The sequence below is a fragment of the Flavobacterium sp. 21.1 genome (genome assembly GCF_057801535.1).
The window spans coordinates 288358-346028 of sequence record NZ_JBYNXA010000005.1 but is presented as its reverse complement, the minus strand read 5'-3'; the positions used below and the strand labels follow the sequence as shown (position 1 = coordinate 346028).

General features: G+C 36.5%; 68 protein-coding genes (2 of these 68 only partly in view). 55 read left to right on the top strand and 13 right to left on the bottom strand.

Going from position 1 to position 57671, the window contains the following annotated elements:
* The 50 genes from AC3E9U_RS13555 to AC3E9U_RS13310 form a co-directional block, all read left to right on the top strand.
* Nucleotides 1–301: the 3' end of a toxin-antitoxin system YwqK family antitoxin gene (locus tag AC3E9U_RS13555; RefSeq protein ID WP_488747456.1), read on the top strand. 443 nt of this gene lie to the left of the window's left edge; 301 of the gene's 744 nt are visible here — the last part of the coding sequence; the start codon falls outside the window, past its left edge; its stop codon occupies nt 299–301.
* Nucleotides 302–346: 45 nt separating this feature from the next.
* The gene (locus AC3E9U_RS13550; RefSeq protein ID WP_488747455.1) at nt 347–877 is read left to right on the top strand and encodes a hypothetical protein; all 531 of its coding nucleotides are present in this window, start codon (nt 347–349) and stop codon (nt 875–877) included.
* A gap of 6 nt (nt 878–883) precedes the next feature.
* Nucleotides 884–1336 (top strand): DUF3592 domain-containing protein, encoded by a 453-nt coding sequence (locus AC3E9U_RS13545; RefSeq protein WP_488747454.1) that lies wholly within the window; start codon nt 884–886, stop codon nt 1334–1336.
* Nucleotides 1337–1412: 76 nt separating this feature from the next.
* The gene (locus tag AC3E9U_RS13540) at nt 1413–2129 is read left to right on the top strand and encodes a hypothetical protein (RefSeq protein WP_488747453.1); all 717 of its coding nucleotides are present in this window, start codon (nt 1413–1415) and stop codon (nt 2127–2129) included.
* Nucleotide 2130: 1 nt separating this feature from the next.
* Nucleotides 2131–2598 (top strand): hypothetical protein, encoded by a 468-nt coding sequence (locus tag AC3E9U_RS13535; protein ID WP_488747452.1) that lies wholly within the window; start codon nt 2131–2133, stop codon nt 2596–2598.
* Between the two features lie 17 nt (nt 2599–2615).
* Nucleotides 2616–3695: an RNA-binding protein gene (locus tag AC3E9U_RS13530; RefSeq protein ID WP_488747451.1), complete on the top strand. Its 1080-nt coding sequence runs from the start codon at nt 2616–2618 to the stop codon at nt 3693–3695.
* Between the two features lie 79 nt (nt 3696–3774).
* Nucleotides 3775–4197, top strand: a complete 423-nt coding sequence (locus tag AC3E9U_RS13525; RefSeq protein ID WP_488747450.1) for a hypothetical protein — start codon at nt 3775–3777, stop codon at nt 4195–4197.
* Between the two features lie 254 nt (nt 4198–4451).
* A complete protein-coding gene (locus tag AC3E9U_RS13520; RefSeq protein ID WP_488747449.1) occupies nt 4452–5102 on the top strand; it encodes a hypothetical protein in 651 nt (216 codons plus the stop codon).
* A gap of 250 nt (nt 5103–5352) precedes the next feature.
* Nucleotides 5353–5688, top strand: a complete 336-nt coding sequence (locus tag AC3E9U_RS13515; protein ID WP_488747448.1) for a hypothetical protein — start codon at nt 5353–5355, stop codon at nt 5686–5688.
* A gap of 77 nt (nt 5689–5765) precedes the next feature.
* A complete protein-coding gene (locus tag AC3E9U_RS13510) occupies nt 5766–6419 on the top strand; it encodes a hypothetical protein (protein ID WP_488747447.1) in 654 nt (217 codons plus the stop codon).
* 427 nt (nt 6420–6846) lie between these two features.
* Nucleotides 6847–7383 (top strand): hypothetical protein, encoded by a 537-nt coding sequence (locus AC3E9U_RS13505; RefSeq protein WP_488747446.1) that lies wholly within the window; start codon nt 6847–6849, stop codon nt 7381–7383.
* A gap of 162 nt (nt 7384–7545) precedes the next feature.
* Entirely contained in the window at nt 7546–8235 is a 690-nt protein-coding gene (locus AC3E9U_RS13500; RefSeq protein ID WP_488747445.1) for an SIMPL domain-containing protein, read from the top strand.
* A 47-nt stretch (nt 8236–8282) separates the two neighbouring features.
* A complete protein-coding gene (locus AC3E9U_RS13495; protein WP_488747444.1) occupies nt 8283–8726 on the top strand; it encodes a hypothetical protein in 444 nt (147 codons plus the stop codon).
* Between the two features lie 29 nt (nt 8727–8755).
* Nucleotides 8756–9277, top strand: coding sequence for a L,D-transpeptidase family protein (locus AC3E9U_RS13490; RefSeq protein ID WP_488747443.1), 522 nt, complete (start codon nt 8756–8758; stop codon nt 9275–9277).
* Nucleotides 9278–9280: 3 nt separating this feature from the next.
* Complete coding sequence (locus AC3E9U_RS13485; RefSeq protein WP_488747442.1) at nt 9281–9580, top strand: hypothetical protein; 300 nt, start codon at nt 9281–9283, stop codon at nt 9578–9580.
* 170 nt (nt 9581–9750) lie between these two features.
* Nucleotides 9751–10359 carry a hypothetical protein gene (locus AC3E9U_RS13480; protein ID WP_488747441.1) on the top strand — a complete coding sequence of 203 codons (609 nt, stop codon included), beginning with the start codon at nt 9751–9753 and terminating at the stop codon, nt 10357–10359.
* Nucleotides 10360–10890: 531 nt separating this feature from the next.
* Entirely contained in the window at nt 10891–11835 is a 945-nt protein-coding gene (locus AC3E9U_RS13475) for a hypothetical protein (protein WP_488747440.1), read from the top strand.
* 12 nt (nt 11836–11847) lie between these two features.
* Entirely contained in the window at nt 11848–12384 is a 537-nt protein-coding gene (locus AC3E9U_RS13470; RefSeq protein ID WP_488747439.1) for a glycosyl-4,4'-diaponeurosporenoate acyltransferase CrtO family protein, read from the top strand.
* 29 nt (nt 12385–12413) lie between these two features.
* Nucleotides 12414–12899: a glycine-rich domain-containing protein gene (locus AC3E9U_RS13465; protein ID WP_488747438.1), complete on the top strand. Its 486-nt coding sequence runs from the start codon at nt 12414–12416 to the stop codon at nt 12897–12899.
* On the top strand, nt 12900–13670 hold the full coding sequence (locus AC3E9U_RS13460; RefSeq protein ID WP_488747437.1) for a hypothetical protein: 771 nt from the start codon (nt 12900–12902) through the stop codon (nt 13668–13670).
* Nucleotides 13671–13767: 97 nt separating this feature from the next.
* Nucleotides 13768–14142 carry a hypothetical protein gene (locus AC3E9U_RS13455; protein WP_488747436.1) on the top strand — a complete coding sequence of 125 codons (375 nt, stop codon included), beginning with the start codon at nt 13768–13770 and terminating at the stop codon, nt 14140–14142.
* A gap of 87 nt (nt 14143–14229) precedes the next feature.
* Nucleotides 14230–14703 (top strand): DUF2750 domain-containing protein, encoded by a 474-nt coding sequence (locus tag AC3E9U_RS13450; protein WP_488747435.1) that lies wholly within the window; start codon nt 14230–14232, stop codon nt 14701–14703.
* Nucleotides 14704–14711: 8 nt separating this feature from the next.
* Complete coding sequence (locus AC3E9U_RS13445) at nt 14712–15350, top strand: hypothetical protein (RefSeq protein ID WP_488747434.1); 639 nt, start codon at nt 14712–14714, stop codon at nt 15348–15350.
* 539 nt (nt 15351–15889) lie between these two features.
* Complete coding sequence (locus tag AC3E9U_RS13440) at nt 15890–16375, top strand: hypothetical protein (RefSeq protein WP_488747433.1); 486 nt, start codon at nt 15890–15892, stop codon at nt 16373–16375.
* Nucleotides 16376–16399: 24 nt separating this feature from the next.
* On the top strand, nt 16400–17149 hold the full coding sequence (locus AC3E9U_RS13435) for a hypothetical protein (protein WP_488747432.1): 750 nt from the start codon (nt 16400–16402) through the stop codon (nt 17147–17149).
* A gap of 15 nt (nt 17150–17164) precedes the next feature.
* Nucleotides 17165–17797 carry a hypothetical protein gene (locus tag AC3E9U_RS13430; protein ID WP_488747431.1) on the top strand — a complete coding sequence of 211 codons (633 nt, stop codon included), beginning with the start codon at nt 17165–17167 and terminating at the stop codon, nt 17795–17797.
* Between the two features lie 30 nt (nt 17798–17827).
* On the top strand, nt 17828–18370 hold the full coding sequence (locus AC3E9U_RS13425) for a hypothetical protein (protein WP_488747430.1): 543 nt from the start codon (nt 17828–17830) through the stop codon (nt 18368–18370).
* A 2-nt stretch (nt 18371–18372) separates the two neighbouring features.
* On the top strand, nt 18373–18936 hold the full coding sequence (locus tag AC3E9U_RS13420) for a hypothetical protein (RefSeq protein WP_488747429.1): 564 nt from the start codon (nt 18373–18375) through the stop codon (nt 18934–18936).
* A 36-nt stretch (nt 18937–18972) separates the two neighbouring features.
* Nucleotides 18973–19338, top strand: coding sequence for a hypothetical protein (locus tag AC3E9U_RS13415; protein ID WP_488747428.1), 366 nt, complete (start codon nt 18973–18975; stop codon nt 19336–19338).
* A gap of 121 nt (nt 19339–19459) precedes the next feature.
* Entirely contained in the window at nt 19460–20125 is a 666-nt protein-coding gene (locus AC3E9U_RS13410; RefSeq protein WP_488747427.1) for a hypothetical protein, read from the top strand.
* 30 nt (nt 20126–20155) lie between these two features.
* Nucleotides 20156–20884, top strand: a complete 729-nt coding sequence (locus tag AC3E9U_RS13405) for a DUF4184 family protein (protein WP_488747426.1) — start codon at nt 20156–20158, stop codon at nt 20882–20884.
* A 398-nt stretch (nt 20885–21282) separates the two neighbouring features.
* Nucleotides 21283–22200 (top strand): hypothetical protein, encoded by a 918-nt coding sequence (locus AC3E9U_RS13400; protein ID WP_488747425.1) that lies wholly within the window; start codon nt 21283–21285, stop codon nt 22198–22200.
* A 1-nt stretch (nt 22201) separates the two neighbouring features.
* Nucleotides 22202–23038, top strand: a complete 837-nt coding sequence (locus tag AC3E9U_RS13395) for a hypothetical protein (RefSeq protein WP_488747424.1) — start codon at nt 22202–22204, stop codon at nt 23036–23038.
* Nucleotides 23039–23235: 197 nt separating this feature from the next.
* Nucleotides 23236–24015, top strand: coding sequence for a hypothetical protein (locus AC3E9U_RS13390; protein WP_488747423.1), 780 nt, complete (start codon nt 23236–23238; stop codon nt 24013–24015).
* Nucleotides 24016–24131: 116 nt separating this feature from the next.
* Complete coding sequence (locus tag AC3E9U_RS13385) at nt 24132–25025, top strand: tetratricopeptide repeat protein (RefSeq protein ID WP_488747422.1); 894 nt, start codon at nt 24132–24134, stop codon at nt 25023–25025.
* Entirely contained in the window at nt 25026–25718 is a 693-nt protein-coding gene (locus AC3E9U_RS13380; protein ID WP_488747421.1) for a hypothetical protein, read from the top strand. It begins immediately after the preceding gene.
* 164 nt (nt 25719–25882) lie between these two features.
* Nucleotides 25883–26926: a tetratricopeptide repeat protein gene (locus AC3E9U_RS13375; protein ID WP_488747420.1), complete on the top strand. Its 1044-nt coding sequence runs from the start codon at nt 25883–25885 to the stop codon at nt 26924–26926.
* Between the two features lie 105 nt (nt 26927–27031).
* Nucleotides 27032–28198 (top strand): tetratricopeptide repeat protein, encoded by a 1167-nt coding sequence (locus AC3E9U_RS13370; protein WP_488747419.1) that lies wholly within the window; start codon nt 27032–27034, stop codon nt 28196–28198.
* Between the two features lie 52 nt (nt 28199–28250).
* Nucleotides 28251–29093 (top strand): hypothetical protein, encoded by an 843-nt coding sequence (locus AC3E9U_RS13365; protein WP_488747418.1) that lies wholly within the window; start codon nt 28251–28253, stop codon nt 29091–29093.
* Nucleotides 29094–29205: 112 nt separating this feature from the next.
* Nucleotides 29206–29811: a hypothetical protein gene (locus AC3E9U_RS13360; RefSeq protein ID WP_488747417.1), complete on the top strand. Its 606-nt coding sequence runs from the start codon at nt 29206–29208 to the stop codon at nt 29809–29811.
* Entirely contained in the window at nt 29808–30329 is a 522-nt protein-coding gene (locus AC3E9U_RS13355) for a hypothetical protein (protein ID WP_488747416.1), read from the top strand. The genes AC3E9U_RS13360 and AC3E9U_RS13355 overlap by 4 nt, the downstream gene beginning before the upstream one ends.
* 100 nt (nt 30330–30429) lie before the next feature.
* Complete coding sequence (locus AC3E9U_RS13350; RefSeq protein ID WP_488747415.1) at nt 30430–30987, top strand: dihydrofolate reductase family protein; 558 nt, start codon at nt 30430–30432, stop codon at nt 30985–30987.
* Between the two features lie 376 nt (nt 30988–31363).
* Entirely contained in the window at nt 31364–33061 is a 1698-nt protein-coding gene (locus AC3E9U_RS13345; RefSeq protein ID WP_488747414.1) for an arylsulfatase, read from the top strand.
* A gap of 30 nt (nt 33062–33091) precedes the next feature.
* Nucleotides 33092–33460 (top strand): DUF4890 domain-containing protein, encoded by a 369-nt coding sequence (locus AC3E9U_RS13340; RefSeq protein WP_488747413.1) that lies wholly within the window; start codon nt 33092–33094, stop codon nt 33458–33460.
* Nucleotides 33461–33515: 55 nt separating this feature from the next.
* Entirely contained in the window at nt 33516–34337 is an 822-nt protein-coding gene (locus tag AC3E9U_RS13335; RefSeq protein WP_488747412.1) for a hypothetical protein, read from the top strand.
* Nucleotides 34338–34356: 19 nt separating this feature from the next.
* On the top strand, nt 34357–35373 hold the full coding sequence (locus AC3E9U_RS13330) for an HAD family hydrolase (RefSeq protein ID WP_488747411.1): 1017 nt from the start codon (nt 34357–34359) through the stop codon (nt 35371–35373).
* 2 nt (nt 35374–35375) lie between these two features.
* A complete protein-coding gene (locus AC3E9U_RS13325; protein WP_488747410.1) occupies nt 35376–36467 on the top strand; it encodes a formylglycine-generating enzyme family protein in 1092 nt (363 codons plus the stop codon).
* A complete protein-coding gene (locus AC3E9U_RS13320; RefSeq protein ID WP_488747409.1) occupies nt 36468–37019 on the top strand; it encodes a dihydrofolate reductase family protein in 552 nt (183 codons plus the stop codon).
* A 19-nt stretch (nt 37020–37038) separates the two neighbouring features.
* Nucleotides 37039–37932 carry an alpha/beta fold hydrolase gene (locus AC3E9U_RS13315; RefSeq protein ID WP_488747408.1) on the top strand — a complete coding sequence of 298 codons (894 nt, stop codon included), beginning with the start codon at nt 37039–37041 and terminating at the stop codon, nt 37930–37932.
* A 116-nt stretch (nt 37933–38048) separates the two neighbouring features.
* The gene (locus AC3E9U_RS13310) at nt 38049–38720 is read left to right on the top strand and encodes an FAD-binding oxidoreductase (RefSeq protein WP_488747407.1); all 672 of its coding nucleotides are present in this window, start codon (nt 38049–38051) and stop codon (nt 38718–38720) included.
* Nucleotides 38721–38786: 66 nt separating this feature from the next.
* On the opposite strand, the gene AC3E9U_RS13305 is transcribed toward AC3E9U_RS13310, so the two are convergent.
* The 7 genes from AC3E9U_RS13305 to AC3E9U_RS13275 all read right to left on the bottom strand — a co-directional run bounded on the left by AC3E9U_RS13305 (nt 38787) and on the right by AC3E9U_RS13275 (nt 47659).
* Entirely contained in the window at nt 38787–41552 is a 2766-nt protein-coding gene (locus tag AC3E9U_RS13305; RefSeq protein WP_488747406.1) for an HYR domain-containing protein, read from the bottom strand.
* Between the two features lie 307 nt (nt 41553–41859).
* Nucleotides 41860–42906 carry an o-succinylbenzoate synthase gene (locus AC3E9U_RS13300; RefSeq protein ID WP_488747663.1) on the bottom strand — a complete coding sequence of 349 codons (1047 nt, stop codon included), beginning with the start codon at nt 42904–42906 and terminating at the stop codon, nt 41860–41862.
* Between the two features lie 124 nt (nt 42907–43030).
* Complete coding sequence (locus AC3E9U_RS13295; protein ID WP_488747405.1) at nt 43031–43708, bottom strand: metal-dependent hydrolase; 678 nt, start codon at nt 43706–43708, stop codon at nt 43031–43033.
* A gap of 17 nt (nt 43709–43725) precedes the next feature.
* Nucleotides 43726–44619 (bottom strand): 1,4-dihydroxy-2-naphthoate octaprenyltransferase, encoded by an 894-nt coding sequence (menA, locus tag AC3E9U_RS13290; protein ID WP_488747404.1) that lies wholly within the window; start codon nt 44617–44619, stop codon nt 43726–43728.
* Nucleotides 44620–44655: 36 nt separating this feature from the next.
* Nucleotides 44656–46170 carry a PH domain-containing protein gene (locus AC3E9U_RS13285; protein ID WP_488747403.1) on the bottom strand — a complete coding sequence of 505 codons (1515 nt, stop codon included), beginning with the start codon at nt 46168–46170 and terminating at the stop codon, nt 44656–44658.
* Nucleotides 46163–46699, bottom strand: coding sequence for a PH domain-containing protein (locus AC3E9U_RS13280; protein WP_488747402.1), 537 nt, complete (start codon nt 46697–46699; stop codon nt 46163–46165). The genes AC3E9U_RS13285 and AC3E9U_RS13280 overlap by 8 nt, the downstream gene beginning before the upstream one ends.
* Before the next feature lie 120 nt (nt 46700–46819).
* Nucleotides 46820–47659, bottom strand: coding sequence for a 1,4-dihydroxy-2-naphthoyl-CoA synthase (locus AC3E9U_RS13275; RefSeq protein WP_488747401.1), 840 nt, complete (start codon nt 47657–47659; stop codon nt 46820–46822).
* 70 nt (nt 47660–47729) lie between these two features.
* On the opposite strand from AC3E9U_RS13275, the gene AC3E9U_RS13270 reads away from it, so the two are divergent.
* The 4 genes from AC3E9U_RS13270 to AC3E9U_RS13255 all read left to right on the top strand — a co-directional run bounded on the left by AC3E9U_RS13270 (nt 47730) and on the right by AC3E9U_RS13255 (nt 51115).
* Nucleotides 47730–48848, top strand: coding sequence for a C1 family peptidase (locus AC3E9U_RS13270; RefSeq protein WP_488747400.1), 1119 nt, complete (start codon nt 47730–47732; stop codon nt 48846–48848).
* Between the two features lie 111 nt (nt 48849–48959).
* On the top strand, nt 48960–49157 hold the full coding sequence (locus AC3E9U_RS13265; protein WP_488747399.1) for a hypothetical protein: 198 nt from the start codon (nt 48960–48962) through the stop codon (nt 49155–49157).
* 262 nt (nt 49158–49419) lie between these two features.
* Nucleotides 49420–50646 carry a serine hydrolase domain-containing protein gene (locus AC3E9U_RS13260; RefSeq protein ID WP_488747398.1) on the top strand — a complete coding sequence of 409 codons (1227 nt, stop codon included), beginning with the start codon at nt 49420–49422 and terminating at the stop codon, nt 50644–50646.
* A 34-nt stretch (nt 50647–50680) separates the two neighbouring features.
* A complete protein-coding gene (locus AC3E9U_RS13255) occupies nt 50681–51115 on the top strand; it encodes a PH domain-containing protein (protein WP_488747397.1) in 435 nt (144 codons plus the stop codon).
* Here AC3E9U_RS13255 and ygiD read toward each other — a convergent pair.
* The 4 genes from ygiD to AC3E9U_RS13235 form a co-directional block, all read right to left on the bottom strand.
* On the bottom strand, nt 51112–51945 hold the full coding sequence (gene ygiD, locus AC3E9U_RS13250; RefSeq protein ID WP_488747662.1) for a 4,5-DOPA-extradiol-dioxygenase: 834 nt from the start codon (nt 51943–51945) through the stop codon (nt 51112–51114). The two genes, AC3E9U_RS13255 and ygiD, sit on opposite strands and share 4 nt — an antisense overlap.
* 131 nt (nt 51946–52076) lie before the next feature.
* Nucleotides 52077–52904 (bottom strand): CvfB family protein, encoded by an 828-nt coding sequence (locus AC3E9U_RS13245; protein ID WP_488747396.1) that lies wholly within the window; start codon nt 52902–52904, stop codon nt 52077–52079.
* A gap of 82 nt (nt 52905–52986) precedes the next feature.
* On the bottom strand, nt 52987–54639 hold the full coding sequence (gene menD, locus AC3E9U_RS13240) for a 2-succinyl-5-enolpyruvyl-6-hydroxy-3-cyclohexene-1-carboxylic-acid synthase (RefSeq protein ID WP_488747395.1): 1653 nt from the start codon (nt 54637–54639) through the stop codon (nt 52987–52989).
* A 51-nt stretch (nt 54640–54690) separates the two neighbouring features.
* Entirely contained in the window at nt 54691–55359 is a 669-nt protein-coding gene (locus AC3E9U_RS13235; RefSeq protein WP_488747394.1) for a hypothetical protein, read from the bottom strand.
* A 214-nt stretch (nt 55360–55573) separates the two neighbouring features.
* Here AC3E9U_RS13235 and AC3E9U_RS13230 point away from each other — a divergent pair, with 214 nt between their 5' ends.
* Complete coding sequence (locus AC3E9U_RS13230) at nt 55574–56068, top strand: GNAT family N-acetyltransferase (protein ID WP_488747393.1); 495 nt, start codon at nt 55574–55576, stop codon at nt 56066–56068.
* Nucleotides 56069–56211: 143 nt separating this feature from the next.
* Here AC3E9U_RS13230 and AC3E9U_RS13225 read toward each other — a convergent pair whose 3' ends face one another.
* Together AC3E9U_RS13225 and AC3E9U_RS13220 are read right to left on the bottom strand one after the other, a co-directional pair.
* Nucleotides 56212–56802, bottom strand: coding sequence for a glutathione peroxidase (locus AC3E9U_RS13225; protein ID WP_488747392.1), 591 nt, complete (start codon nt 56800–56802; stop codon nt 56212–56214).
* 116 nt (nt 56803–56918) lie between these two features.
* On the bottom strand, nt 56919–57671 hold the final stretch of the coding sequence (locus AC3E9U_RS13220; RefSeq protein WP_488747391.1) for a cytochrome c biogenesis protein. 2445 nt of this gene lie beyond the right edge of the window; 753 of the gene's 3198 nt are visible here — the last part of the coding sequence; its start codon lies off the right edge, out of view — the gene reads right to left on this strand; the stop codon is at nt 56919–56921.

The following is a 57671-nucleotide window of genomic DNA, read 5'->3' as shown; positions in this document are numbered from 1 at the left end:
AAGAGGCTACTTTCTCACAGTAAAGAATGGCCCGTGGAAACACTATAATGAAAACGGATGCATCAGAACAGAAATCAATTATAAAGATGGCACACCGGACGGTGTGCTCAAAGAATATGATTTCAACGGAAAAATATTTTTTAAAGGTTTCTTTTGCGAGGGAAGCAAGTGTGGCCAATGGGTGTACTATGGAAAAGATGGGGAAATCGACTGTATTGCAGAATTTGAGGACAATAAGGTTGTGATTAAATTCAGTGAAATATATGACAAGGAATGTTTCTCTGAAGGTTGGATTGGTTAACGAGATCGCATTTCAAAAATTCAGAACAGACAGAAAAATATAAGAATGAACGAAAATATAAAATTCAGAACCTATAAAACCAGCATCAATATCTTCATTTTTTCGAGTTACGGTAATTCAAAAGTCTATGAAATTGCTGAAGGTAAAAGCGCTATTTTACCAGGAATAAAATATTCGGTTTTAACGCTTTTGTTTGGTTGGTGGGGCTTCGGATTACCCTGGAAAGCGTTTGAAAAATTCAAGAATAGCTTAACCGCATTACATATTAACTTTTCCGGCGGAGAAGATTATACCAAATTATTTTCGGAGATGGATTATCCGGACAAAACCGTTTGGGTCTTTAATAATCTTAGGAGAGAACTTTTTGAAAAATCGAATCTTGAAATTGTCGACATCATCATAGAATTACAAACTGAGTTCGAAAAATCGAATCCGGAAGTATCCCTGGAAAAAAACATAATGTTTTTGAATGAGAACCTGAAAAAAATAAACATCATTTACTTAAGAAATTCCGATTTAGAAGAAATAATCGGTCGGATTAAACAATTCGATCTTATTAACTTGGAACAACACTAGTTACTAATGAAATACGCAGAAAAATACTGGAAAATAATACTCGTCATTTTTGCATTTTCTATTTTTATAAATCCGGCTATGAGTTTTCTTTTATTAGGTTTAGCAATGTGCTGTTTTAGCACCATGACTTATATTTCCAATAAAGAAATCCAAAAAAAAGGCATCGAACGCTCCGGGAAAATAATATCTTATGAGTCCGATAATGAAGGGGATAAATTTCCGATAATTGAATTTGAAACGATAAACGGAGAATTAATATCCGCTAAATCATACATATATGTTTCAACTGACCTTATAGAAAAACCGGTTATTATTTTATATCATCCAAAAAATCCAAAGAAATTCATTGTGAAAAGTGAAAAAGAATTTAATTCCTTTTTTGCTTTTATACTTTTTGCTGTAAGTCTCGGTTTTGTAATTATAGCTATTTGCAGCTTATTTGGTTACTTAAAATTATAATTCTAAACATATGAGCTGTCGATCCAAAGATTATAAATCATAAGTTTTAGGTAAATTTATCCTCATGAAAGAAAAGATGCTAAGTTTAATAATCCTCCTCGTATTTGTAAGTTCCTGTACCAAAACAAAACCCGGATTAATAAGTAAATCACTTATTGGAGAATGGCGATTAGACTCTGTTTCGGGAGACTTTAAAAAATGGGACGATGATTATGTTTACATCACCGACAAAAATACGTTCTGGAAATTCACCTACGATAGCGACCACTATTTAATTGACAGCTGTTTAACAATTTCAGAGAATAAGGTTTTAAAGAACGACACTGAAGTATACGATATTAAAATAACAGATTCTGCGTCCTTTATATTACAGGATAAAAAGGGCAATAAATTTTTCTATCGCAATCAGGACAGGCGTTTTGAAGAAGATCATACGCAGAATTTAAAAGATTTTATTGCTAAGGATTCCCTGCACAGAAAAATAAATGGCTGGTGGAAATTAACAGACGCTACTTGGAAACCGGTAAAACTGATCAATTATGGTAATGCAAAAAATTTCACCATGCATTTAGGTAAGGACGGACAGGCAGCGATTTACATAAACCATAATATCGATTCTTTGGTTGATTATTCCTGGGAAACCCGACCCGAAGGAATAAGCATGGGCAGGCTTTGCATAGCTGGATCACGTTCTCCTGTTTATTACTTAGACAAAAATAAAATGAAAATGTCATTCGATATAAAAATCATGGATACCTTAACTTTTGAAAGATGCAGCCCGCTGAAAAAATAACATGGCATTCCACGTAAATTTAAAAACGGATTTAGAAACAAATGAAGTGCTGGACAGATTAAATGCTGTTACCGAAAAATTTCATTCCGACAGTAATTCCCGGTGTAAATTCGAGGGAAAAATAACTTCTTCCGAATTTCGAATATATCCCACGTTTGATTATGGACCAAGAAATCAGTTACGTCCCGAAATCAATGGAAAAATTGAACAGTATGAAAACTACTGTTTGATAAGGCTAAAATTTGGACTTGCAGATCATCTGAAACTTCCTTTGTTTTTAATAGTATTTATAAATATAGGTTTTACCGTCTTCCTTTTTGTGAAACCAATTGATGAAGTCATTACCTGGAAAGTTTTTGCTTTATTCATACCGTTAACCTTTGGAATGTTTTACTTAACTTTTAAACAGAAAACCGATTCTTCAACAAAGATTTTAATGCAGCTTTTTGAAGCTGAAATAATTAAATAAATCACGTTTATATTACAATGAAAGCAAATAAGATTTATGATATAACGTTTGACACTGACGAAAGTATAATGACGGCAACTTTATCGAAGTCCAATGAAGTTGTACTTTTGATGAGTTCGGGAAGTGTGATCAGATTTAACTTAGACGATCGAGCAGGAACTTACTTATTTTCAGTTAATAGTAATTTTACTTATGAAGATGGAGGGTTTGACACCTCAGCAAAAACTTCAATATACGCCTTAGAAGAAATTGTAGTTGTGGCAAATGACTTAAAAAGACACGGGTTTGTTCATTATCCGGGTAAATACAAATCGCTGCATTTGTGGAGAGCAGATAATTTTGCCGATATTTCAACGTATCCGATAGCCCTATACAAAAATACCGATGGGATACCGCATCTAATTTATAGCGAGGCCTGGAATCATATTCAGATAATGAATCTCGACAGCCGGCAGATTTTAACGGCTTCAAAATCCTTAATAGAAGAAAACGCAGAAGAGCGGCATATCGAATATTATAATAAATACAATGAAGACAACAAACTGCCGTGGCCAAGGCCTTATGATTACTTTTTTGGTCAATTGTTTGTGTCTCCAAACCAACAAAAATTTTTAAGTGCCGGCTGGGCATGGGGTTCCTGCGACTGTTATACTATTTACGATACTGACCAGTTTATAAACAGCAACCGAATTTCCGATTTAAAAATTGGTATGTGGGAGCATGAAAACAGACCCACCTGCTGGATTGATGACGATACGATCGCCATTGCATACAATCCCTATGTGGATGGAGACGAAAATGCAACCGCTGACACGCCATGCGAAATTCATTTTCATAAAATCAACGGAGACACTGTTGAAATAAACCGAAAAATTCCGATTGCCGACAATAATATCCTTAAGTCGAAAATGTATTTTAGCAAAGCCATGAATGCATTCGTTATCGTTTTTCACAAGGGTGGTTTTGCAGTGATTTCACTTGACGGCCAAATCATTTATAATGACGAGAACTTAAAAGTGAACGATTACCATGTTGCGTCAGGTCGCTTTTTAGTAGCCGGTGACAAAACAATTTCGGTTTATGAAATCGGAGAATAAAGAATTAAATAACGTTGATTTTCCACTTGGAAAGTCTGTCTTGCCAATAACAAGTAACCGTTAATAGATTATATAAAAAATGAGAAAATATCTTGTCTTAATTATAGTATTGTCACTTTCCTGCAACAATAACCAGAAAGAATTGGACGAAGGACCAATTGAACCGGACTACTTTCACTTAACGGAACAAAGTTCTGATAAGAGCTACGGTTTTACTGAATCAAATCCGATTAAGGTTGGAGGCCGTCTGGAACGAATAGGACCGAAAAACGAACGCCGGTTTTTGAGTGCGTTAAAAGGTCCAAACGGAGAAGCCGTTAGATTTTACAGATCCGGAAGCTGCTGTCTTTTTGAAACGCCCAATGTGGAAAAAGGATTCAAAGGCTCACTTGATATCTACCAGGTATACTGGGAAGATATCCCTGATACTTTGCAGATTTACATAAATATGTATGACCACGAGAATTTAATGATTCCTGTGGGTTTCACTGCAAAAAAATAGCCTTATTACAAACAAATTGTGGTTTCGATTAAATTCAACTGCTTGAAAAATACAATAGAAATGCACCGGACAGAGTTATGCAACATAAAAAAATCATGCTCAAATTGAAACCAGTGTTGCTTTTTTTGCTTCGCGCAATCCTATTCATTTTTTTGACAATTACAACTCAGATAGGAGGTGTTGTTTATTTATCTAGTGTTTTACTTTCTAAAAAATGGAAAGCAGATTTTAAGTTCAAAACGGCAGTAGTTTTTATGATTCTATATCTATTTTCAACATTCGTAATTGTTCCAAACATTGCTCCGATCTTTGGAAGAGAAAAAGTAAAACACTCGCAAATAATCGGACCCACAAATTATTTCACTGTTTTACTGAATCGAAATTATGTCCGACCGCAATTAAACGATCTACTCGCAAAAACCGAACGTAATTTAACCGGTACCAATGTGAAAATACATTATTTAGATGCCAGTTTTCCATTTGTAAACAAATTCCCGTTATTGCCGCATTTAAGTCATAATGACGGTAAAAAAATCGATTTAAGTCTGATTTACGAAACCGAATCAGGTGAACTGTCGGATAAACAAAAGTCACGAAGCGGTTACGGATCCTTTGAAAACCCAACACAAAATGAATTTGACCAAATTGGGCTTTGCTTAAAAAGCGGGTATTTCCAATACGATTATCCTAAATACCTGACTTTCGGAAAAATCAATCAGGAGTTATCTTTTTCAAAAAAAGGAACTTCAAAACTCATCGAGAGCCTCTTGAAAAACAAAAATCTGGGGAAGCTTTTTATTGAACCTCATCTGAAATATCGAATGGGATTGACGGATGCCCGAATAAAATACCACGGTTGCAGAGCTGTACGGCACGATGACCACATTCATATTCAACTGAAATAAAAATTATGAAACTATCCTTTAAGATTTTATGGTACACTTAAAAAACGATTAAAAAAATCCGTAACAATATAAAACTGGCGTAACATTTGCAGTAACTGCCCCCGAAACTAAAGACTATCGATTTGAAAAGAGTATGGAAAATAAAATAAGAATACCCAGTCCCTGTAACGAAAATTGGAATTCAATGTCGCCGGATAAAAAAGGCCGGTTTTGTGCTTCCTGCAATAAAACTGTAATTGATTTCACAAAAATGAAGACTACTGAAATTCAAAAATATTTTGTTGAAAATGCAAACAATGAAAGTATTTGCGGATATTATAAATCCGATCAGATAGAAAATAGTCAATATTCTAAGTTGCGAAATCGATTTAACCAAATAAAAATCAGACCTATTAAAATTATTGCCTTATTCTCGCTAAGTTTTCTATTTACTTTCACAAGCTGTATAATGGGTAAACGAGCAACAGCAGAAGAGTTCGTTGAAAACGATACAATTGATCAGAATCAAATTAATGATCAAGTTCAACATACAGAAAAGCAAACTGATTCTTTAAAAACTAAGCTCCGTCCTTTAAAAGAAAAATAATTCTCTGTAAAAAGCGACTGTATGAAAATGTAGTTCTATCCCCAAAATAGGGTTTATTTTGATTTGATAAACTTAATATGAAACATCTAAAATATACAGCTGTACTTTCAGTTTTCCTTATGCTTAGTTGTCAGCGAAAAACAAATGAATTGGAATTCGAAAAAAATACCCTCGTTGAAATATTTCCAGCTGCGATCGATTCGCTATGGATTGAAAACAGAATTGCGTTAACTCCTCCTCCTCCTATTGATTTCAAAGAAAAAAATAAGGATGTTGCGTACTGGAAAAACAGCAAAAAACAGTTAAAAGAAGAATTGTTAGATTTCAAAAAAGCACATTCAAAAATTAGGGCCGTTATCTCCGACACGATCCGACCAATTAATTCTCAGGAGCGAACTGAACTGCAACTGCATTTTCAGAATATTACCTTCGGAAAAGAGGAATCTGAAGATCGTTTGTACTATCTTATGGATCGTAAAAGAATAGTTGCTTTTCCAAACTTAAAGGTAATTTTCGCTTCGAAAAACTATTGGGAAAACAGAAAACATTCTCATCCCGACTATTTAGAAATTCGCGGAACAGTTTCATTGTCTAAGATACTGTTTGACGACACAAAAGACTATGGATTGCTGCGTGCTAATGTTTCTATTTTTGGATCGGTTTCCACCTATCGGATATTCATTAAAAAAAGTCATGGAAAATGGCTGATTGACAAATTGAAGTCAATCTGATATAAATACCCAAAAACCTAAAAGATAAATTATGAAACTGTTCAATAGAATTACTGCCGTCTTAATTTTACTTCTAAACGTTTATTTTTTGCCGTTCACTTTCATCATAATTAAAGAAAAAGGCGGTCCGATGGCATTTGGCCTTATAAACCTACCATTCACTTTAGCTATAAATCTCTTAGTAATTTCCGCAGTACTGATATTTACAAAAAAGCATGAGAAAAATCTTTGGCTGTCTTTCGTAAATTTCATTGGTTTATGTTTTGCGGCATTTTTATTTTTCCTGCTGATCTCAACGCCAAGAATGGATTAATCACGACTTTCTTTAATTCTTTCTCGGTATATTTGCGGATAGCAGTCATAAAAATTTCCGCTTCTCTTAAACCGGCGGAACAAGGACATCGAATAAAAAACAACCCTATAAAAAATGAAAAAATATTTATTTTACTTTGCCGTAACCGGTTGGGCACTCGGACTACTGGTTCATATACTATCCGTCAGTGATATTGACGTAACCGAAAAGGTCCCTTTTATCTGGCTTTTGCATATCGGAATTTTTATTGTTATGCTTCCGGTAGTTCTGGACTTCAAAAACAACACAGAACTACAGGAATATCAGCAGTCGGGTATGGCAAACAAAATGAATCCGACCGCTTTGTTTAAAATCTTGTTCAAAGATACGCCGACCTGGATGGCTATCTTAGTAATAGGAAGTTTCTTCTATGCATTCATAAATTTTGCATTATTTGCAATGTCACAGGAAGGAAGTCCGGAAATCAGGGACGGACTGTATATTTTACACAATCACGGAAAACTTATCAGAACGCTGACCGAGCAGGAATACCATCATTTCAGAGCAAATGAAATACGAGGGTTTTCCGGTCATTGGATTTTATTCTATGGCCTGGCTACAGCTCTATTATTTAAATTTAGCGGGCTCACGAAAAAAACCGAAATAATTTAATAGAACACTATTAATAACATTAGTAATAATATCATTTTCCACTCGTTATATTGGGGAAGTCCTTCTTCCGGTTTCTGCTTTTTCCAAATTTTTTCTTTAAGACTTTTCGGTATATTTGTAAACATCAGCAATAAAAATCAACACAATTTAAAAACATAAATCATGAAGAAACTAGCTTTAATCTTATTTGTCTTCCTAAGCAATTTTGTATTTTCCCAAAGCCCGGCTTCTTCCCAAATTCCTTTTATAGAGGTCGTAGGAACGGCCAGAAAAGAAATTGAGCCGAATCAGATTTATGTCTCAATCACATTAAGCGAAAAATCCATAGATAACAAAAAATACAGGATAGAAGATCAGGAAGTGAAGTTACATCAGATTTTAAATGATTTAAATATTCCGAAATCCAAACTGACTTTAGCCGACTTTACCTCCTCCATCATAACGGAAAAGAGAAAGGAAGTAGGTTTCAAACAAAGTAAACAGTTCAATCTTATTTTAGATAACGGACCACAGGTTTCCCAATTATTCGAAAAACTGTTTGAAGCAAATATCAAAGAAGCTGATGTTTTTAAACTGGACCATACTGATATCGTCAACTATAACAAAGAAGTTCGAATTGAAGCCTTGAAAGCCGCAAAAACAAAGGCCGAATATCTTTTAAATTCTGTAGGAAATAAACTTGGAAAACCATTGGAAATCATTGAGCAAAATGCTGACTCAAGGGATAAGTATAATTATACCAATATGTATTCCGTTGGATTAAATTCTAATTCTGTAACAGTAACTCCACCCAGTGAGTTTAAAAAGCTGATTATTTCCTTTTCGTATAAAGTGAAGTATTCTATCGAATAAACACCGAATGATTTAGGTTACGTAAGACCATATCTCAACTATATTAAATGATCAAACCGAAATTTAAGTCAGTGATTATTACATTAGTAATTCTGATCGTTATCTATAAGCTAATTTCATTTTTTTCGACTTTCCATTTTTATGCCGCCGGAACTTATCCCTACGCAGAAACCTATTATTTTGAACATTCTGAAAAGGAAGTGATCACTGCACTGCAAAAGCTAAAACTCCAAAATGCCAACTTTCTGGATATGGACAGTACCGACTATTGGCACGAAATATATTTTGATTTAGACAACAAAAAACTACATACCTGGACCAGGTCCGATGATGAATCCGGAACCACCTTTGCACTTGTTGCGGTATATAAATACAGAAAAGGGTATTGGGAATTAGTCAATCAGGATTTAGGCTTGTTTGAGAACATAATGACAAAAAGGAAATTTGAAAAAGAGATCATTGAAAAACTTAAAATCGAATTAGAAAAATAAAAAGGTTTACAACAAATAAACAACTCTCAATGGCCAGAAATAAAAAGATTTTGCTGACCGTTTCCCTTCTTTTTGCGGGGCTGGCCGTTTATTATTTCTATCCGGAAAACAAACTTCCGGCCAACATACAAATTGACAAAATTGTTGTTTACAAATCAAAAAGACAACTATTAGCCTACTCAAACGGACAATTGGTTAAGACTTATAAAATTGCACTTGGCAGAAAACCGATCGGAGACAAGGAATTTGAAGGTGATAAAAAAACACCGGAAGGACGCTATTCCATCAACGACAAAAACCCAAATAGTGGTTACCACAAAAATTTAGGCATTTCTTATCCTAATAAAGAGGATATCGAAAATGCAAAACGGCTTGGTAAACCAACAGGTGGCGATGTCAAAATACACGGACTCAGAAACAAAATGGGTTTTATCGGTAAGTTTCACCGCTGGACTGACTGGACTTTAGGCTGTATCGCAGTAACCAATGAAGAAGTAGATGAGCTTTACAGAGCGGTAAAAATCGGAACAACCATTGAAATTAAACCTTAAAACATGAGTCTATTTAAAACAACGGCATCAAAAATTCTTCGCATAATAGCATTCATTTTAGCAGATCTTTTTATCTATGTCTTTTTAGCCACATGGTTTATGATCTATGAAGATTTCTATGACGAAAGTGAAGGACCTTACATGAGTTTAGAAAGCATGACCACCAAAGAGAAAATCATTTACTTTGCCATTTACTTTTGGTATATCGCTAACATTATCCTGCTTTTGTGGATCTGTTTTAAAATGTATAAAAGTTTTAAAAATCGAAAAGGGAACTTCTCACCCAGAAAGTCGCAAAATTAAAAAGCAGAACCTCAACCCTTCTGAGTTTAAAATATTCGGAAGAATTTTTCGGAAAAGGCATTTGGGGAAAAGGATTTTGGTATTCGAACATTTTGAACAACGAAGAGGTGGCCATTTCAATAATAAAAAACGCCCGTTAGCCGGTGTTTCAGGTTAATAAAACCAATCTTATGAATAGTACAAAAATCATTACCGGATTTCTTTTACTTGTAATTATCGGATGTGATCGAAAATCTAACGTCACTCCAACATCGGATGTAGTATCAAAAACAAAAGACAACATAATTTCAGGCCACTGGGAGGTTTTTCCTCTCGGTGATATTGACAACGACAAAATATCCGATACGGCTTTCGTTTATACCCCACCCTACTATGGCAAAAAAAATCCTGACTTAGGTGGAGCAATAGAATTTGACGGCTGCATAACCGATTGCTATAATAAAATAAGATTTTCAAACAAATTTTCGGAACTATCTATTCCCAACTCGTTATGGGGAAGTATAGAAGCGATTGAAGATCTTGACGGAGATGGTCTCAAAGAATTGATTTTCCAAACGAACTGGTGGATTGGAACGCACGTCAATATCATGATCTATTCGTTTGATGACAATACAAAGCAGTGGAAAATGCTGGCGAAAAATAATGTCTATGCCGAAGACAGTTACAAAAACAGGGTCAAAAAAATCAGCAATAATGAGTTTAGCTTCACTATTGAGTACATGGATACCATCGCACAAGATATCATGAAGAAAGACAGTATTGTGAAAATTAAAAAATAATAAAGTGGTTTAAATAAAATAGATTCAACAAATGAAAAAACTACTGGTATTAATTTTATAATTTCTGCAACCGGTCTTTGGTATTTTGACCCGTTTCACAAACCCGTTGAGACGATAGATCTATTAATCGGGAAAAATTTAAATTTTGCAAATGATGTTTACTTTAAGTCGGAAGCCGATGAAACAATCTCTTTTTCAATCAATGCTCAATTAAATGAATTTCAGGGTGGAATTTTAAGTAAAAAATCAATGATCACCGATAGCATAATTCAACAACATACCTGGAATTATACGAATCATAAAAAGACCATTTGGATCGCAAAAACAAAAAACCAGAATTTTGAAATAATTGATGCTGTCCGATATAAGAATGATGTGAAATTCTGAAACACAAACACATTAGTTTTGAACAAATTAACGGGTTCCGTTTCTCCTTTTATTCTAACTTTTTTCTTTCAGACTTTTCGGTATATTTGTAAGCATTCGCAGAAAATAGCGGACACGTATTCTAAACAAACGATAAAAAACAATATGAAAATCAAAATAGTATTTTCCCTTTTACTGATTGCAAATCTTCTAAACGCCCAAACTGATAATACCGATGTAAACAAGTTTATCGTCTTTTTTAAATCGCAGATCACAAAATATCCGGTTGGCAAAATTGAGGAGCATTATGATCAGGGCTATTTTAAAACTTTATCAGAAAGCGAGTACTTTGATAAGAATGTGGAAGTTGGCATAACGACTGTCTATGAAAAATGTTCTGAGAAAGGCGAAACTGCAATGCAACAGGAAATCAAAAATTTCTTTGAACAGCATAAAGCGCTGAAAATTGAGAGAAAAGAAATTGCCTCAAAAATGAACGATTTCAATTTCATTAAACCCTATTTAAAAATCAGAATTTATTCCGACGAACTGAAACCACAATATGCGAACCATGGCATTTTAAAAGCTTCATACAAAGGTTTGATCGAAGTCGTAGTTTTAGACCTGCCTTCCGGTATTGGCAGTCTGGAAAAAAAATATGTCGGTATCTGGAAAAAATCGGAAGACGAAATTTTCAAACTGGCAAAAGAAAATACTTTAAAAAACCTGGATCAAAAATTCGAAAAAGTAGAATCCGGTAAAAACGGAGAAGAGTTTTATTTATTAGCAAATGACACCGACTTATTCATAACATCCTCCATTATAGACCTGAAAAAGACAAATCCACCGATCGGAAAATACGGTACCGTTATTTCAATTCCAAATAATACGGTTATCATGGCTTTACCGCTAAATGATAAAGAAAAAATAAATCTGTTTTGTCTGAGTTTTATGGATATGACCAACTATTTGTTTGAGAGCAGTGATACAAAACCAGTGAGCAGTAACTTATTCTGGCTCAATGGCAACGAAATTTTACTTATCGACAAAGATTTCAAAAATAAAAAATTAATATACCCAAATCAGCTACAGTCCTTTGTCGGAAACTAAAATTATATGCCAATGCGAAAAGCTTTAAATTTAATTGTTATTGTACTGATTGCAATTGTATTGATTTACGCCTTGATTCATTTTCTCGGAGTGCAGGGTTTTGCATTCGCGTGGGCGCTTAATTTTTTGCTGATGGCCTGTGTGCTTTTATTTACCGAAACACTAAAAAGCAGACATTCTTCTTCTTACTACAACCTCAAAACCTGGGAAAGGAAAGGGAAAATATATGAATCCTTTGGAATAAACTTTTTCAGAAAATTATTGGTTTGGATCGGTTGGGAAAAACTGAACAAAAAATCCAATCCGGTCGAAAAGAACACGGAGGCTTTAATTCATCTGCTTTACCGAACAAAACAATCAGAATTAGGACATCTGATTATTTTTTTTATCGTAATGGGGTTTACTGTTTTCGTATCGTTTAGATTTGGCATCCTCAGTTCCATATGGTTACTGATCCTGAATATCTTGCTCAACCTCTATCCCATCTTCCTTCAACGATACAATCGCCCACGATTAGAAAGAGCTATAAATTTGAGTCAAAGGAGATAGAAACAAATACTGAGATCAAAACAAAAAAGATGACTAACGAACAGCTGAACCTCTGGAATGAAATCAAGAATTTCGAATTAGATGATCCCGAAATTTCATTAAGTTTTACGGATCGGCTTGCAAGAGAAAACGGCTGGACGATAGAATACGCAATCCGTGCCATAGCAGAATACAAAAAATTCATTTTTCTTCTCACTGTTGCCGATCATCCGCTAACGCCCTCTGATCAGGTGGATCAGGTCTGGCATCTGCACTTACTTTATACGCAGTCGTATTGGGAAGAATTCTGTGAGAAGACAATCAAAAGAAAAATTCACCACGGACCTACAAAGGGCGGCGACAGTGAAACGGCCAAATTCACAAACTGGTATGAAAAAACAAAAGAATTATACGTAGAAGTTTTCAAAACAAAACCTCCGACAGACGTCTGGCCAACAAGCGAAATCAGGTTTTCAGAAATTGAATTTGAAAGAGTAAACGTAAAAAGAAACTGGGTCATTAAAAAACCGTTTTAAATGAAATACCTATCAGAACTGACACCGGCAGAAATTTTGATTTTAACCCGAGAAAATGTCAGCCGTCATGAACTTTTAAAACTTACGTTCATGGATCTGTTATTCAAACAGGTTCTGAAAGTTTTTGAAGTAGAACGACAACCGCATGTAAGTCAGGATTTCAGAACTTATAAGTATGTTGGGATTGGGCATAATTTCAACAGCTATAGTTCGTTAAACCACGAACGGGTATTTCTTTCAACATTTGTAGCGGATAATACGCTTGAAATCCTGTTTAAAAATCTGGTCAAAATCGGTTATCAGAGATCACAAACACTAAACGAACTGAAAAATGACCTTATAAAAACGCCTGCCCTGAAAAAATGCTTTTCTCAGAATATTTTTCAGAAACTATTTTATGGCTACAGTCACACGGACTATGGCTATGAACTGAAAAGAAAAGTTAAGGAGGAAATTCAAACCATAAGCAACGGACTTTCAGCGGTAGATGCTATCGAAAACCAAAAAGTAATTGAACTTATAAAATTAATTGGCGCCAATATTTTTATACTGATCAATGTTGATTACGACTTACTGCAACAGATCGATAACGATTTAGGAATTGAAATCAGCAAAAACAATTCCATTGATTTTGTGAGCGATTTGGGTGATTGCAGCTGGAGTTTTGATGATTTTTCTTCAAGTTTTGACAGTGGCTGTGGTGGCGACAGCGGTTGCGGAAGTGGTTGCAGTGGCTGCGGAAGCGGATGTGGTGGATGTGGTGGTGATTAAAACACCGAAAAAAGTAGATTCCTCTTCAACTTTTTCCATTTGATCTTTTCGGTATATTTGCCATTATCCGTAACAAAACTGCACTACACAAAAAATCATGAAAAAAATTTTATTCGCACTACTTATTTTGCTTCCTTCATGGGTTTTCTCCCAAGATATTGTTGGCGTTTGGCGTAAGGAACATGACACTGAATTAGCTATAGAATTTACCGCGAACGGAACCATAAATCTGTTGGATTTACAAAACCCAAAAAGTGCCGTATTAAGAAACTTAACGGTAACTTATAAACTTAAATCCGAAAATGGAATCAACTCCTTAGTTCAATCCTTCTACAGGGATGGTGTTTTAATTAAAGAAGAGGTAATTAAATATAAAATTATTGACGGAAAATTGTATTTACCAAGAACCTCTGAAACAAACGGGCAGGTAACAGTTGAAGAATACAAAGATGAATATGTCCGCATAAAATAAGCTGTAAGTAGTTCGGAAGTAATAACGATACAGCACCAGCGTAAACAGTAATATCAGAAAGAAATAACGATAATTAAAATAGTAAGGATGTTTAAAAATCACATTGACGTACGGTTAAACCACGAAAAATTCATCAAAAAAGTATGCGAAACCAACATCGTATACGTTTTGGAAAGTGAAGACGGATTTGCAACTTCAAGTTCAAATGATGTAGAAGATGATGATGGTGAACCTATTAAAATGATTTGTTTCTGGTCTGAAAAAGCATTGGCAAATTCGTGCATCAAAAATGGCTGGGAAGAATATAGTCCGATGGAAATAAATCTAGCCAATTTCATGGAAGACTGGTGTATCGGAATTGATAACGACGGACTTTTAATCGGAACCAATTTCGATCAGAATATGTTTGGTTACGAAATCGAAGGTTATGACCTTGTTTTGGAACTGATCACCGAACTTAAGAAAAATAAAAAAGAACCGGGATTTCAAAAATTTGAAGATTTAGCCGATTTTGAAACGCAGGTTAAAGAAGCTCTGGGATATAATCTTCCCAACAATTAATCTCAAACATGAGAATTTTAAAAACAGTACTCCTTTCGTTCTGCTTCTTCCTGCATTGTCAAATGATAAATGCACAAGACGAGAACGGACTTGCTTCAGTCAAAGACTTAGACCCGACAGAAAATCTTCCCCGGCCTTATAAAGGTACTCTTGAAATTCATAAAGCATCAGTTCTATTGGGTGATGTCAATGGCGACCAACAAAAAGATACCGCTTTCATAAGTTACAAACGGGTTCTTTCCCCCGATAACACGTATGAAAAAGAATGCGGACAAAATGTCTGCTATGTCAGAATCAAATTTAGTTCGGACATTCCTGAAATGATCATGGAAGCATACCGTTTATCGGTAGAACCGACGCTGGATGTTAACGGTGACGGAAGAGCCGAAATTTTAATATTCCGGGAATTAGAACAGTACAATTGGAGCAGTATGCGTTTGTATTCCTTTTACCAAAATAAATGGCACCTGTTGAGCGACGTACCGGTTTTTCTCAGCGATGACGAAGCTTATGAAAAAAGAATTGTAAAATCCGGAGCAAAATATTATATCGTATCTGATGTCTGGAATAAGGATTACAGTCTGATAAGCCGAAAGAAGATTTTAATTAAACAGCATAAAACGCAAAGTATTAACACCAGTAAATGAAATACTTACAATTAATCGCATCTATAATTTTTGCAATTACAATAGCCTATTTTTTAATCAAGCGTTTTATCCTCTTTTATAAAGATTCGAAAAAAATTAAGGCCGAAATTGGCTCAAATTCTATAGAAACTGAAGATTTACGAATATGGTCAATGTTCACAAGATCGTTTCTTATCGACTTGGGGGAAAATTATCAATACGCAAAATTCATTTTTTGCAATAATGAAGTCTACGTATTCTTACGCCATTCTCTTCCCCAAACCTACAACGGCCCATTTGTTATCAAAGCAAACGAATCAAGTAACTATTCCTACCTGTCAAAGTTTTACATCACTAAATTTAAAATTAGCGGAAATGATTTAACGATACACTTTAAGCACAAATACTATATAGGCATGAAATTCGGTCTGAACATTATCAACATAAATACTGCTGATATGGAAAAAATTAAATCAAACCTCTGCTGATATCGGTTTTACATTTGTAGTCTTTGTCTTTAATCACTAGTTTTGGACGGACAGCGCTATTCACTCACAAACATGAATTATCCAAAAGTATACTTATTGAAACAAAACCGAGATCAATTTGAAATCTATTTCGGTGAATTTTCAACCTTGGATGGGATAAAACTTCTTGATGAGCATCTGAAAATAAATATCGAGGAATTTGGAGCGACAAACTATAAAAACTTCGGATTTGCTACAGAACAAGACATTCCTCACTTTGACACTATCGCAGAACTAATCGTCTTTCTTGAAAACGTTGATTTCATAGATATAATCAACGCCAAAATAAAACTGATAGAAACCGGAAGTTTAGCAACGCATGATGATGGCGAATGCACATTTGTTTTGGATTCCCGGGAAACCGCTTATCAATTGATTAAGAAGGCATCTCCGGAAATTTACAAAGACAAAATTTTAGCCGAACTGATTAATCATCCGAATAATTACATAACGATAAATTCAGAAGGAAACGTTGAAAGGTTTTTTACTTTTGAGGACTATATCAAAAAAGGGAAATAAACGTTATTCAAGAAAATTCCAACTATGAAACTCAGATTATTCCTTTCTATTTTCATCCTATTGTGCAGCAAATTAAGTTCTCAAACTGCTGATTATAAAAAGTTGAGCGATTTTTTAACTGACCAAAAATTGTATGATTATGGATATGGTCTTCAAAAATGCGACACTCGAATTGATTCAATTGTATGTTATAATGATTTGGTAAACAAAGCGATTTTATTCAAAGAACTTAAGAATGGAATTCATTTTACCAATAAGGATTCTGTTTTTAGAGTAAGTCTGGATATTAAAAAAAAGGAACTTAAAAATATTATCGTCAATTATAAAAACCAAAGAATCAAAACGCTGCACATAAATGATAGTCTGAATAATTTCACCAAGATGGTCCAAGCTTATGATTTAATGTTTTATAACAATAACTACATTTTATTTTATCTCTCCGATGCTGAAAATATTCCAAGTCTGCGAGACTATTATCTTGGAATTCTGATTGATACAAAAACAAAAGCAATAGTACCTTTTCCTGCCCTACTAAACACCACCAGTTTATTGCCCCTGACTGAAATCGACAATGACGGTAAACTGGATTTCATTTCCTATTGTCCTGCGTCAGATGATAAAGTGGAAGTTTACGGTTTAAGTGATAATTTCAGTTGGACCACCAAAAAGGAATATACCTGCAGATTGTATCAGGGAGATAATTTCGTATGGCTGATCGATTTTCAAAATGATAACTTTCTTAAGCGATTTTATGAAAACCAGCGAAAGTTATAGGCAACCTTAACATATATGACTAAGAAAATAACATTTGTATTTTCCCTAATAATCCTGGGACTTCTTTTATATCAGATCGGAAACTTTTTGTTTGGCTACATTAATTTTTTTGGAGCCTATGACAAAGATTATACTAAGGACGAGCTCGTGGAAAATTATGAGATGAATAAAGCTGAAATTTCAAAACTTCAAAGTTATTTTAAATCAATTTGCCCAAAAAACCGGCTGGTTGAAATTGAATTTGAAAATACAGCTATGATCAGTCGCATCGAAATTGGTAGCATCAGCAGTGCAACTCAACCTAACAGTATATCTTATCAGGACTGGAATTTAGAACTGGGAACAAAAAAAGCAGATTCAATTTTAAATTCCTTACATTGGGATGAAGAAAAAGTAGCTCTTTTAGCAGAAAAAATTGAAAATGCGAATTGTATTTCTATTTCAAATACGGAACCTTGCAAAATTGGATTTAAAAGAAGCGGATTGGGCATGTATACCTTTTTGAAGTATGAAAAACCCATGAACGACAGTATCATGCAGGTTTACAAGGAAAACTGTTCCTATATGATTTACAACCGAAATGTCATTTTTCAATATGGCGGCGGAGCGATAGGATCGGATTGTTTTTCGGAAAATAGCACGAAATAAAAAACTGCTTTTAAAACCTAATTCCTGAAAATGAAATCACTTATTGCGCTACTATTTGTTTTAAACATTTCGCAAACGTCCTTTGCGCAGCAAAAGAACTTGAAATCTTTCATTCCAGTAGGCTATAAAATTTTAGATTCGGCGAAATGCGACTTGAATCAGGATGGTTTCAGAGATTATATCGTGATTTTAAAAAATGACAAAGAAAAATTAGAATCTGAAATGAAAAGACCACTTTTAATAATTGAAGGCAATAATAACGGCACTTTAAAAATGGTTTCCAAAAATGATGATATAGTTCTTTGTTATGACTGTGGTGGAATATTCGGTGACCCATATGCAGGTATTAGCGTAAAGAAAAACTATTTCTCGATTGAACATTATGGAGGAAGTAACTGGAGGTGGACAAGGATTATTACTTTTAAATATGACAAGAAGTTACAAAAATACATTCTGCATAGAGACGCCGGAGAATCGTTCCATGTTTCTGATGTAAACAAAAGAGAATACCAAAAATTCAATGAGGATGTATGGAACAAAACCCTGTTTGAGAATTACAATGCAGAGGAATAATTATGACCCCACGCAAACAATTAAAATATGGAATTTTAGCAGCGCTTCTCCTTTTAAGTTGGAGCACTAATATTCATTTCGGAGATTTCTGTGAAGGGATGGTCGAACCTCTTCTGTTCTTCTTTTTATCCCTAATTTTTATTGTTTGTTTTAAAGTCATCTTAGTCAGGGATCTCTACAAATACTTTAAAAAGAAAGAGAAGTTCGATTTTATCCCCCTTTATATTCTTATACTTTTTATTCTGTCAAATTGGTTTCTGATCGCAGCTAATGAGAATAAATACTGGCGAAAAATAAAATATGAAGGTGTTGTAGAAAATAAAAATTCGAGAGTCTGGATCATCCTCTACGAAAACAATTCATTTGAGGCTACAAAATCTTATGCTGACTTTAGATGTACAACCGTGGGAAACTATCATTTTGAAGAAAACTCGCTAATTCTCGATGCCGAAGACATTGAAGAAAAAACCGATCATAATTTTACCAAACACTATTTGATACTTTCCGACACATTATTACAACCAACTAACAGGAAATTCAACAGGATAGTACTTAAGAGAAAATAAAAAACATTGTAAGCCAAAACTCCCGGCAAATAGAACATGAAAACAGAAATCGAAAAAAAAGATAATTTTAAATTCTATCATATTTTAATTCCGTTCGTTACCATTCCTTTTTTTTCGCTTTGCGCCTTATCGTATGGCTGGATTTCCTACTCAACGGTAACAAACAGAAGCGGACTTTGGGGCGGAATGTACACCTACTATGATCTGACCAAATTACAATATAGCATATACGAAATAACAGCAACTTTGATCTTTACCGGACTAATAATTTTCCAGATAAAATATCTTGTCGAAAAAGACTGCGTCAAACTAAATAAATTGTTCCGGATCATGGGGTTGTTGGTTGTACTGATACTACTGTCCGAGTTCTATCTGCAAACTAAATTTGTCGGCAAAGGATAATCCGTGACTTAAAAAAACCTGCTTGCAATAAAGTTTTTTCTTTCATCCTTTTCGGTATATTTGTAAGCATCGATACAAAAATCCCAGATAGACCAAACTGTTGAAAGTTAAGGATTACCTTATGCATACTGTAGGAAAAATGGAAGAAAAAGAACTTGTTATCAGACGAAGTTTCAGAGACAACAGCCCGCGAAAGCTGATCTTCAATGAAAATTTTATAAAGTTTGAAGATAAAGACCTGGCGAATGACTTATACACGCTGTTTGAAAAAGAGAATATTACGGCGTATCGGTTCGGGATTCATTGGATAAGTTTCAGATTAACATACGGCAGGGAATATCAGATTTTTGTCAGAAACAATGAAAACAATATTATTAAAATCCGTTTCAAGTCGTATTTTGGCAGAAAGACAACGGAACATCACCAACTTTACCTGGAAATCCTGGATGATTTGTGGACTTATTTCTTTTCAGCAAAGGTTGATGAGTACTTAAAGATGTTTGAGAACAATGAAGAGTTTTCGATCGGCGACGTTTTATTTACAAAAGACAATATCGTTTTAAATATTACCGGAATTGTTAGTCTGAAAAGAACAACCATCCCCTGGAAAAACATCAGAACCAAAAATTACAGAACCTATTTTTCTATCTATTCTGCGGAAAACCCATCAAAAATTAACAGAGGTTACAGTTATAAAGAGGATTGGAACACCGGCGTTTTGTACAGTGTTTTGAGAACCATACTTCAGAATAAAAATATCGAAACCTATAATAAAACTGCTTTATAAAAGTTAAAACAGAACCCGAAAAACACAAAAATGCCATTTACATTTTCTCATCCCGCCATCATTTTACCGCTGACGTACCTACCAAAAAGATGGTTTTCAATTACGGGACTTATTATCGGCAGTTTAACACCTGATTTCGAATATTTCTTAAGAATGAAAGTTCAAAGTAATTACAGTCATACTTTGCCCGGCCTTTTCTGGTTCGATTTTCCCTTGGGAATTTTACTTGCGTTTCTGTTTCATAATTATGTCCGCAATGGTCTTTTTGACAATCTGCCGATGATTTTAAAATCCAGAATTGCAGCTTTCAAATCATTTGACTGGAACAGCCATTTTAAAAAAAATTGGATTGCGGTATATGTTTCAATTTTTATTGGTGCTGCTTCCCATTTGTTTTGGGATGCTTTTACCCACGAACATGGTTATTTCGTTGCAACTTTACCGGTTTTGAAAAATATGGTTACTATTTTCGGAGGACAGATTCCACTATTTAAGGTACTACAACATTCAAGTTCTTTAATCGGAGGTCTTGCGATCGTTTTTGCATTATTCAGTCTGCCGGCCGATAATAAAATAAACGAAAAACCGGATTTAAAATACTGGAGTCTTTTTATTTTTATAATGCTGGCGATAATAACAATCCGATTACTGAGCGGCCTCAATTATAAATTATATGGTCATGTTATTGTAACAGGAATTTCAGCAGGTCTTATTTCATTGCTTTTCACGCCTTGGTTATCGAAATTAAAACTGAGATAACCCTAAGGAATCACATTATGATAAAGCACATTTTATTTCGGCTGGGTGCCATTTTTATTGTACTTCTGATACCGACCTTAGTTTTTTTCCTGATGTGGGATAAACCTTCATCGGCGTTCGGAGCAGCAGTCTTATCAATTTTACTGGGTTCTGTAATGGGCGTACTTTTACTACTGTATTTTTCGGTGGAATGTATTTCTTTATTCCAACAACAAAAGAAATCGCTTGCTATTATAAATCTGGCAATTGTGTTCAGTTTATTGATCTTAATGGTATTTATTCTAAACAATACGGTTTTTTAATGCTTTTTAGATTTAATAAACTTTCTCAGTGATGATAATACGAAAACACAATAAACGTTACCTAATAAATTCATCAGCAATCAAGAATCTGACAAAATGAAAAAAATACTTTTTCTGATCCTACTTATAAGCCAGGCCGCCTATTGTGATATAATTCCTGACAACTCACATTTCGTAAAAAAGTGTGTGAAGATCATCAATACAAATGAATTTCCTGATTTTTACATCGTAGCCTATATAGAAAGCCCCACCGGTGAAAGAGTGGACTACAAACTAATCAAGCCAAACTACTGCATACAAATTGGTTACAAATTCAATAAACTTACTGTTTTGGCCGTTAAAAAAAAGTATCTGGCAGGTAAAGATTTGGACTCTTTGGATTGGTTAAATGACAAAAACATCGTAAAAGCGAACTTACAGCTTTACTGCAGTGACGGCTATTTAGACAATTCCGATCCAATAAACGAAATTGAGGAATTTTACAAAATCGCGGGCATCAACGATAAAATATTTGTGTTGTATAAATACAAAGAATTGTTCCGGTACAATAACGGACAACCAAATTCCATAAAAACTTTCAATTATGTCAGCGGAAACGAAAGCGTCCCAAACAAGAGATTAAACCAGGATTCCCTCGTGGAAATCTATCCGGACACAGAAATACTTAATTTTCTGGAATCCTTATTAGTGACCATTTTTATTGAGTTGACAGTACTATTCATCTTGTTTAAAACAAAATACAAGCACTTCAAAATCAGAAGTAAACTATTGCTTTTTGCCGGCATTTTAATGTCATTTTCTACACTACCTTACGTATGGTTTGTGCTGCCGGTATTTATCAAAACAGCAATTCCGTACATCCTTGCCAGTGAACTTTCGGTAATTTTTATCGAATCTTTCATTTTATATCACTTACTAAAAATGGAGTACAAAAAGATGTTGCTGGTTTCCTTTCTGTGCAATTTGATTTCCTTTGCAATCGGATTTGGGCTTAATTACCTTAATTTACTATAACATGACTAAACAAAATATACTCTTAATACTATTTTCTGTTCTTGGATTAGTCGCATGTAATAATTCGGACAGGCATACCAAAACAAAAAAACAAACGGCAGTTGTTGCAAGTTTGAAAGGTGAACAGCTTCCAAAAAATGATTCGATCGTTTACGACGAAAATGTGTTACCAACGGAAAACAGTTTTTCAGCAAAAGTGCTGACCGTTGGTATTTTCCATAATGATGAAGTTGATGCCGATGCCAGCCATTTGAATTGGTTGGGATTATTTAACGATGCAGACGGTTATTATCTAAAGCAGACCAAGATAACGGCGGAAAATGTCAATGATGCTGTTGTTGACGAAAATGAAAACGAAAAAACGGGTTGGGAAATACAAACGGAAGTTAAAGATTCCTGTTTAATTCTGATCGAAGCTCTTCCCTATTTGGCAGAAAGAAAAATTAAGAGCATCACTTTATCAAAAAACATAATTTACCCGGATGAAACCCTTAAATTTCAATATTCAGGTGTTGAGTATAAACTGTTTGCAACCGGAGGTAAAAAGAAAACCGATGCCGAATCGGAGTGGTTTGAGGTCTGGAATTACAAACTTTATCTGTCGGCTACAATCGACGGACAGGAACGCAAAAGCCTTCTTGTGGCGCAACCCTATTTTGACGATCAGATGACAGAATTGATTTTTGCGGGCGATCTTGACGGGGACGGTATTCTAGATTTGATAATCAACACGTCAAACCATTACAATGTAACGAGACCGACCATTTATTTATCAAAACCCGTAGACAATGGAGAAATAGTGAAACCTATCGGCGCTCACACCAGTGTTGGATGTTAATTATTAGTAAACCAATGAAGTTTTTATCCAAAATTTATGACCTAATTTTTACGGGAATTCTATTTATGGGATTCTTCTTTATAATTATTTCGCAATCCTTTGAATACTATTTTGGGAAAAGCCATTTTGAAGGATTTTAACGGAAACCCAAACGAAAATGATTTTTACTATTAAAGATTGAAGATAAAATAAAAGACATGAGAAAAACAACCTGTTTAATGTTGTTATTGATCACATTAACAAACTGCAACAAAAATACGTCCGAAGCTAAATTGGGGCAGACAGTCGAAGTAGCTCAGAAGGTAGTTCCAAAAGAAAAATTCGAAACGCTCAAATATCAAAATGACGCCATCTTACTGACAAATAGTATTAAAATATACGATGCTGAAAAAAATGTCATAAATGGAACCAGCGGAATTTTCGGTGAAATCGTTAAGATTGACAGCATCTCAAAAAAGAAGTTTGACTTCACAAATTCAGATGAAAGATGCAATTTGCACAATTTTGTAAAAGTAAAAGGGAAAAAGATTTCAGGCTGGGTTTACGGCCAATTTCTGTTTGAAAAAGAAAACAAGAAAAGGGATAAAACTTTTACTATCAACAACGTCCAATTTGAAATAATCCCTACCAAAAACTTCAATATCGGGGTTTACGATGAAGAACTTGACGGTTTATCATTTTGTGGCCAAAATCAGAATCCCGTGCTGTTTTATAATGGTTTGTACAAAAAATATGAGTATTTACCGGTAATTCCGAAAGACGAAAATTATACTGAAAATTATTTGACTCTTGATGCTCATGACGGCTGGATGGACGAGATCAAAAATTATGATTTAAAAGAAAACGTTCTTACCCTTGAAATTTATCGTGAATATCAGGAAGGATCTGCCAATATTACCGTTGAAGTCTACTTAAACCAAAAACAATCCACCTGTAAAGTCCTTAAAATAGAAAAAAGAGAAGAAATTGTTGAGTAATACGAATGAGAACTTCCTTTCATTCATCAACTTTTTTCTTTCTGCCTTTTCGGTATATTTGTCAACCCAAGAAATAAATAAGGCCTGCTCAACGTTGATATTCTAAAAACAAAACAATGCAAAAAACAATAGCCCTTTTACTATTTATATGTTCTTCCACTACTTTTTTTGGCCAGACCAACTTTGAAAAATTCAAAACCTTATTCAAAGAAAAAGATACGGTTCAGATAAAAACCTTGCTGACAAATTGGGAAAAAACGAATGCCAACGATCCTGAATTTTATACCTGTGCGTTCAACTTTTACTTCTTTTACAGCAAACAGGAAGTACTTTCTCTGCAAACTGAAAAACCAAAAACCGATGGTTTTCAATTAAAGGACGATAAAGGAAATATTGCCGGCTATTTAGCTTCAAATTCGGGTTACAATCCTGACAAGGTAAGCAAAGCTTTCAAATACATCAATCTCGGTATTCAAAAATTCCCGAACCGACTGGATATACGATTCGGAAAATGCTATGCGCTCGGACAAATTGGCGATTATGAAAATTTCACGAAAGAAATAATTAAAACAGTTGAATACTCTGTCGTAAACAAAAACAACTGGCTCTGGACCGAAAACGCAAAAAAGGAACAGGCAGAAGATTTTATGATTGGTGCGATTCAGTCGTATTTATACCAACTCTATGAAACGGAAAATGAGAGCTTATTGACTAATATGCTACAAATCGGTGAAACAACGCTGAAATATTATCCGAAGAAAGTAGAAATATTATCAACCACGGCAATCGTGCACATGATGAACGGAGAATTTGATAAAGCACTTACCTATTTAAAAACTGCCGAACAAATAAATCCGCAGGACTGCATTGTGCTTAATAATATTGGCCAGGTTTATAAAAGAAAGGACGATACTGCAAACGCACTTAAATATTTTGAATTGATATTAAAATACGGCAATAGTCAAGAACAGGAAAATGCCAGACAAAACATCAGTGACCTGAAAAAGTAAATGAAAAAAATAGCTGTCCTTTTTTTTCTGCTCTGTTCTGTGACCCTTTTGGGCCAAACGGCGACTATTCAGGCCTCGACAGTCTACCCGCACATTAAAGACACAGTCAACTTTATAAAATTCAACTTTAACGGACAAACATTCGGCGAAAAAGACACTGTATTATTGGTTAAAATAAATACCAAAGGATTTGATAAATGCACCGCGATAATCAACTCGGATACCATCAGGTTTTTTACAAAATTCAGACAAAACGAATCGTATAGGATTGTGCAGGGTTGTTGCTGTGCTGCGTTTACGCTGACCGCTGATAAAAATCCCAGACGCGGCACAATCGAATTTCAAAATAAGGACCGAAAACAGTTAGGAATAATGCTTTCCGAACACATCCAGGATACGATTTATGCTGGGAAAAAGAAAAGGATATTCGCATCTGAATCCGCGATGTGCACTTTCAAACCATGCGAAGTTAAAATTGTCGAGACAGACTATTTTTCGGAAAAATACGATTACAACGAAAAGACCTATCATGTGTTAAAGGAAGAACAAAAAAGACTTATAATTTATTCTGCCTATTTCCATTTTTTACATGGTGAAAAAATAATTCTGAAGCATGATCCGGTTAAAAACGTAACAGAATTTTATTTTAACGGTTATTTATCAGACAAAGAATTCCAAAAAATAATTCAGTAAAGGTTTTGGCAATGCCCAAGATCAGTGCATTTCGTCACTATTTTTTTAAATTTTCGTCCCTAACTTTTTGTTATATTTGTAAAAATCGGCAAAAAAAATATTCAGCATTTCGAAACCGATGAACTGAAACTAAAAACCAAACAACAAGAAACAATCTTCAAAAAATGAAAAAATTTTACTTAGTGCTACTGTTCCCAATTGTAAGCATCGCCCAAAATAAAACGGAAGCCGAAATCAAAGTGGATCAGGGTGTTTATCTTCATGATCAGGGAAAATACGATGATGCTTTAGCAAAGTATGACGAAGCGCTTAAACTGGACAAAGACAATTTATATGCGCTTACGGAAAAAGCACTGACGTTGAATACAGCTGAAAGATTTAATGAAGCTATTCTGGTAAGTAAACAGGCGATAAAATCGCATCCGGATGATAATCTTAAGAATGCTTATGTGTCTTATGGAAATTCTTTAGATCAATTACATGAAGCCGATAAAGCATTAAAAATTTATGATGAAGGCCTGAAAAAATATCCTTCGTCTTATGAATTGCATTTTAATAAAGGAATTACGCTTGCCAATGCCAACCAAATTGAAAAGGCGTTACTTTCATTTCAGAATTCCGTAAAGTTAAACCCTGACCACACCGGTTCGTTCAATGCATTGGCGGTTTTAAGTCAGGATAACAGAATTCCGGCGATTTTATCAGGCACTCGTTACCTTGTTCTGGATAATAAAACCCCACGAGCAAAAGGAAATCTGGATATGATTTTAAAACTTATGGGACAGGGAGTTTCAAAGAAAGACGATAATTCGATATCACTTTCTATAAATTCTGAGTTACTTGACGATGTAAATACAAAAAAAACGAAGGAGAATAATTTTGCTTCTACCGATATGATTTTGTCAATGGCAGCCGCATTAGATTATGATGACAAAAACAAGGATAAGACACAATGTCAAAAATTCATAATGAAATTTGAAAGTATGTGTCATTCATTGAAAGAAATGAAAAAAGACCAGAAAGGTTTCTACTGGGAATTCATGGCTCCTTATTTTATTGAAATGGAAAGCAAAAATATGATTGAGCCGTTTGCTTATATTATCTTTCTTTCATCAGAAAAACCAGATGTCCTGAAGTACCATCAGGAGAATGCTGAAAAAATCCAGAAGTTCTACAGCTGGTCAAAAAACTATAACTGGAATTACTAAAAACAGTTTTTAAAGACTGGCCTTTGCGCTGGCATAGACCAGTCTTTAATCACTGGTTTTGATTACTTATATATCCGCAAAATTACACAAAACTTATAGCCTGAAATGAAATTCCCGTTCGTGCTAACACTCTTTTTGTTCAGTTTTATAATTAGAGGACTGATTGTAATTCTTCATGAATTTGGACATGCAGTACCAGCCGCTTTACTGACGAAGAAAAAAGTTTCGGTTTACATTGGTTCTTACGGAGATCCGGATAAAAGTCTTAATTGGCAAATTGGATTATTCGACATCTGGCTAAGTTATGAATCGCTTGCGTTGAGAAACGGATTATGCGTGTATTTCGGGGAAGGGATTTCAATAAACAAAAAACTCATTTGTACCTTAAGTGGTCCTCTTTCTTCATTATTCTTTTCAATTATCCTATGCTACTGTGCTTTCGATTTTGAAATGAATGATACTTTTGTTCTTTTTGCTCTGGTATTTTTAGGATTAGCGATTGTAGATGTCTTTATTAATCTGATCCCAAGTTCAGATCCTATTGAACTCTACAATGGGGAAGAAACCTACAACGACGGTCATAAGATCGCGACATTGCTGAAATACAGATCTTTCCCAAAAAAATATGAAAAAGCGGTTAATTTTTTCAACAATAAAAACTACCTGCAATCCGTACAACTGTTGGACGCTTTCATCGATTTAAAAATAGAGCATGAAAATATCTATCGGCTAAATATTTCGGCTAACATTACACTGAAAAATTACGAAAAAGCAAAAAAAACAGCCGATGTTTTTCTTGAAAAATACGAATCAAATTCGGATGATTTCTGTAACATCGGACTTATTTACAGCGCATTAGATTTCCAGGAGGATGCTCTGGCCTTCTATGAAAAATCGCTTCTGTTAAACCCTGATAACGAGTTTACATTAAACAATAAAGGCTACACTTTTAACCTGCTTACAAAGTTCAGCGAAGCAATTCCTTTATTTGATAAAGCAATTGAAATCAATCAATCTTTTGCATATGCTTACAGTAACAGAGGCTTATCTAAGATAAAGATCGGTAAACCCGATGAAGGCTTACGGGACATTGAAAAGTCAATGGAATTAGACAAAAACAATTCCTATGCCTACAGAAATCTGGGCATCTATCATTTTGAAAGAGGTGAATTTGATCAAGCCCTGGTACTATTTATAAAGGCCAGGGAACTAGATAGTGGAACCCACATGATCAACGAATTGATTGCAGAAGTTAATTGCATCAGAGTTTAGTATCGTCCATAAAGCCAATAGCAAAATATAAAACCACATTAAAAAATCAACAATGGGAAAAACAATTTACATTGCTTTATTTAGCTTCTGGACCTCACTCTCTTTTTCACAAAGTAAAATTGAAAAACTTAAGAATGAAGCCGTTGCGGAAGGGAAAAAACTATATGAATCCGAAATGGCGTCATGGTACGGAACTGACCTCTTTGTAGAAAATTACAAATACAGAGACTCGATCGGAGGTTATTTTTCTTATTCGGAAAATGATAATTCGAAATGTATTTTCTTTTCCAAAGGGGAAGATCCAAAAGTTATCGGAACCATAACTTTCGACAAAACCTACAATGTAAAAACCGCTAACATTGACCTATCGAAAAGAGCTTTTTCAACTGATGAATCTGATTTGTATATCATCCGAAAAAAAGCGCTATCGACAATAAATTCAGATACTATTTTTAAACAATATGAAAACACCAGCCTCAATCTAATCCCCTTGATTTCTAACGGAGAAAAGAAAGTATACGTTATAACCGCGCCACAAAAGAATGGTGTTGTGATTTTCGGTAACGACTATTTATTGACCTTTGACAGAAAAAATAATTTAGAGAAAAGCAAACGCCTTCATAAAGGAATGATTGTTATGCCTTTTGAAAATAATGATGGCGACGAAAATAACAAAGCCCGCTCGGCATTCCACAGCCATTTACCTGAATATTCAGAAATCATGACCGCAACAGATATCTGTACAACAATGCTGTATCAGAAATTTACGGAATGGGAACAAAACTATGTTATGTCTAAAAAGTATGTTTCCATATGGGATTGTAAAAAGGAGGATTTATTCATCATGACGATGGAAGCATGGAAAAGGATTGCCAATGATAAACCAAAAAACTAGCAGAAACACATCTGCTATTTTTTAAAATCTAAACTATTCCTTTTCAGTATATTTGAATAAGTAATCCGCTACTTCATAAAGCGGATGTTTAAACAAAAAGTAGTACCGGCAAATGAGCGCGACTGACAATGTATTTCCACTGACCATCAACGAAGCCTTAATCGGTTTTTACAAGTTTAACCAACTTAATTTGTCTGAAGATTTTTCATCGCATTGCGTCAGAGTTTACATAGGTTGCATTTTAGCTCCCGTACCAAACATCAAGGCCAGAAAGAAATACTTAAAATTTCACGATCTCCATCACATCATAACAGAATACGGAATCGACAGAATTGGCGAAAGTGAGATCAGCGCGTGGGAATTGGGTTCAAGAAGTTGCCGCAAACCAATAATTTCCATCATGAATCTTTTTGCTCTTTCGACCGGATTTATTTTGAGTCCGAAACGGGTAATAAACGCGTTCTATCGTGGTTGCCGCAGTAAAAACCTGTATTACCTGTCCGATTCCATGAAGAATGCTGAAATTGACAATTTGAATTTATCGGAAGTAAAAAAGAATGTTCTGGAAATACATCCGAAAATTAAATACAAACTTTTACGGCAAATTGAATTCACGGGATATTTATTTTTCTCTATGCTGATACATATTTTCATGCTGATTGCCGGAAAAACCCTGTTACTGGCTGAAAAATTGAAGAACGGATTTACAAAAGCATGATGAATTCTAATTGCCAACAAAAAAACATTTATTTAGAAATAAAGCCAACATCTTTTTTTTCAGGCAGAAAGAGATTGATATATGTAAATGGTACAGCATTATTCACTGTAAAATCGGAATCCCTATTTTCAGACCACCGTTTAAAATTAATTCATAATGACAGTGGATTTGTCAGATCAATTATAGTCCATGAAGTTTCCTTGTTCAAGGATAAATTCAATATCAGATTACTTAATGAGGAAAATTTACTCCTGGAATTCAAGAGGACTGCTGTTTGGACACAGAACTATGAAGGCGTTTATCTTCACGATAAATATGAATTAGTGATAGGCGATTCAGATAGATACTTCATTCTTAAAAATGGGATCAAAATAGCATTTTGGCAAAAATGTGAAGAAATACCATTTGCAACAAAAGACGATTTTCAGATCCTGGACTTCGATGAAAAAAATCCTGAATTAATCGTTTCACTATGCCTGATCATTCACAAAATATGTAGTGACTATAGAAGTCAATAATAATGTGATATCAGAAAAGGTTCTGTAACTTCTCTCCTGTTTTTTAAATTATCTATTGAATATTTTCGGTAAATTTATAGGGATAATTAATAATAATCGAATGAGAAAGTTAATTGCAGCAATCAACATGACACTTGACGGGTTTTGCGACCACACCGCAATAGATGCGGATGAGGAAATCCATCAGCATTACGCCGACTTATTAAACACTGCAGGCACGCTTCTATATGGCAGGATAACCTATCAACTTATGGAATATTGGCGGTCTGTACTGGAAAATCCCACCGGAAATAAATCAATGGACGATTTTGCCATTGTAATGGACAGAACGCCGAAAATTGTTTTTTCCCACACCTTGAAAAATGTCGACTGGAAAAGTACAAAGTTGGCAACAAAGGACCTCAAAGATGAAGTTTCCGAACTCAAAAAACAATCGGGTAAAGACATTTTTGCCGGAAGTCCGAGTCTGATTGTCGAACTGACAAATCTGAACTTAATAGACGAATATCAGATTTGTGTTCATCCTGTACTACTTGGAAGCGGTTTACCTTTATTTAAAAACATAAACGACAGAATTATTCTTAAACTCTTAAAGACAAAAACTTTGAACGGTGGTGCGATCATTCTTTACTATCAACCGACAAAAGAGGAGTCTTAAAATGACAAAAACTTATTTTATACTCTTTTCGTTTCAACTCCAAATTTATCCACACAAACCACTCCTTACATCCATTTGAAAGAACTGCTTCAAATAATCGTCACAACTGTTACCCAAACATTCCTTTCCCTTATAAGCATATTTTATTTCCTACAAAAAATACCAATCAACTGATTTTTAAGAACTTAATCTTTTAAATAAAGTCAACACATAAACAAAATCGTACATTTATAAGCAATACATGCAAAATACCATGCATCCGGATTCTTCTGTTTCACTTTTCGAAACGAACTGGTTAAGAATCGATAATGCAGTTGTTTTTGGATGCAAACTTCACCGGATTCAATGTTTATAGTATCAACTAAAATAAAGTCTTATGAAAAATGTTGCCAAAATTTATGTTACCTTATGTATGAGTTTCTTCGCTTATTGCGTGATCCAAGCGCAAGATAAAAAACCAAATATCCTGGTCATCTGGGGAGATGATATCGGAACCACCAACATCAGCGCATACAGTGATGGGCTAATGGGATACACAACACCCAATATTGACCGCATTGCTGATGAGGGCATGCGTTTCCTTCAATACTATGGCGAGCAAAGTTGTACGGCCGGAAGGGCAGCCTTTATCACAGGGCAGCATGGTATCCGGACAGGGCTTACCAAAGTAGGTTATCCTGGCGCCCCCATGGGCATGAATCAGTTAGATCCATCCATCGGCGGAATGCTTAAAAATCTCGGGTATGCAACCGGGCAATTTGGAAAAAACCATGTTGGTGACCGTAATGAAAACCTGCCTACAGTAAATGGATTTGATGAATTCTTCGGCAATCTCTACCACCTCAATGCTGAGGAAGAACCTGAATTGCCTGACTATCCAAAAGACCCTGCGTTTAGGGAAAAATGGGGGCCGCGTGGTGTTTTAAAATGCAAGGCAACCAACACTGATGATTCCGCAGACGATCCGCGCTGGGGCAAGGTAGGAAAGCAAACCATAGAAGATACCGGAGCACTTACCAAAAAACGCATGGAGACCATTGATGATGAAACATCGGCTGCTGCCATAGATTTTATCAAACGTATGACTGCTGCAGGCAAGCCATTCTTCTGTTGGTGGAACGGAACACGCATGCATTTGCGTACGCATGTAAGAACTGAACATCGCGGAAAATACCCTTATGGTGACAGCGAATATCTTGATGGTATGATTGAACATGATATAACTGTGGGTACATTGCTTAAAGCATTGGATGACCTGGGTATTGCCAACAATACCATTGTTGTCTATTCCACAGACAATGGTCCCCACATGAACACATGGCCTGATGGAGCAATGACATGGTTCCGCAGTGAAAAAAACACAAACTGGGAAGGTGCATTTCGCGTACCCTGCCTGGTACGCTGGCCCGGTCATATTGCTCCCGGCACTGTAACCAATGAGATAATGAGTCATAACGACTGGATACCCACACTATGTGCTATTGCCGGGGAACCGGACATTATTGGTAAATGCCTGAAAGGTTATAAAGCAAATGGTAAGAACTATAAAGTTCACCTTGATGGTTTCGACCAGTCGAAGTTTCTCACAACTGTGAACGGAACGGTAGGTAAGAATAATGGCGTGAAGAGCGCACGCAATGTCTTTTTCTATAACGATGATGACGGAGAACTGGTGGCCATGCGTGTAGGCGAATGGAAGATGACTTTTGCCGAACAACGTTTGGCTGGTACCTTAGGTGTATGGGGCGAACCCTTCACAAAATTGCGACTGGTGAAATTCACAAATCTGATGCAGGATCCTTTTGAACGGGCTGATTTTACATCCAACACCTATTGGGACTGGACTCTTGACCATGCTCCACAAATGTACCTGGGCATGGGATACGTAAGCGATTTTGCTGCATCCTTTAAGGAATTCCCTCCACGCTCTTTTCCACCAAGCTTTAATCCTGCAAATATTATTGAAGATGAGTTAAAAGTAATTAAAGCCAAGCAGGCACTTGAATTGAGTTTCCCCATGTTAAGACAGGATAAAAAGGCACAGCCAGCTGATGCAAAAAAGAAGAAAAAATAGATTGAATATCATTTTTAAAAATAGATCATTATGAAAAAAATCATCATTGCGCTGCTGTCAGTTATGTTACTGACAGCAGTGAATGTTAAAGCACAATCTACTCCTGAACAGCGTGCTGAAAAGATTACAACATGGATGAAAGACAACCTTAAGCTTACAGCCGATCAAGTTCCACAAGTACAGGAGATTAATTTAAAGTATGCCCGTATGAATGAAGAACTGAAAAGCATTCCCGGACCGAAAAAGGATAAAATGAAAAAAATTAAAAGCAATGAAACGGCAAAAGATGAGGAATTGAAAAAGATTTTGACGTCTGAACAATTCCAAACATACACAACAAAAAAGAGAGAAGTGAAAGAAGAAGTGAAAAGGTATTATAAAGAGAAAAACAAAAGCTAACTCATTAGCCAATAACAAATTAGCTATGAAATAGATCCATCTAAAAAGTACTCTTATGAAAAGAACTATGCGAATTGCCATATCAGGAATGTTGTTCGTGGTTTCAATAAATTTGTTAGCACAGGAGTCTGCCACAACTACGGTTCAGGAAAAGCACAGCGCACAGGAACTTGCTGACAAGCTCTCTAATCCCGTTGCCAACATGATCAGTGTTCCATTCCAGGAAAATATTGATTGGGGCATTGGTAAAGAAAACGGGTCAAAGAGCACGCTAAACATTCAACCGGTGATCCCCATTTCCATTACTCCAAAATGGAATCTCATTACTCGTTATATCATACCACTGGTTACCCAGCATGATATTACTGGTCACGGAACCGATGAGACCGGGTTAAGCGATGCGACCGTGAGTGCGTGGGTGACACCTACACATTCAAAAATTATCTGGGGCGTAGGGCCTGCCTTCCTTGTCCCTATTGCCACAATTGATTTTCTTGGTACCAAAAAATTTGGAATCGGTCCTACAGCCTTGTTGGTTAAACAATCACACGGATGGACTGTGGGAGCGCTTGCCAATCAACTCTTTTCTGTTGCCGGCGATGCTGACCGCCCGGATCTGAACCAGCTTTTTGTACAACCATTTTTTGCCTACAACTTTAAGAGCGGAGCCGGTTTGGGAGGTAATGCGGAAATGACATTTAATTGGGAAGCAAATACCACTACAATCATATTAAACCCAATTGCGACGGCAATAAGTAAATTTGACAAACAAACCTTCAGTATGGGAATAGGTCCGCGAATTCCTCTTGCTGCGCCTGAGCAATCAAAACCGGCAATGGGAATAAGAGCAGTACTAACACTTGTATTTCCGAAATGAAAATAAAAAGTAATACAATATGAAAATACAAACTTTCTTATGCTTAGTAGCACTGTTGCTTGTCGCGTGGGTAAAACAAACGGACTCACAAGAAATAACTCAGATAAGTAATACGTCCTCGCTTCCATCATGGAATGATGGACCAACAAAACAAGCCATTATAAATTTTGTCAAAAGAACCACAAAAGAAGGAAGTCCTGACTTTATCCCTATTTCCGACAGAATTGCCTGCTTCGACAATGACGGAACTTTATGGGGAGAACAGCCTATGTATTTTCAAATGATGTTCGCACTTGATCAGATTAAAGCTAAAGCGCCCGAACATCCCGAATGGAAAACTCAAGAGCCGTTCAAGTCAGTACTGGAAGGGAAAATCAAACAAGTGTTTTCCGGTGGAGAAGCGTCACTTATGAAAATTATTATGGCAACACATTCCGGCATGTCTACGGAAGAATTCAATTCCGATGTAAAACACTGGATTGAATCAGCCAAACATCCGAAAAGCGGAAAACCATACAAAGAAATGGTCTATCAGCCAATGCTGGAACTGATTCAATATCTCCAACAAAACAACTATCAAACCTATATCGTTTCCGGCGGTGGTGTCGATTTTATGCGCGTATGGGCCACTGAAGTCTACAAAATCCCGAGCAATCAGATCATCGGCAGTTCGGGAAAATTGAAATATGAAATTAAATCCGACGGAAAACCGGCACTTACAAAACTTGCTGAAGTGAATTTCATTGATGACAAAGAAGGTAAACCGGCGGCCATTCATCAATATATCGGAAAAAGACCGGTGATGGCATTTGGAAATTCGGATGGTGATTATCAGATGCTGCAATGGACAACTACTTCAACTGGTTATCCACGTTTTGCAGGTATCGTACATCATACGGATGGTGACAGAGAGTATGCTTATGATAAGGAGTCTTCGATAGGTCGTCTGAAAAAAGGACTAGATGATGCACCCAAAAATGGCTGGCTTCTAATTGACATGAAAAAAGACTGGAACATAATTTATCCAAAAAAATAATCATGATAAAAAATTTCACCTTTATAGCCATATCTGTACTGCTTCTTGCGGGATGCCATCAGACGTCATCTCAAAAAGAGCAAGCCAGTAATTCAAAGAATTTTGAAAATAATGGAACAACAACCGAAATTGACGCAAAAAATAAAATACCTAAAGATATGGTGTTTGTACCATCAGGCACGTTTAAAATGGGCGGAAATAGTCCTCAGGAGCACGCCGCTTATGGCGTGTATATCGACGGCTTTTATATGGATGAATCTGAAGTCACTAACGAGCAGTTTCACCAATTTGTAACAGCAACCGGGTATAAAACCGTAGCTGAAAGACCCATAAACTGGGAAGAACTGAAAAAACAGTTACCGCCTGATACTCCGAAGCCCGACGATCAAATGTTATTACCCGGATCATTAGTTTTCTTTCCTTCTAAAAATATTGAAAACCTGCATGATATCAGTCAGTGGTGGACATGGACAACCGGCGCCGACTGGCAGCATCCCAACGGACCGGGCAGTTCAATTAAAGGATTGGAAAAACATCCTGTCGTACAAATTGCCTACGAAGATGCAGAAGCGTATGCGAAATGGTCCGGTAAAAGACTCCCAACGGAAGCCGAGTGGGAATATGCCTGTCGCGGTGGAAAAGCCAACCGAAAATATGCCTGGGGAGACCAACTTACGCCCGAGGGAAAATACCTTGCTAACTATTTTCAGGGGACCTTCCCAAATAAAAACACAAAACTTGATGGCTTTGAAAATACAGCACCCATAAAAAGCTATCCACCTAACGAATTCGGATTGTATGACATGATCGGGAATGTATGGGAATGGACAAGTGACTGGTACACTCCGGACGTACATAAAGTCAATAGTAATTCTGCCGCTGGAGGAGTTTGTCACAATCCCAGCGGACCGTCAAAATCCAGCGATCCGAATGATCCTTACACTCCAAGAAGGGTTACAAAAGGAGGTTCGTTCCTTTGCAGCGAAATGTATTGCAGTAATTATAAACCCGATGCGCGTATGTCTACAGCCTTTGACTCGGGTCAGTCACATCTCGGTTTTAGATGTGTCAAAGATTTATCCACTTCTAAATAAATGAAATACAAAGAAATGGGTAAAGTAATTTTATACATCGCCACAAGTTTAGATGGCTATATTGCAAGACTGGACAACAATTTAGACTGGCTAACCTCGACTCCCAAACCGGCTAATGGTGACTATGGGTATACTGAACTTTTAGCAGGTATTGATACCATAATCATGGGAAGAAAAACGTATGATGTAGTCATTGGATTTGAAGGAGACTGGCTTTACACCGGATTCAAAACATTTGTTGTATCATCTGATAAAAACTTTGAAATCAAAAGTCCGGACACGTATCTTTTAACTGAAGATTTAAAAAATTTTGTACTTGATCTGAAAGCGAAAGCCAAAAAAGACATTTGGTTAGTTGGAGGCGGACAACTTATCAGGTCTTTCATCAACAATGATCTTTTGGACCGCATGATCATAACAATCATTCCGAAATTAATCGGCGAAGGTATTCCACTATTTCCGATAAACCCCGAAGAATCCAAATGGAAACTGATTACAGCGGAAGAATTCGACACCGGAATAGTAAATCTTATCTATGAAAAACCGGAATAAATAAACAATAAATAATAAAATGAAGACTGCAACAGCAATTTTGACTTTCGTACTTTTAGTCTTTACATCCTGCCATGAAAAAGGAACTAAATCAGCATTTGATACCATGACAAACGATCTTACTGAGAAAATACATTTCGAAAGCGGTTATTCCAATGTAAACGGACTGAAAATGTATTATGAAATTTATGGCGAAGGCGATCCGCTTGTCCTGATTCATGGTGGAGGTTCAACTATTCAGACCACTTTTGAAAAAGTCATTCCGCTTCTAGCAAAACACAGAAAAGTTATTGGTGTCGAATTACAGGCACACGGACGCACGAGCGACCGAAATACCCCTCTTACTTTTGAACAGGACGCGAATGATGTTGCCACTCTTCTCAAAAACCTGAACATCAACAAAGCTGATTTTTTTGGTTTCAGCAACGGAGGTACAACCGTTTTACAGATTGCCATCCAACATCCGGAAATCGTTAACAAGATCATATTAGGTTCTGCCCTTTCCAAACGTAACGGAGTTCCGGAACAGTTTTGGGGATATATGAAACAGGCAAAACTGGAAAATATGCCTAAACAATTAAAAGACGCCTATAAAAAAGTCGTTTCCGATTCAACCGGTCTGCAAAATATGCATGACAAAGATGTCAGCCGTATGCTAAATTTTAAAGATATTCCGGACGAAGAGATTAAATCAGTAAAAGCCCCTACTCTTATCATAATTGGAGACAAAGATGTAATTACACCGGAACATGCGCTTGAAATGCACCGACTGATCACCAATTCCCAATTAGCTATAATTCCGGGCGAACATGGAGAATATATCGGAGAAATTACAACAATAAAACCCGACTTTAATGAAAGTGAACTTGTTGTCCCGATGATTGAAAAATTCCTTGATAAAAAAGCACAATAAGCGATTAGGCAGCCACAAAGGATTTGCTTCAGGCCGAAGCAATTAATATTTTTTCAGTAACTTTAAAGAAGCTAATAATAATCCGTCTTTTCGGGCGGTATTCAAAATAGAAATTTATGGAAGAAAGCCATGTTGTAAAAGTCCTGAAAGCTCAATTTATTACCCATGATGTAAAATTGTTCCAAGTGGAAAAACCTGACGGATACGACTTCGTTCCTGGACAAGCCACGGAAGTATCTATTAACGAGCCTAAATGGAAAGATGAAAAACGTCCTTTTACGTTTACAAATCTGAAAGAATCCAATTATCTTGAATTCATGATAAAAATCTACCAAGAACGTAATGGAGTAACGAACGAATTAGATCGAATTAATGCAGGTGATGAATTAATTCTTCATGATGTTTTTGGAACGATAAATTTTATTGGACCGGGAGTTTTCATTGCTGCAGGTGCGGGTATTACTCCTTTCATATCTATATTGCGAAATCTATATAAAAACAATCAGATCCAGGGCAACCGTCTAATCTATGTAAATAAAACTTCTGACGATGTAATCATAGGCAACGAATTGCACAAAATGCTGAAAAACAATTTCGTAAACTATTATACCCGGGAACATACTGTCGGATTCCAGGGCAAAAGAATTGACCGCAATTTTCTTATTGAAAATATCGCCAATTTCAGTCAGAACTTTTATGTATGCGGACCGGTAGATTTTGTAAAGACCATCACAAATATTTTACTGGATTTAGGTGCTACTGCTGAAACAATTGTATTTGAAAAGTAAATAAATCATTAGATAAAAAAAACACCGGTCAATAGGCCGGAGTTTTTTTTGCATCAATTATGTAAATTACTCTTTAACTATTCTGATAGTTTTTTGATTACTGCCTTGCTGAACAATGGCAATATAAACGCCTCTCGGAAGATTTTCACCAAAAGTCACATTAGGCTCTTTGATGTTAACCATTTCTTTTATCAGTCTTCCTGAAACATCGAGCACATTTATGTTAATGTCATCGCTGCTTTCACTTTCAATTTCAAAAGTAAATTTATTGTTACTTGGATTTGGATAAGCTATCACGTTGAAAGGGCTTATAGATTTAGCATTGGAAGTAGCCGATTCACAGTTCGAGGTACATTTCCCTAAGAAATCACCATGTGCCAAATGTTCTGCAACCGCACTCTGATCAACACAAATTGCCGTACATGGATTTTTAGTACTACCTGTTTTATGGCAAATTGCGATTTTTGCAACGCCACTGTTACCTGCAAAACAACGAACGTCTTCTGCATCAACTTTGGCGGCTTGTTCATATGGAGTGGTATAGGTACAACCATTTGAATCTGTCACGGTAGCAATAAATCTTGCATCCGCCAAAAGCGTCACATCAACACTATAAGTACCACTAATCCAATTTGAGCAGGAAGTTGCTGCGCATGAATTAGTTCCGCAAGTTATACCGGCTGACATAGCTGGATTTGTATATTGACCCGGAGTCCAAACTTCATCACCGGAAGCATTTACAAAATCACAAATCAATTTGCCCCCAACACGTATTGCTGCAGGAGAAACAGCTTGATTAGCTCCATTGACCATTGTAATTTTAATAGTATAAGGAGCCGTTCCTCCAATTGGCTGGGCAGTTATTGTTGCCTTCTGATCATTGTTAAATCCGTAATATAAAACGGATCTACTGGATGTTATAGTAGCTCTTAATGTGTTAACAACACTAACTGTAAATTGACAAGATGAGCTGTTTCCGCAATTATCAGAAGCTGTTACAACAATCACATTTTCTCCCAATGGTAATAAAGCCCCTGGCGCAGGATTTTGTGTTAAGGTTACCGTGCTGCAATTATCATTAGCAGAAATTTGACTTCTATAATCTGCTAAAACTGCTTTGCATCCCGTTGCATTTGGAGCGACTGTAACATTGGCTGCGCATGAAGTAATTGTTGGTGCAACAGTATCAATTAAATGAATTGTACGAGATACCGATTGTAATGGACGGCCGCAAGCGTCGGTAGCTGTCCAGGTTTCAGTTACATCACCGCCACAAACTGCAGGTGTAGACGAAAAAGTGGAATAATTCGATTGCCCACTGATTAAACAACTGCCACTCAATCCGTTGCTGAAGTTTATTTTGCTCGAAGCAGGAATAGCATTACACGCCACTTCTATATTATTAAGAGGTGTCATCGTTGGCAAGGTTGCAGGGCTAACGTGGATAGTGCGGGATACCGATTGTAATGGACGACCGCAAGCATCGGTGGCTGTCCAGGTTTCTGTAACATCGCCTCCGCAGGCATCAGGTGTTGCCGAAAAAGTAGAATTATTTGACTCTCCACTGATTAAACAACCGCCACTCAATCCGTTGCTGAAGTTTATTTTGCTAGAAGCAGGAACAGAACCACAGGCCACTGTTGTATCACTAAGAGCTGTCATCGTCGGCAAGGCCGCAGGATTAATTGTTATCGTTTGTTGACAAGTTGTTTCGTTGTTGGAAGCGTCTTTCGCTTTCCAAGTGCGTATAATGGTTCCACCGCAAACACCCGGTAAAGCAACATTATCGGTAGATGTAATAATGATACTACCTGCTGCCGTACAATTGTCCGTTGCAGTTGCAGTACCAGTATTTGCAGGAAGAATAGAAGCTCCACATGCTAATGTAATGTTTGCAGGGCAAGTAATTACAGGTGCGGTATTATCACTATATGGCAGAGTAACAGTTGAGGAGTAACCACTTGTATTTGGTGTTGTTCCGGTAATGGAGGCTAGACCAGTGTAAGTGTTTCCATTCACTGTAGAAGCTATGCTGGTAATGGTGTATCCTGTATTTTTTTTAGCGGGAAATGAAGAAGGGGTAACTGCAGTCACGGTTATATCTCCTCCACTAGCAGGGGAGTATGTGATAGTAAAAGCCCCTCCCTGGGCACATGTAGGTGCAGTTACTAATAACCCTCCAACACAACTGCTACAGAAATAAGTCCCCGTAAAGGTATTTTGTCCATTAACAATGGTTGCCGTCTGCGAACCGGCGGGACTAAGAGTGTAAGTATCACCTCCTGAAGCTATTGTCGCTGGAAAGGTGTAAGTGAAAATCGTTCCATTTGCAGGTGCCGGACTGATATTACTACTGTTACCAGGAGTAGTATATGATATTGAACCACTAACAGAAGGATATGAATAAGATACGTTAACAACGACAGAATTTGGTAAGCCGGTTGTAGTAAACCTTACATTCCCATCGGTAAATATAACTTCAGCATGAAGTTGCGATGAAAGCCCATCCGCAGTAGCTATTAAAGTAGAGCCTAAACAGTCATCTTCACAAACATGCCAAGTGGTTGTAAAATTACCTGCTTCATCAGCAATGACCATCCAAGTATCATGGTCTGCTCCTGTATTTGGTGTACCATCATAATGCAAAACCTGCATGATAATTTGTTCACTCGCTTCAAAACCGGTTCCGGTAAAAGTTGCTGTAGATCCCGGAGCATAATCCGGCTGATCGGAAGTTAATTGTGCCTGACCAAAAGTGGTCGTCGAAATCAATAAACATGAGAGTGCGGTAATAACATTCCAAACTCCCTTTTTTAGTAATAATGTCTTCATAGAAATATGGTATTTTTTAGACAAAAAATAAATTGTGCTTACACCGAAGGGTATAAACGGCAATAAAAAATAGGATAGTTCTTGGAAATTCAAGTCCATGACGGAATGAAACATAAATGTCCATCCGCTGCGAAGTTTAAGTTACTCAGTTGTGGTATTTAAGTAATTTAAACCTATTGTGATAAAATTCGATAATAATTTGTCCTCTAATTTAGAGTTATGATTTGTGTTATTCTTAACAAGGCGTTAACTTTTCGACAAAAGGATAAAAAAAAACTGCATAAGGCAGTTTTCTGAAGTTTTGGTTCTATAAAAATTTCAAGTGCGAAACATCCCAGGTTCTATTTTTCCCATACCACAATTGTCCGTCTTTAACTTCTAAGGGACAGTCAAAATTATTGGTGTAAAGCGCACCGGTTCCCAGACCTTGCGGCATAGGATTTTTAAGGGTAAAGGTCCATTGTGCGATGGCATTTAATCCGATGTTGCTCTCTAAGGCCGAAGTGATCCACCAACCAATATTGTATTTTTCCGCAAGGACTATCCACTCTGTAGTACCGCGGAATCCTCCGAGTAAACTTGGTTTTAAAATAATGTATTGGGGTTTGACTTTTTCAAGTAAGACTTCTTTTTCTCTCAGCGAAAATATGCCGATTAACTCTTCATCCAAAGCGATTGGAAAAGGCGTTTCCCTGCAAAGCTCTGCCATCCTGTCAGTATTGTTTTTTGCGATGGGCTGCTCAATGCTATGCAACTCAAAACCAGACAATTGATTCAACTTATCTAAAGCTTCATTTAAGGAAAAAGCACCATTAGCATCCACTCTTATTTCTATAGTATCAGCATCATAATTACTCCGAATGAAGTGTAATAAATCCAATTCTTTTTGGAAATCTATTGCTCCTATTTTTAGTTTTATGCACTTAAATCCGGTTGCTAATTTCTCGTCGATTTGTTGTTTCATGAACCCTTCATCGCCCATCCAAACCAAACCGTTTATGAAAATACTTTCTTCATTTCTGGTGAAAGCGGATGGGAATAACAGGAACGGATTTTCGGCTTCCAGCGATAAAAAAGCCTGTTCAATTCCGAATTGAATGGAAGGAAATTCAACCATCGCTTCCCAAAGTCTGTCTTTTCCCAAATAGATGTTTTGACAAACCCAACTTAGTTTCTCTTCATAATCCGGGCGATCATCAATACTTAAGGTTCGCAGAATACCGCACTCGCCTATCCCCTTTTTGCCTTCATTTTCCAGAAGAATAAACCAGGTTTCTTTTTCGGTGAGAATTCCACGTGACGTTCCTGATGGTCGTTTGAAATTGAGGATGTATTTTTGGTAACTGGCTTTAATCATTGCAAAAACTTTACAGAAATAAAAATGGTTGCTCCCTTAGCCCCGATTGGAGTGGCACGAAGTAGAACGGAAAGCGGGAACATGGCCTGCGGATAAGCACAGACCATTCGCTCCAAAAAAATTATAATTCTATCGACGCTCCAATTTCCAAAAGCATCAGATCTTTTCCTTTGTCGAAGAACTTTTTAATAGCTTCCTCATGGTTGATTACGATAAATCCGAAAGTGTCGTAGTGGTAACCTAATACCTTGTCACAATCCAGAAAATCGGATGCTATAATGGCGTCGTCTACGTCCATAGTGAAATTATTTCCGATAGGCAGAATCGCTAAATCCAATTTGGTACGCATCGGAATCAGTTTCATATCCATGGTAAGTGCCGTATCGCCTGCTATGTAAATGTTTTTATGTTCGCCCTCGATTACGAATCCGCCCGGTTGTCCTCCATAACTACCATCAGCAAAAGAACTTGTATGAATGGCGTTCACGTATTTTACGGTACCGAAATCAAATTTCCAGCTTCCGCCATGATTCATTGGATGGTAATTTAAACCTTTATGTCCGAAATGCGATGCGATTTCATAATTGGAAACTACTACAGCTTTAGTGCGTTTGGCAATGGCTTCCACATCCAGAACATGATCCTGATGCGCGTGCGTAACCAAAATATAATCAGCTTGTAAAGTGTTGATATCAATATGAGAAGCGTTTGGATTACCTGTGATAAAAGGGTCGACTAAAATATGTTTGCCGCTCACTTCAATCCCGATGCAGGCATGACCGTAAAATGTAATTTTCATGAATCGTATTTTTTAGATTAGTGGAAATATGTCATATTTAACGAAAGAATAATTGCCAAAACAAATGTTCCTAAGGCAACTTTCTTTAATTCCGGATCAAAATCCGTGTAAGTTTTGGCTTTCTGAACCGTTTTTAAATGAACGAACATCAAAATCGCGATAAACAATGCCGCATAAGAGCTTATTTCCACTAAAAAAGAAAAAGCAGCTGTAGCGATTATTGCTATTGCTACAATAGTATAATGATAGTATTTTGCTGCCTGAAGCCCCATTTTTACTACGATAGTGTTCTTTCCCGAGTTTCTGTCATTTTCTATGTCGCGCATGTTATTCAGGTTTAGAACGGCCACACTCAACAGCCCGATTGCAACAGCCGGTAAAACAAGAATTATATCAAATTGTTTACTGAAAAGAAAATTGGAACCCAAAACACTTACCAATCCGAAGAAAATAAAAACAAAAACGTCTCCGAAGCCGCTGTATCCGTAAGCACCTTTTCCAACCGTATATTTAATTGCCGCCACAATTGAAGCGATTCCCAGCACAAAAAACGACAGCGAATAAGCGAAATTATCTTTTCCGAAGGAAATGTAAATCAGCGTGACAGCTGAAATTAACGATAAAACTGCTGTGATGATAATTGCCCTTTTCATTTGAGGCGCCGTAATGGCCCCGCTTTGAATGGCTCGTTGTGGGCCTACCCTGTTCTCGTTATCGGTTCCTTTCACGCCGTCGCCGTAATCGTTGGCAAAATTGGAAAGCACCTGAAATCCTAAAGTGGTCAGCAATGCAAAAAGAACAATTGTCCAATTTTCAAACCCTTGAAAGTAAGCATAACTGCTTCCTATAATTATTCCCGAAACCGATAGCGGTAACGTTCTGAGCCTTGCGGCCTGTATCCATTTTTTCATTTTATTAATTCAAATTCTTTATTATTCAAAGCGGCATTACATCCAGTTTTCCTCAGTTGTTTCCACTTGATACAGCCACAAATTTACCAATTCTTTGATCTTGGTAAAATTCCCCAGATGAAAAGACACATCCCCGCCAGCTGTGGTTATGGTAACACTTCCGATGTTCGCAGGCTTATGCCAGAAAAACTGACTTACCCTGATGGCCTGAATCTTATGAGGCTCGATGATTTCGTTATCGATATCCCAGGCACCGCTTTGTTTGATGATATACTTCTGATTGACGAACAAACGGTAATTCCTGAATCCGAAAAAAAGCAATATCATTATAAATATCAAGTAAATCGGAAGAAAGAAAAGATAATCAAATATTTTATCATTCACCGTAAATCCGTAACCAATGATCGCTGAAACTGGTAGTACGATCAAAAACAATGTCGGAAACAACAGCTTCCTGAAATTAGGTTTTAGCATGACTCCTTTTTCCGGAATTTCCCCGAATAAAAGTTTCAGAATTGCATCCTTTTCAAATTCATTACACCCGGGAATTTCTATACCCGACTTTTTGCTTTCTTTCTCTGTTTCGCTTCCTGATGCCTGTTTGATTTTAAAATTCAGCACATCCATTTTCTTTTGCAGCCAATTCTGACTCAGAGCCACAATCTGGACCTTTCCGGGTTTTATGATGGTGTTTTTGGTATTCAGCAATCCGTAAGAAAGCAGCAAAGAACTATTTTGCTTGGTGATTTTGAAATCAAAGTATCGGATGATCGTGCGGAAGAGGTTAATAACAATAATCAGGAAAAAAATCACCAACAGCAAAATCATCACCGAATACATTGCCACATTCTGATTGATGTAATTTTCGATTTTGGTATCCATTTTATCAACGGCACTTGAATTTCGGGCCAGATTTTGGATGTTTTCAAAAAGTGTAAAGAAGAATGCCAGCAATAAACCAAAACTGCGTACATAATTGGAGGTGATTCCGATTTTTACCAGACTTAAAAAACCAACGGCAATGAACGGTTTTTCTGTTTCGGTCGATGTAGCATCTGAAACTTCGCTGCTTATTGAAACTCTTCTTGATTCCGCTAATAACTTATCTTTCAGAGCAATTGCCAAATCGTGGGAAATTGCACGAATAGAAACCTCTTTTTTGGCACTTCCGGCGGTGTCTATATCCAACGCATGAACACCGATAATCTTCTGAATCAGCGATTGGTTGATGTTTACCTGTTGGATTTTATGAAGTTGAATGGCAATTTTAGATTTATTGAGCACGCCTTTATTAATGACGAACTCATCGTTTTCTTCATCGATAAAGAAGGTAAAATTCAGGTATTGCAAATACGCGACAACGCCGATTATTGAAACAACTCCGATCAATGAAAACGCCAGAAAGAGTTTGTTCATTTCGTTGAACTTAAAAATCCAAACCACCAAAACAGGCCACAAGGCACGAACAATCTTTCGGAGTGTATCAGCAAACATTACTAAAACTCCAACTAAAGACTGCCTTTGCGGCTGATTAAATTCGGATTTATTCATGCGCAACATCGGTATTAGCAATTTCCGCTGTTAGTTTTGACATCAGTAATTGCTTTATATTTTGCGCTTTATCTTTTTCGATTCCGGGAATTTCAATATCACTGTTTCCCCCTCCAGCAGTAAAAATCTGTATGGAGGCCAATCCGAACTGTCTTGCAATGAAACCTTCGTGCAAGGCCACGTGTTGGATTCTGCTGTAGGGAATGATCGTTGTCGTTTCAGAAATGATTCCGCTTTTGTACAACACATCATGCTGGCGGAACGCATAGCCTCTTTTCTTAAAACTGAGATTTCCCAATCCGATTGATAGTAAAACCAAGGTAAAAAATCCAATCAAAAACAAGTACCAATAGCCTTGGACATCTTCATTAAAAAACAAAAACAGTCCCAAACCGATACTCAACATTACAAGAAAAATGAAATTACCAATAAGGATGATTTTCCAATAATCCTTGTGCAATGGTAAAAACGAAACTTCCTCAAACTTGGGAAGTTCCGTAATATTTATGGTTTCATTGGTAAAATCCACTGTTGTTTTTTTTTAGTTTTAAAGGGGAAGGGATAAGTTATAAGAGATAGGTGAAGATGGTCTGTAAAAGTGTTCCTTTTCCCTTTTCCCTCTTGACTCTTGTCTCTACTTTTCTCTCAATTAAGGAATATACTTCTTTTCAAAATTTGGTTTACGTTTTTCAAGGAACGCATTACGTCCTTCAATCGCTTCGTCCGACATATATGCCAAGCGGGTAGCTTCACCGGCAAAAACCTGCTGTCCCACCATGCCGTCGTCTGTCAGGTTCATGGCGAATTTTAGCATTTTGATCGAAATTGGCGATTTCTCAAGAATTTCTTGCGCCCATTGGTAAGCAGTATCTTCCAATTCGGCATGAGGAATAACGGCATTTACCATTCCCATATCGAATGCCTCCTGAGCCGAGTAATTTCTGCCTAAAAAGAAAATTTCGCGGGCTTTTTTCTGTCCGACCATTTTTGCAAGGTAAGCCGAACCGTATCCACCGTCGAAACTGGTTACATCAGCATCTGTTTGTTTGAAAATCGCGTGTTCTTTACTTGCCAGGGTTAAGTCGCAAACCACATGCAAACTATGTCCGCCACCAACAGCCCATCCCGGAACAACCGCAATTACAGCCTTAGGCATAAAACGAATCAGTCGCTGTACTTCTAAAATATTTAATCGATGGTAACCATCATCGCCTACATATCCTTGTTTTCCTCTTGCTTTTTGATCGCCACCACTACAGAATGACCAAATCCCGTCTTTAGTGGAAGGTCCTTCCGCTGAAAGCAAAACCACTCCAATGGAAGTATCTTCGTGAGCATCGTGAAAAGCCTCCAGCAATTCTTTGGTTGTTTTTGGGCGGAATGCATTACGCACGTCGGGACGGTTAAAAGCGATTCGTGCCACGCCGTCACATTTCTTATAAGTTATATCTTCAAACTCTTTTACTGTTTTCCAGTTGATTGTACTCATGTTTTCAAATTTAAAACGTAAAAATAAACCATTTTTTGCATTATATTGCGCTTTCAAAAAATTAAAAACTGTGAAAAAAATATTTGTTTCCGCAGCCTTGTTGGGTCTGATTTTCTCAGCAAATGCACAAAAATATGAGTTCCAAACGGTTACTGATTTGGAAGCGTTACCTGTAATCAGTCAGGGTCAAACAGGAACTTGCTGGAGTTTTTCTACATCTTCATTTTTAGAATCGGAAATCATCCGTCTTACAGGTAAAAAAATCGATCTTTCGGAAATGTATCAGGTTAGAAACACCTACCCGAAAAAAGCCGAAAATTATGTAATGCGCCAGGGTAAATCGCAATTTGGCGAAGGAGGTTTGGCGCATGACGTTATTAATTCGGCTGCTGATTATGGTTTGGTTCCGAATTCGGTTTATTCTGGTCTGAACGGTACTTCCGAAACCCACAATCACTCGGAAATGGTTGCTGTTATTGAAAACATGTTAAAAACCTACGTGGATAATCCAGGAAAAAAACTGTCTGCAAACTGGAAAAAGGCAATCGATGCTATGCTGGATGTGTACATCGGAAAAAACCCTTCTGAGTTCACTTATGAAGGAAAGAAATACACGCCACAAAGCTTCATGGCTATGGCGAAAATCAATCCTAAAGATTATGTGACGATTACGTCATTTACGCATGTTCCGAATTATAAATCATTCATTTTAAATATTCCGGACAACTTCTCTAACGGTAGTTTTTACAATCTTCCGTTGAATGAATTCATGGCAAATATCGATAACGCTTTAGCTACCGGTTATACCGTTGAATTGGATTGCGATGTGAGCGAACCAACTTTTTCAGGGAAAAGTGGTGTAGCGGTAATCCCGGCAAGTGATGAGGATGCTAAAATCATTTTAACTGAGATTAAAACCGAGAAAAACATTACGCCTGAATTCCGTCAGCAGGAATTTGAAAATCTGACCACTACTGATGATCATTTGATGCATATCGTCGGAAAAATGAAGGATCAGAAAGGAAACGTTTACTATAAAGTAAAAAACTCCTGGGGAACGGATGAAAAACGAGTTGCAAACGGCGGATATGTTTACATGAGTGCAGCCTATATGAAACTGAAAGCAATTTCTGTCTTGGTTCACAAGGACGCTTTACAAAAAAATACCGCAAAAAATTTAGGTATTTAGACAATAAAAAAGAAGGTGATTTTTTCAGAAGATAATTAGAAATTTCGTAATTTTAAGTACTTCTTTCACAAGGAGTTAGTTCACTGATTTATTAATTAAAAAAGTTATTCTTTGAAAAAATCCGTAATTTTTGTCGCTCTTTTATCTGTAGTATTATTTACAAGTTGTAAAAAAGATTCTGAAGTGAAAACTGAAGAAACAACTGAAGCAGTAATGGAAGAGCAAGTAGATTCAGTTGCAACTGACAGCATTAAAACTGACGAAGTAGCACCTGTGGAAGTTAAGGGAGATACATTGACTAAAAAATAAGTCATATTCTTTAGAAGACATTTTCATTATACCATAGGTAATGACGTGAATGTTGGATTAATGAGATGAAGTTACAACGCTCTGCTTAAAGACAAAGAAATTTTTAAAACAATTGAGGTTCAGCGCTATTTTTCAGCTGACGCGATTGTTAAAATTTATTTCTAATAAAACAATGAGGCTAACCCACAAGGTTAGCCTTTTTGTTTCGACTTTTTTCGGTTATCTTTTTTCTGTTTTTAACAAATTAATTGAATTTAAAATTTTGAAGTTATTTATATTTGCTTTTTTACCAATGATTACAATGACGATTTCAAGATACATCCCTATACTTTCTCTATTTTTATTTTTAAGCTGCATCGGAAAAGACGGAAAAAACGGCAATAACGGCAACGACACTGTTCTTTTAGCGGATAAGTATGCTGTAAGTTTTCCTAAATTGAGTTCAAAATACACTTCGGAAGAACGAATTTTAGTTGAAAATTTCTATAACAAACACTATAATCCGAAAGATTTCAGTGGTGGTTTTCTGGTTGCTAAAAATGGTCAGATCATCTATGAAAACTACACCGGATATGCGTATAAAGAAAAAGGCGATAAAATCACGGCTGAAAAACCCATCCATATTGCTTCCGTAAGTAAAATGCTGACGGCCGTTTGTGTCCTTAAATTAGTTGATGAAGGCAAAATCCAGCTTGACAAAAATGTTCAGACGTATTTGCCGACTTTCCCTCAAAAGGAAACTACAGTTCGTATGCTGTTAAATCACCGCAGCGGTTTGAGAAACTATGCCTATTTTACCGATGACAAGGGGGTTTGGAACAAAAAGCAGACCTTAACCAATCAGGATGTTTTGAATCTTTTGGCTACGAAACCGATCGGATTGGAATCAAGACCCGGAACCCGTTTTGGTTATTGCAACACCAATTATGCTTTATTGGCTTTGGTTATTGAAAAAGCTACCCATAAAAAATATTCGGAAGTAATGAACGAAATGATTTTCAAGCCTCTTGGCATGAAAAATACTTTTGTTTTTGACGATCTGAAAAAGAAAGACGAAGTGAGTCAGTCCTACAAGAACAACTACTTACGACTTGCGTTCGAGTTTCTGGATCAGGTATACGGAGATAAAAATATTTATTCCACTCCCAGAGACTTGCTGAAATTCGAGCTGGCTACTTATTCTGATGCTTTCCTAAGCAAAAAAATGAAAACTGAAATGTTCAAAGGCTACAGTTACGAAACTAAAGGACAACGTAATTACGGACTTGGGATTCGTATGCTGGAATTTGAAACCGGTCAGAAATACTTTTTCCATAACGGCTGGTGGCACGGAAACACTTCTTCTTTAGTAACCTTACGAAAAGAAAATGTTGCTATCATTGCGCTATCGAACAAATACACTCACAAAACGTATCAGACCAAAAAACTGGCTGCTCATTTTGGGGATTATCCTTTTAAATTTAAGGACGAAGCCATCGGCGCGGAGTAAAATTCCATTGCAGCTAACGATCGTCTTCTAAAAAATGAAAAAATATAATTCCACAGTAAATCCAATTCTTGTTCCGCTTCTGGTGTTAGTGGTCGTTGGAATTGTATCATCCTTTTTCTTTGTCGACAAGGAAATCGGAGAAGAAATGCCGTTGCCCATAAAAATCTTTTTGGGGTTAGTTGCTTTAATATTGTCGTGGATCTTGTTGGACACTAATTATGTCATCAAGGAGAATCATCTTTATTACCGGTCAGGTCCAATCCGCGGGAAAATTGACGTCCTTAAAATCACAAAAGTTGAGAATGTCAAAACATGGTATGTGAGTTCAATCTTAAAACCGGCATTGGGTTCTTACGGGCTGACAGTTATCTACAACAAATTCGACGACATTTACATTTCCCCTAAACATAAGGAAGAATTCATAAATGAACTTCTGAAAATCAATCCGGATATTCAGATATTTCCTTAACCAATTTTCACGGAAGTCATGGTGAGTGAGCCTCCTACTGCTTTATCATTAAAGAAACTAATATCATCTTTGTTATCCTGCAATGCCAGATTATACAACATAGGATAATAATGATCCGGTGTCGGTATCGCTAATTTTGCGGCTTTATTCAGGTTTTCATAATCGATTAATGCCTTATGATTTCCATCCGATATTTTGTCTTTGAAAATCGTATTCATTTCGGTGGCCCAATCGTAACCATATTCCGGCTCGCTCAGTTTATCCCAAGCTACCATTCTTAAATTGTGGACCATGTTCCCGCTTCCTATGATTAAGACACCTTTTTTGCGTAAAGACGCTAATTGTTTCGCTAAATCATAATGATATTGCGGTGGCTTACTGTAATCAATACTTAACTGCAATACCGGAATATCAGCATCGGGATACATATGACGAACTACTGTCCACGTACCGTGATCTAAACCCCAATCATGATCTAAACCAACATCTGTTGAAGTAATCAATTCCTTTGCAGCTAATGCCAATTCCGGATTTCCGGGCGCAGGATATTGAACGTTGAAAAGTTCCTGAGGAAAACCCCCGAAATCATGAATCGTTTTCGGATTGTTCATCGCTGTAATATGCGTTCCCCTTGTTAACCAATGCGCTGAAATCACCAAGACCGCTTTGGGTTTCTCGATGGTTTGCCCCATAGCTCTCCACGTTTGCGAAAACTGATTGTCTTCGATACCATTCATGGGAGAACCATGACCTATAAATAAAACCGGAAGTTTACTATCCGCTTCTTTTAAATCCTTTGTCCAATTATAAAATGGTTGTAAGGTTGCCATAGCCGTTCCTCCTATTATCGTTTTAATAAATTCACTTCTTTTCATTACTATACAATAATTGTATATACAAATGTAGTGATAAATAACTAATGAAATTGGAATTTAATACTTTTTAACAGTAAGCGATTGATTTACAACAGGTAAATCCCGTCGTCTTTGATATCGATGAGCTTTTGTTTGTAAAGCGTTCCGATGGCTTTTTTGAACGTTTTCTTGCTCATCTGAAGTACCGTTTTGATATCTTCCGGGTGCGAATCGTCATTCAAACGAAGGAATCCGCGGCTGGCTTTCAATTCGTCTAAAATTGCCTGAGCGGAAGCATCGATGCGCTCCATACCGAAAGGCTGGCGAGATACATCTATTTTACCGTCGGGACGAATGGCTTTAATGAATCCTACAATTCGGTCACCTGTGCGCAAGTCTTCAAAAACTTCATTTTTATATAAAAGTCCTTTGTGCTTTTCGTTTATGATTACATTGATGCCTACTTCGGTGATATGTGAAACGATTAAATCGACTTCTTCCCCTACTTCAAGGGTAATGTCTTTATTATCCAGAAACTGATTGGTTTTACTGGAACCTACCAAACGTTTGGATTTTTCATCCAGATACATGTAAACGAGGTAACGTTTCCCCTGCTCCATTGGTCGTGCCTGTTCCTTGAACGGAACAAACAGATCTTTCTCCATGCCCCAATTCATGAAAGCACCAAACTGGTTCGTGTAATTTACCCTAAGTAAGGCAAATTCATTCAGGAAAATATAAGGTTCCAATGTAGTGGCAACAGGTCTTTCTTCATGATCAAGGTATACAAAAACCGAAATCTCATCACCAATTTTAAAATCATCGGACACGTACTTATTTGGCAATAAGATATCATCCGTACCATCGGTTAAGTACATACCAACTTTGGTATCGCGTGCAATTGTCAGTGTGTTGTATTTTCCTATTTCGATCATATTCTGAGTTTCAAAGTGGCAAAGGTACGAAGTTAAAGGCTAAAATCTTTAATAAAAGAAAGTCCGCCAACTTGTATCCGACTTAATTCAAATTTTTAAAATAACTCAACAATACCTTATTGTTTACTTCGGTTGGCGTGAAAACTTCCATTATTGAAGGTTTATCAATAGCTAAAAACGACTTCATCTCCGATTTCAATCCGGCTTCATCACTACAATTGAAATACTCAAATCCGTACATTTTAGCTAAGTGTTCAGCGTTTAGCGAATGGGTTGTTTCAAAAAAAGTATTGAAAACTTCCGTCTCCTGATGGCCCGGTAAAATCCTGAAAATCCCTCCTCCTCGATTATTAATCAGGATAATTTTGAAATTTTTTGAGATGTAATTGTTCCAAAGCGCGTTGCTGTCGTAAAAGAAACTCACATCACCGGTAATCATCATTGTGGGTTTACCTGACGCTACTGCTGCACCGATAGCTGTGGTTGTACTTCCGTCGATTCCACTTGTTCCGCGATTGCAGAATACTTCTATACTTGGATGCATATCGAATAACTGCGCATATCGAATTGGCGAACTGTTACTGATTTGCAACTGACTGTTTTCCGGCAACATCGGCAATATCTTTTCAAAAACTTTCATATCCGAAAACGGAATAGTCTTCAGATACTCATTATGTTTTTCTTTTCTAAATGCTTTTAAATCTGTCGCCATTTGGTTGTAATCACTTGTAGTTGCATTTGTTTTTGAAAGGAATTCGTTGAAAAAATGATTCGGATTCACTTCAAAATGCTGTGTCAGGCAACCAAAAGTATCATAAGCTCTGTGCGTGTCAACATGCCAATGTTCCTGTGGTTGGTATTTTCGCATGAACGCTTTTATTCTTTTGGAAACAATCATTCCTCCAACTGAAACAAGAATTTCCGGCTGAAAAGCTTTGAATTCTTCCTCGGTAAATGGCGTAATTATCGTATCGATATTGGTTATGAAATTCGGATGATGAACATTAGAAGATACTTCGGTCATCACTACCACAGACGGATCTTTGGCCAACTGATTCAACACCGCTTCATCGATTTCACCCGGATAATTTCCTCCGATTAAAACCAGTTTCTTTTTAGCACTATTCCATTGATTTACAAATCCATCTAAATTTGGCAAAGCTTTCTCTTCCTGCTGATACTTCACGATTTGAGGTTTTACAGAAAGTTCATTAACGGTTTCATACAAAGGTTCTTCAAAAGGCGCATTGATGTGCACCGGACCTTTTTGTGTTACTGCCACATTCAGTGCTTCATTGATCTTCAAATCGTTTTCTTCTGAAGCCTCTTCGTTCAAATTAGCATTAAAAAGAATATGATTAGCATAAACATTTTCCTGTCGGATAGTTTGGCCGTCTCCAATGTCAATTTTACTTTTTGGACGGTCTGCGGAAATAACCACCAGTGGGATCTGACTGTAAAAAGCCTCCGCAACTGCAGGATAATAATTTAGTAATGCTGAACCGGAGGTGCAAACAAGAATAACTGGCTTTTGCTTTTGCTGCGCTATTCCCATGGCGAAAAAAGCGGCACAGCGTTCATCGGCAATACTGAAACAGTTAAATTCCGGATTACTGGCAAAACCAATGGTCAATGGGGCATTTCTGGAGCCGGGAGAAATAACGACATCATGAAGGTCTTTAGCCCGGCAGATTTCTAGTATGCTTTGTGCTAAAGGTATTTTTGGGTAAATCATTTTTAACTTGCTAAGTCACAAAGATACAAATATTAAGATGCTGTATCTCCTTTAGGAATGTAACTTTTCCTGCTCCTGTAAGATCATGAATTTATAAAATGCGAAATGGGAAATTCCGTAGGTCAAAATTACCAATTGATATATTCCTTCGTTTTTAAGGTAAAATTTATTGATGAAAAAGGCAGCGATTTGAACAATGAACAAGATGGAACTGATTAATAACCAGTAATTTTTCTGTCCCGAATTATTGACGTAATTGATAATGGCCACACCTCCTATAAAGGATGTAAAAAACGCATTTAAGATCCAAATATAATAAGTGTTACCCAGGAAGGCAATTACAAATTCGATTATGTACAGATAGATTACAAAAAAGGGAATGAAAGCTATGCTCACTGCTCTGTAGTTTTGTTTTGTAACCAAGCCCAGGATAAGTATGAACAAACACAATTTGAAAAGCATCGATGAAAAAGTAGCATAAAGGAAGGCATTGGGTGTTTCTAAACGAAAAAACACGGAAGCGCACTGGTAAAGCAGCAACGCCATAATAAAAAGAACACTTTTCTTTTGGGAAGTTATCAGGTACAGTACAAATAAAAGGGGAATCCGGATGAACCAAAACACATCCGTCAATTCCTCAATATCCAATAAAGAGAAGAAACTATACAAAAATAGATTTATGAAGTACAGGATCGATAATATTTTAGCTATATCTTTCACGTCTCCTTCCGTATTTTGAATGTTTTTTTAGTATCAACTTTTAAACGTTAAATATACTTATTTTTAACCAGAATTGGTACGAAATATCGCATATATAAACTTAAATAGTAAAAAATTACAAATAGACTCAAATCTTCAGGAATTCGAGATAACCCATCCATTTTTTTGAGTTGTAGACAATATTAACTAATTTTGATAGGTAAAACATCATAAAATGAGCATCAGCATCCGTCAGGCAACAGAGGCAGATATGTCTGCTGTTTTGGAAATCATCAATTACGAGATTTTGAATTCGACTTCAATTTATGACTATGAACCAAGATCTCTGGAACAGCAATTAACTATTTTCCAGGACAAAATAGACAAAGGTTTCCCGTTTATTGTAGCCGAAAAAAATGATACAATTGTTGGTTTCGGAACTTATGGCCCATTCCGATTTAAGGAAGCTTATAAATTCACCGTGGAACATTCGGTTTATGTTCATAAAGATTTTACTGGCAATGGCATTGGCTCTACCCTTCTGACAGAACTGATTGAAATGGCTCGACTGCAAAAAATGCATACTATGATCGGTGTTATCGATGCAGAAAACACGGGAAGCATTTCCTTCCACGAACGAAAGGGCTTTAAAAGGGCCGGACAGCTAAAAGAAACCGGATATAAATTTGACCGTTGGCTGGATTCCGTATTTGTGGAGTTGATTTTGTAGTGGCAGTAATTAGTTACCGGTAATTAGTAAAGAGTTACATCTCAGAATAAAAAAATCCCAAAACTGAAAATTCAATTTTGGGATTTTTATTATCATTATTTAATAGTTTTTGCTCCCGATAGTTACCGGGACTGCCTTCTTCGTTACGAAGCTTTGATCCACTCGATGATCTCCTTATCATTTGGCAAAACTCTCGGACTTATTACATCGTATAGTTCCCCTTTTTCGTTAATCAGGAATTTTTGGAAATTCCATTCTACCTGACTGTCTTCCAATCCGTTTTTAGCTTTTTCAGTTAAAAAATGATATAATGGCGCCATATCATCGCCTTTCACGGAAATTTTCTCCATCATTGGGAAAGTAACTCCGTAGTTCTTCGTACAAAAAGTTTTGATTTCTTTATTCGAACCCGGTTCCTGTGCTCCGAAATTATTAGCCGGGAAACCTATGATTACGAAACCTTTGTCTTTATACTCGGAATATACTTTCTGCAATTGCTCATACTGAGGTGTTAACCCGCATTCGGAAGCGGTATTTACCACCATGATTTTCTTTCCTTTTAAGGTAGCGAAATCAAATTCGTTTCCTTCAATATCCTTTACCTTAAACTGATATATGTTTTGCTTCATTGATTTATTTTTTTCAGCAGTCTGTGCTGTTTTTTTATTGACCTGATTTTGTGCCTGACTTCCTATTGCAAATAACAAGCTCAGAACTAAGATAAGTTTTTTCATATAATTTAAAATATTACTTTTTTTCAAAGTTATAAATTTAACATCCAAAATGTATTAAACAAATCATAATAAAGCAACTTAAAAAAAGAACCCCCTGATTTCTCAGAGGGTTTTATCTATTTTTTATAATGTTTTTTATACTGGAAATAAGAAGCTATTCCAAGCAGCGCCACCAAAGCAACCGAAATATAAACGAAATTCGGTGTTACTACTTTATCTCCTTTTGCATACGAATGTAATCCGGTTAAATAGAAATTCACTCCAAAATACGTCATCATGATCGAATAAAAAGCAACAACACTCATCAGGTTGTAAAACCATTTTCCTCTCAGCGCCGGTACAAATCGCATGTGAATTACGAAAGCATACACCATAATACTGATTAACGCCCAGGTTTCTTTCGGATCCCAGCCCCAATAACGTCCCCAGCTTTCGTTAGCCCATTGTCCTCCTAAGAAGTTACCAATGGTCAACATCACCAGACCTACCGTTAAAGCCATTTCATTGATAATGGTAATTTCTCTTATATTAAGCTCCATTTTCTTTTTGTTATTCTTGTTGGTCAACAACATTAATAACAACGAAACGATTCCTAAGATCATTCCCAATGTAAAAGGTCCGTAGCTCGCTACAATAACCGCTACGTGAATCATTAACCAATACGAATTCAAAACCGGTTGTAAGTTGGCAATTGCCGGATCCATCCAGTTCCAATGAGCAATCATTAAAATCATGGATGCAACGAAAGTACCCGCCGCCACTGTCAATGGAGATTTGTTAACCAATTTGTGTTTCGTTAAGAAAAACAACCATAATGGGTTTCCAAATCCTAAAGTCAATGTGAAAAGCATGGTTGCCCAGCCGACATA

What these genes read in the sequence shown, in the direction of transcription:
- AC3E9U_RS13530 (WP_488747451.1), top strand. Translation starts at nt 2,616, where the DNA reads ATGAAAGCAAATAAGATTTATGATATAACGTTTGACACTGACGAAAGT.
- AC3E9U_RS13330 (WP_488747411.1), top strand. Translation starts at nt 34,357, where the DNA reads ATGAAAATACAAACTTTCTTATGCTTAGTAGCACTGTTGCTTGTCGCG.
- AC3E9U_RS13295 (WP_488747405.1), bottom strand. Translation starts at nt 43,708, where the DNA reads ATGAAAATTACATTTTACGGTCATGCCTGCATCGGGATTGAAGTGAGC.
- AC3E9U_RS13285 (WP_488747403.1), bottom strand. Translation starts at nt 46,170, where the DNA reads ATGAATAAATCCGAATTTAATCAGCCGCAAAGGCAGTCTTTAGTTGGA.
- AC3E9U_RS13425 (WP_488747430.1), top strand. Translation starts at nt 17,828, where the DNA reads ATGAAATCACTTATTGCGCTACTATTTGTTTTAAACATTTCGCAAACG.
- menA (WP_488747404.1), bottom strand. Translation starts at nt 44,619, where the DNA reads ATGAAAAAATGGATACAGGCCGCAAGGCTCAGAACGTTACCGCTATCG.
- AC3E9U_RS13430 (WP_488747431.1), top strand. Translation starts at nt 17,165, where the DNA reads ATGACTAAGAAAATAACATTTGTATTTTCCCTAATAATCCTGGGACTT.
- AC3E9U_RS13540 (WP_488747453.1), top strand. Translation starts at nt 1,413, where the DNA reads ATGCTAAGTTTAATAATCCTCCTCGTATTTGTAAGTTCCTGTACCAAA.
- AC3E9U_RS13340 (WP_488747413.1), top strand. Translation starts at nt 33,092, where the DNA reads ATGAAAAAAATCATCATTGCGCTGCTGTCAGTTATGTTACTGACAGCA.
- AC3E9U_RS13455 (WP_488747436.1), top strand. Translation starts at nt 13,768, where the DNA reads ATGAAAAAAATTTTATTCGCACTACTTATTTTGCTTCCTTCATGGGTT.
- AC3E9U_RS13495 (WP_488747444.1), top strand. Translation starts at nt 8,283, where the DNA reads ATGATCAAACCGAAATTTAAGTCAGTGATTATTACATTAGTAATTCTG.
- AC3E9U_RS13420 (WP_488747429.1), top strand. Translation starts at nt 18,373, where the DNA reads ATGACCCCACGCAAACAATTAAAATATGGAATTTTAGCAGCGCTTCTC.
- AC3E9U_RS13310 (WP_488747407.1), top strand. Translation starts at nt 38,049, where the DNA reads ATGGAAGAAAGCCATGTTGTAAAAGTCCTGAAAGCTCAATTTATTACC.
- AC3E9U_RS13390 (WP_488747423.1), top strand. Translation starts at nt 23,236, where the DNA reads ATGAGAAAAACAACCTGTTTAATGTTGTTATTGATCACATTAACAAAC.
- AC3E9U_RS13525 (WP_488747450.1), top strand. Translation starts at nt 3,775, where the DNA reads ATGAGAAAATATCTTGTCTTAATTATAGTATTGTCACTTTCCTGCAAC.
- AC3E9U_RS13245 (WP_488747396.1), bottom strand. Translation starts at nt 52,904, where the DNA reads ATGATCGAAATAGGAAAATACAACACACTGACAATTGCACGCGATACC.
- AC3E9U_RS13515 (WP_488747448.1), top strand. Translation starts at nt 5,353, where the DNA reads ATGAAGACTACTGAAATTCAAAAATATTTTGTTGAAAATGCAAACAAT.
- AC3E9U_RS13305 (WP_488747406.1), bottom strand. Translation starts at nt 41,552, where the DNA reads ATGAAGACATTATTACTAAAAAAGGGAGTTTGGAATGTTATTACCGCA.
- AC3E9U_RS13385 (WP_488747422.1), top strand. Translation starts at nt 24,132, where the DNA reads ATGCAAAAAACAATAGCCCTTTTACTATTTATATGTTCTTCCACTACT.
- AC3E9U_RS13505 (WP_488747446.1), top strand. Translation starts at nt 6,847, where the DNA reads ATGAAAAAATATTTATTTTACTTTGCCGTAACCGGTTGGGCACTCGGA.
- AC3E9U_RS13380 (WP_488747421.1), top strand. Translation starts at nt 25,026, where the DNA reads ATGAAAAAAATAGCTGTCCTTTTTTTTCTGCTCTGTTCTGTGACCCTT.
- AC3E9U_RS13325 (WP_488747410.1), top strand. Translation starts at nt 35,376, where the DNA reads ATGATAAAAAATTTCACCTTTATAGCCATATCTGTACTGCTTCTTGCG.
- AC3E9U_RS13410 (WP_488747427.1), top strand. Translation starts at nt 19,460, where the DNA reads ATGCATACTGTAGGAAAAATGGAAGAAAAAGAACTTGTTATCAGACGA.
- AC3E9U_RS13490 (WP_488747443.1), top strand. Translation starts at nt 8,756, where the DNA reads ATGGCCAGAAATAAAAAGATTTTGCTGACCGTTTCCCTTCTTTTTGCG.
- menD (WP_488747395.1), bottom strand. Translation starts at nt 54,639, where the DNA reads ATGATTTACCCAAAAATACCTTTAGCACAAAGCATACTAGAAATCTGC.
- AC3E9U_RS13500 (WP_488747445.1), top strand. Translation starts at nt 7,546, where the DNA reads ATGAAGAAACTAGCTTTAATCTTATTTGTCTTCCTAAGCAATTTTGTA.
- AC3E9U_RS13230 (WP_488747393.1), top strand. Translation starts at nt 55,574, where the DNA reads ATGAGCATCAGCATCCGTCAGGCAACAGAGGCAGATATGTCTGCTGTT.
- AC3E9U_RS13405 (WP_488747426.1), top strand. Translation starts at nt 20,156, where the DNA reads ATGCCATTTACATTTTCTCATCCCGCCATCATTTTACCGCTGACGTAC.
- AC3E9U_RS13395 (WP_488747424.1), top strand. Translation starts at nt 22,202, where the DNA reads ATGACTAAACAAAATATACTCTTAATACTATTTTCTGTTCTTGGATTA.
- AC3E9U_RS13445 (WP_488747434.1), top strand. Translation starts at nt 14,712, where the DNA reads ATGAGAATTTTAAAAACAGTACTCCTTTCGTTCTGCTTCTTCCTGCAT.
- AC3E9U_RS13545 (WP_488747454.1), top strand. Translation starts at nt 884, where the DNA reads ATGAAATACGCAGAAAAATACTGGAAAATAATACTCGTCATTTTTGCA.
- AC3E9U_RS13275 (WP_488747401.1), bottom strand. Translation starts at nt 47,659, where the DNA reads ATGAGTACAATCAACTGGAAAACAGTAAAAGAGTTTGAAGATATAACT.
- AC3E9U_RS13470 (WP_488747439.1), top strand. Translation starts at nt 11,848, where the DNA reads ATGCGAAAAGCTTTAAATTTAATTGTTATTGTACTGATTGCAATTGTA.
- AC3E9U_RS13320 (WP_488747409.1), top strand. Translation starts at nt 36,468, where the DNA reads ATGAAATACAAAGAAATGGGTAAAGTAATTTTATACATCGCCACAAGT.
- AC3E9U_RS13365 (WP_488747418.1), top strand. Translation starts at nt 28,251, where the DNA reads ATGGGAAAAACAATTTACATTGCTTTATTTAGCTTCTGGACCTCACTC.
- AC3E9U_RS13415 (WP_488747428.1), top strand. Translation starts at nt 18,973, where the DNA reads ATGAAAACAGAAATCGAAAAAAAAGATAATTTTAAATTCTATCATATT.
- AC3E9U_RS13255 (WP_488747397.1), top strand. Translation starts at nt 50,681, where the DNA reads ATGAAAAAATATAATTCCACAGTAAATCCAATTCTTGTTCCGCTTCTG.
- AC3E9U_RS13550 (WP_488747455.1), top strand. Translation starts at nt 347, where the DNA reads ATGAACGAAAATATAAAATTCAGAACCTATAAAACCAGCATCAATATC.
- AC3E9U_RS13375 (WP_488747420.1), top strand. Translation starts at nt 25,883, where the DNA reads ATGAAAAAATTTTACTTAGTGCTACTGTTCCCAATTGTAAGCATCGCC.
- AC3E9U_RS13520 (WP_488747449.1), top strand. Translation starts at nt 4,452, where the DNA reads ATGATTCTATATCTATTTTCAACATTCGTAATTGTTCCAAACATTGCT.
- ygiD (WP_488747662.1), bottom strand. Translation starts at nt 51,945, where the DNA reads ATGGCAACCTTACAACCATTTTATAATTGGACAAAGGATTTAAAAGAA.
- AC3E9U_RS13400 (WP_488747425.1), top strand. Translation starts at nt 21,283, where the DNA reads ATGAAAAAAATACTTTTTCTGATCCTACTTATAAGCCAGGCCGCCTAT.
- AC3E9U_RS13350 (WP_488747415.1), top strand. Translation starts at nt 30,430, where the DNA reads ATGAGAAAGTTAATTGCAGCAATCAACATGACACTTGACGGGTTTTGC.
- AC3E9U_RS13345 (WP_488747414.1), top strand. Translation starts at nt 31,364, where the DNA reads ATGAAAAATGTTGCCAAAATTTATGTTACCTTATGTATGAGTTTCTTC.
- AC3E9U_RS13355 (WP_488747416.1), top strand. Translation starts at nt 29,808, where the DNA reads ATGATGAATTCTAATTGCCAACAAAAAAACATTTATTTAGAAATAAAG.
- AC3E9U_RS13360 (WP_488747417.1), top strand. Translation starts at nt 29,206, where the DNA reads ATGAGCGCGACTGACAATGTATTTCCACTGACCATCAACGAAGCCTTA.
- AC3E9U_RS13225 (WP_488747392.1), bottom strand. Translation starts at nt 56,802, where the DNA reads ATGAAAAAACTTATCTTAGTTCTGAGCTTGTTATTTGCAATAGGAAGT.
- AC3E9U_RS13335 (WP_488747412.1), top strand. Translation starts at nt 33,516, where the DNA reads ATGAAAAGAACTATGCGAATTGCCATATCAGGAATGTTGTTCGTGGTT.
- AC3E9U_RS13480 (WP_488747441.1), top strand. Translation starts at nt 9,751, where the DNA reads ATGAATAGTACAAAAATCATTACCGGATTTCTTTTACTTGTAATTATC.
- AC3E9U_RS13440 (WP_488747433.1), top strand. Translation starts at nt 15,890, where the DNA reads ATGAATTATCCAAAAGTATACTTATTGAAACAAAACCGAGATCAATTT.
- AC3E9U_RS13485 (WP_488747442.1), top strand. Translation starts at nt 9,281, where the DNA reads ATGAGTCTATTTAAAACAACGGCATCAAAAATTCTTCGCATAATAGCA.
- AC3E9U_RS13535 (WP_488747452.1), top strand. Translation starts at nt 2,131, where the DNA reads ATGGCATTCCACGTAAATTTAAAAACGGATTTAGAAACAAATGAAGTG.
- AC3E9U_RS13510 (WP_488747447.1), top strand. Translation starts at nt 5,766, where the DNA reads ATGAAACATCTAAAATATACAGCTGTACTTTCAGTTTTCCTTATGCTT.
- AC3E9U_RS13315 (WP_488747408.1), top strand. Translation starts at nt 37,039, where the DNA reads ATGAAGACTGCAACAGCAATTTTGACTTTCGTACTTTTAGTCTTTACA.
- AC3E9U_RS13435 (WP_488747432.1), top strand. Translation starts at nt 16,400, where the DNA reads ATGAAACTCAGATTATTCCTTTCTATTTTCATCCTATTGTGCAGCAAA.
- AC3E9U_RS13370 (WP_488747419.1), top strand. Translation starts at nt 27,032, where the DNA reads ATGAAATTCCCGTTCGTGCTAACACTCTTTTTGTTCAGTTTTATAATT.
- AC3E9U_RS13460 (WP_488747437.1), top strand. Translation starts at nt 12,900, where the DNA reads ATGAAATACCTATCAGAACTGACACCGGCAGAAATTTTGATTTTAACC.
- AC3E9U_RS13450 (WP_488747435.1), top strand. Translation starts at nt 14,230, where the DNA reads ATGTTTAAAAATCACATTGACGTACGGTTAAACCACGAAAAATTCATC.
- AC3E9U_RS13475 (WP_488747440.1), top strand. Translation starts at nt 10,891, where the DNA reads ATGAAAATCAAAATAGTATTTTCCCTTTTACTGATTGCAAATCTTCTA.
- AC3E9U_RS13465 (WP_488747438.1), top strand. Translation starts at nt 12,414, where the DNA reads ATGACTAACGAACAGCTGAACCTCTGGAATGAAATCAAGAATTTCGAA.